34 protein-coding genes (2 of these 34 running past the window's edge) are annotated in these 57,671 nt (G+C 44.5%); 11 read left to right on the top strand and 23 right to left on the bottom strand.

Annotated features, from left to right (window positions below; genetic code table 11):
• The 12 genes from BGP15_RS25810 to BGP15_RS25755 all read right to left on the bottom strand — a co-directional run.
• Positions 1-929: the 5' portion of an endo-1,4-beta-xylanase gene (locus tag BGP15_RS25810; protein WP_286771125.1), read on the bottom strand. 217 nt of this gene lie to the left of the window's left edge; the window shows 929 of its 1,146 coding nt (coding positions 1-929); the start codon lies at positions 927-929; its stop codon lies beyond the left edge, outside the window.
• Between the two features lie 19 nt (positions 930-948).
• Positions 949-2,361, bottom strand: a complete 1,413-nt coding sequence (locus BGP15_RS25805; protein WP_286771124.1) for an MFS transporter — start codon at positions 2,359-2,361, stop codon at positions 949-951.
• Between the two features lie 169 nt (positions 2,362-2,530).
• Positions 2,531-4,630, bottom strand: coding sequence for a hypothetical protein (locus tag BGP15_RS25800; protein WP_286771123.1), 2,100 nt, complete (start codon positions 4,628-4,630; stop codon positions 2,531-2,533).
• A gap of 78 nt (positions 4,631-4,708) precedes the next feature.
• Positions 4,709-6,613, bottom strand: coding sequence for a sialate O-acetylesterase (locus tag BGP15_RS25795; protein WP_286771122.1), 1,905 nt, complete (start codon positions 6,611-6,613; stop codon positions 4,709-4,711).
• Between the two features lie 11 nt (positions 6,614-6,624).
• The gene (locus tag BGP15_RS25790; protein ID WP_286771121.1) at positions 6,625-8,001 is read right to left on the bottom strand and encodes a glycoside hydrolase family 43 protein; all 1,377 of its coding nucleotides are present in this window, start codon (positions 7,999-8,001) and stop codon (positions 6,625-6,627) included.
• A gap of 6 nt (positions 8,002-8,007) precedes the next feature.
• The gene (locus BGP15_RS25785) at positions 8,008-9,567 is read right to left on the bottom strand and encodes a glycoside hydrolase family 43 protein (RefSeq protein WP_286771120.1); all 1,560 of its coding nucleotides are present in this window, start codon (positions 9,565-9,567) and stop codon (positions 8,008-8,010) included.
• Positions 9,568-9,595: 28 nt separating this feature from the next.
• Positions 9,596-12,067 (bottom strand): glycoside hydrolase family 95 protein, encoded by a 2,472-nt coding sequence (locus BGP15_RS25780; protein WP_286771119.1) that lies wholly within the window; start codon positions 12,065-12,067, stop codon positions 9,596-9,598.
• Positions 12,068-12,173: 106 nt separating this feature from the next.
• Complete coding sequence (locus BGP15_RS25775; protein ID WP_286771118.1) at positions 12,174-13,010, bottom strand: alpha/beta hydrolase; 837 nt, start codon at positions 13,008-13,010, stop codon at positions 12,174-12,176.
• Positions 13,011-13,123: 113 nt separating this feature from the next.
• Positions 13,124-14,086, bottom strand: a complete 963-nt coding sequence (locus BGP15_RS25770; protein ID WP_159333154.1) for a transketolase family protein — start codon at positions 14,084-14,086, stop codon at positions 13,124-13,126.
• 28 nt (positions 14,087-14,114) lie between these two features.
• A complete protein-coding gene (locus BGP15_RS25765; protein WP_286771117.1) occupies positions 14,115-14,972 on the bottom strand; it encodes a transketolase in 858 nt (285 codons plus the stop codon).
• A 7-nt stretch (positions 14,973-14,979) separates the two neighbouring features.
• The gene (gene fsa / locus BGP15_RS25760) at positions 14,980-15,648 is read right to left on the bottom strand and encodes a fructose-6-phosphate aldolase (protein ID WP_115050365.1); all 669 of its coding nucleotides are present in this window, start codon (positions 15,646-15,648) and stop codon (positions 14,980-14,982) included.
• 183 nt (positions 15,649-15,831) lie between these two features.
• Complete coding sequence (locus tag BGP15_RS25755; protein WP_286771116.1) at positions 15,832-19,908, bottom strand: two-component regulator propeller domain-containing protein; 4,077 nt, start codon at positions 19,906-19,908, stop codon at positions 15,832-15,834.
• 439 nt (positions 19,909-20,347) lie between these two features.
• On the opposite strand from BGP15_RS25755, the gene BGP15_RS25750 reads away from it, so the two are divergent.
• From BGP15_RS25750 to BGP15_RS25715, 8 genes are all read left to right on the top strand, one after another.
• Entirely contained in the window at positions 20,348-23,530 is a 3,183-nt protein-coding gene (locus BGP15_RS25750) for a SusC/RagA family TonB-linked outer membrane protein (protein ID WP_286771115.1), read from the top strand.
• 13 nt (positions 23,531-23,543) lie between these two features.
• On the top strand, positions 23,544-25,442 hold the full coding sequence (locus BGP15_RS25745; protein WP_115050359.1) for a RagB/SusD family nutrient uptake outer membrane protein: 1,899 nt from the start codon (positions 23,544-23,546) through the stop codon (positions 25,440-25,442).
• A gap of 27 nt (positions 25,443-25,469) precedes the next feature.
• Positions 25,470-28,349, top strand: coding sequence for a SusC/RagA family TonB-linked outer membrane protein (locus BGP15_RS25740; protein ID WP_286771114.1), 2,880 nt, complete (start codon positions 25,470-25,472; stop codon positions 28,347-28,349).
• Positions 28,350-28,370: 21 nt separating this feature from the next.
• Positions 28,371-30,134, top strand: a complete 1,764-nt coding sequence (locus BGP15_RS25735; RefSeq protein WP_286771113.1) for a RagB/SusD family nutrient uptake outer membrane protein — start codon at positions 28,371-28,373, stop codon at positions 30,132-30,134.
• 16 nt (positions 30,135-30,150) lie between these two features.
• Complete coding sequence (locus BGP15_RS25730; RefSeq protein ID WP_286771112.1) at positions 30,151-31,176, top strand: DUF5627 domain-containing protein; 1,026 nt, start codon at positions 30,151-30,153, stop codon at positions 31,174-31,176.
• Positions 31,177-31,199: 23 nt separating this feature from the next.
• Positions 31,200-32,885, top strand: coding sequence for an endo-1,4-beta-xylanase (locus BGP15_RS25725; RefSeq protein WP_286771111.1), 1,686 nt, complete (start codon positions 31,200-31,202; stop codon positions 32,883-32,885).
• A gap of 31 nt (positions 32,886-32,916) precedes the next feature.
• A complete protein-coding gene (locus tag BGP15_RS25720; protein WP_286771110.1) occupies positions 32,917-34,647 on the top strand; it encodes an RICIN domain-containing protein in 1,731 nt (576 codons plus the stop codon).
• Between the two features lie 100 nt (positions 34,648-34,747).
• The gene (locus BGP15_RS25715; RefSeq protein WP_286771109.1) at positions 34,748-35,563 is read left to right on the top strand and encodes a sialate O-acetylesterase; all 816 of its coding nucleotides are present in this window, start codon (positions 34,748-34,750) and stop codon (positions 35,561-35,563) included.
• Positions 35,564-35,702: 139 nt separating this feature from the next.
• On the opposite strand, the gene BGP15_RS25710 is transcribed toward BGP15_RS25715, so the two are convergent.
• The 7 genes from BGP15_RS25710 to BGP15_RS25680 all read right to left on the bottom strand — a co-directional run bounded on the left by BGP15_RS25710 (position 35,703) and on the right by BGP15_RS25680 (position 46,021).
• Positions 35,703-36,845, bottom strand: a complete 1,143-nt coding sequence (locus tag BGP15_RS25710; RefSeq protein WP_286771108.1) for a TlpA disulfide reductase family protein — start codon at positions 36,843-36,845, stop codon at positions 35,703-35,705.
• A gap of 33 nt (positions 36,846-36,878) precedes the next feature.
• Complete coding sequence (locus BGP15_RS25705; protein ID WP_286771107.1) at positions 36,879-38,330, bottom strand: PKD-like family lipoprotein; 1,452 nt, start codon at positions 38,328-38,330, stop codon at positions 36,879-36,881.
• Position 38,331: 1 nt separating this feature from the next.
• Positions 38,332-39,138 carry a DUF4843 domain-containing protein gene (locus BGP15_RS25700; RefSeq protein ID WP_286771106.1) on the bottom strand — a complete coding sequence of 269 codons (807 nt, stop codon included), beginning with the start codon at positions 39,136-39,138 and terminating at the stop codon, positions 38,332-38,334.
• Between the two features lie 12 nt (positions 39,139-39,150).
• Positions 39,151-40,644: a RagB/SusD family nutrient uptake outer membrane protein gene (locus BGP15_RS25695; RefSeq protein ID WP_286771105.1), complete on the bottom strand. Its 1,494-nt coding sequence runs from the start codon at positions 40,642-40,644 to the stop codon at positions 39,151-39,153.
• Between the two features lie 43 nt (positions 40,645-40,687).
• Positions 40,688-44,059, bottom strand: coding sequence for a SusC/RagA family TonB-linked outer membrane protein (locus tag BGP15_RS25690; protein WP_286771104.1), 3,372 nt, complete (start codon positions 44,057-44,059; stop codon positions 40,688-40,690).
• A 112-nt stretch (positions 44,060-44,171) separates the two neighbouring features.
• Positions 44,172-45,368 (bottom strand): FecR family protein, encoded by a 1,197-nt coding sequence (locus tag BGP15_RS25685; protein ID WP_286771103.1) that lies wholly within the window; start codon positions 45,366-45,368, stop codon positions 44,172-44,174.
• A 65-nt stretch (positions 45,369-45,433) separates the two neighbouring features.
• Entirely contained in the window at positions 45,434-46,021 is a 588-nt protein-coding gene (locus BGP15_RS25680; RefSeq protein WP_286771102.1) for an RNA polymerase sigma factor, read from the bottom strand.
• A 306-nt stretch (positions 46,022-46,327) separates the two neighbouring features.
• Here BGP15_RS25680 and BGP15_RS25675 point away from each other — a divergent pair, with 306 nt between their 5' ends.
• Positions 46,328-47,968: a trypsin-like peptidase domain-containing protein gene (locus tag BGP15_RS25675; RefSeq protein WP_286771101.1), complete on the top strand. Its 1,641-nt coding sequence runs from the start codon at positions 46,328-46,330 to the stop codon at positions 47,966-47,968.
• Positions 47,969-47,973: 5 nt separating this feature from the next.
• Here BGP15_RS25675 and BGP15_RS25670 read toward each other — a convergent pair whose 3' ends face one another.
• From BGP15_RS25670 to BGP15_RS25660, 3 genes are all read right to left on the bottom strand, one after another.
• On the bottom strand, positions 47,974-49,608 hold the full coding sequence (locus BGP15_RS25670; protein ID WP_286771100.1) for an alpha-L-fucosidase: 1,635 nt from the start codon (positions 49,606-49,608) through the stop codon (positions 47,974-47,976).
• Positions 49,609-49,860: 252 nt separating this feature from the next.
• On the bottom strand, positions 49,861-51,465 hold the full coding sequence (locus tag BGP15_RS25665; protein ID WP_286771099.1) for a RagB/SusD family nutrient uptake outer membrane protein: 1,605 nt from the start codon (positions 51,463-51,465) through the stop codon (positions 49,861-49,863).
• Positions 51,466-51,480: 15 nt separating this feature from the next.
• Positions 51,481-54,588: a SusC/RagA family TonB-linked outer membrane protein gene (locus BGP15_RS25660; RefSeq protein WP_286771098.1), complete on the bottom strand. Its 3,108-nt coding sequence runs from the start codon at positions 54,586-54,588 to the stop codon at positions 51,481-51,483.
• A gap of 512 nt (positions 54,589-55,100) precedes the next feature.
• On the opposite strand from BGP15_RS25660, the gene BGP15_RS25655 reads away from it, so the two are divergent.
• Positions 55,101-55,313: a hypothetical protein gene (locus tag BGP15_RS25655; protein ID WP_286771097.1), complete on the top strand. Its 213-nt coding sequence runs from the start codon at positions 55,101-55,103 to the stop codon at positions 55,311-55,313.
• Between the two features lie 202 nt (positions 55,314-55,515).
• Positions 55,516-56,976 carry a tagaturonate reductase gene (locus tag BGP15_RS25650; RefSeq protein WP_286771096.1) on the top strand — a complete coding sequence of 487 codons (1,461 nt, stop codon included), beginning with the start codon at positions 55,516-55,518 and terminating at the stop codon, positions 56,974-56,976.
• A 51-nt stretch (positions 56,977-57,027) separates the two neighbouring features.
• On the opposite strand, the gene BGP15_RS25645 is transcribed toward BGP15_RS25650, so the two are convergent.
• Positions 57,028-57,671: the 3' portion of a hypothetical protein gene (locus BGP15_RS25645; RefSeq protein ID WP_286771095.1), read on the bottom strand. The gene runs 280 nt beyond the window's last position; 644 of the gene's 924 nt are visible here — the last part of the coding sequence; its start codon lies beyond the right edge, outside the window; it ends in the stop codon at positions 57,028-57,030.

Raw genomic sequence — 57,671 nt, 5'->3', positions numbered from 1 at the left:
TCGTCCATTTTCTCCGCTGGAAGCCCTTTTTCGTAGGGATTCATTGCTTTGCTGTAAGCATGACGTTCCCCAACTTCGGCTCCCATATTGGGGCGCACATGTGGCAGGACCGAAATATCCATTTCCGTTACCATTACCTTTGCTCCAAGGTCCGCAAATCCGAGTATAGTTTTTTCAACTTCTTCAATAGGTGGATTGTCCAGCGCATTATGTTCTTGCATGCCAATCCCACTGACCTGACCACCGGCAGCCTTTACCTGTTGCACCATGTGCATAATCCCCTTTCTTTTTTCGGGGATTGCTGTCGAATAATCGTTATAATATAATTCAGCTTTTGGGTCTGCTTCATGAGCAAATTTAAATGCTAATTCAATAAATTGCGGTCCAATAATCTGGTAGAATTTGCTTTTACGCCATTCACCATTATCCAGTATAGCCTCGTTCACCACATCCCAACCAAACACCCTTCCCTTATAGCGCGACACTACAGTTTGTATATGCTTCCGCATGCGTGCGATAAGTACTTCCCGGGTGACCTCTTTCCCGTTTTTATCAATAAAAAACCAAGCTGGAGTCTGCGAATGCCAAATCAGCGTGTGACCGATAATTTGCATTTTATTTTTTTCTCCAAACGCCACAAAACGGTCCGCATCCTTAAAATCGAACTCACCTTCCCTTGGTTGTAAAAACATACTTTTCATACAATTCTCGGCAACAATGGAATTGAACTGCTTTTTGACCACCGCTACCGCAGCCTCATCCCGCTCCCATATCTGATCAAGGTTTAATGCTGTTCCTATATAAAACTTACCTTCAAATGCATCTTTCAAGGTCAATGAATCTGGGGCTCGCTTCGGATTTTGCAAATTGGCTGAGGCAGTAGGACCAAATAATAATGTTGATACAGCTACAACAATAGTTTTTAACATCTTCATGGTTTATTTTTGATTAATGTGTATGTCTTGATTCTATATCCCGGTTAATTTTATCGATCGTTACATCATCCAGTTCATATCTGGAGATAACAACCATGGCGAGTACCAAAAGTACTGCTGGAATAACGGCCACCAACCATAAAATTCCCTTTTCAGCCAATGCAGATTGTATTATAGCATTATCTTTATCAAATTCAACATAGGCGAGTACCAACCCGGGCACTACACCTCCCAGTGCCATGCCAGCCTTATAAAAAATACCTGTCAGTGCATTGACAATCCCCGAAATACGCTTACCGGTTTTATACTCGCCATAGGATATGACTTCGGGTACAAGCGCCCACATATACCCCGTAGCTACGATTATACCAGTTGATTTAATAAACTGAGCTGTCAATACCAATCCAATATTGTCCTTAAGTGTCTCGTTGGATGAAATCATATATAACATGAGCATTCCAAGGATAGCGACACCCAGAAAAACATAGAACATTTGCTTCTTACCTATTGCACGTTTGATAGCTGGCACCAATGGCATAAAGATGAAAGCAGGTAAAGACCCCAGGGCCATGAAATAAGGCAACATATCCGGAGCATGTACATTGTAGATCATGTAATAGGATCCTGCCGAATTACCGATGGCCATCATCGCAAATGCTGTAACGAAAAAAAAGGCCAAAATGCGTAAAGGCCGATTGTGCTTAAATTCTCGCCATAGATCAGATACACGCACATTATCAGTATCCTTTTCATCCATAATAACCCGCTCTTTTGTTTGTGAAAAACAAAAAATTAGAAGGGCCAATCCGACTAAAGCGTAAATCAGCATCGTTATAAACCAAGCTTCTGCCGAATCTTTTGAGTTTATCTTTCCATCCGGAGAGAAGTACTGTACAACCAACGGAACACCATATCCGACCGCAAGCCCACCAACGTTGGCCATGAACATACGCGTCGATGTTAGTTTCGTCACCTCGTCTGTATCCCTCGTCAAGGAAGCATTTAAAGCACCATAGGGGACATTCACCAGGGTATAAAGCATGGATAGCCCAACATAAGTGACATAGGCATAGACCAAAGAACCCGAAAATCCATTCCAAAAACACAGAATTGCAAAACCCGTCAACGGAATTCCTCCTAACACCAAATAAGATCTGTACTTTCCCATCCGTGGATTTCTTTTATCAACAAATGCGCCTACCATGGGATCCCACAGTACATCCACGATTCGGACAATAAGAAACATGACTCCTGCCGAAGCAGCAGAAATTCCATAAACATTGGTATAAAAAATCAGGAGGTACATCGAAACAGTCTGGTAAATAAGATTCTGGGCAAGATCACCAGCACCAAACCCCACCCGTTGTTTCATTGAAAGTTTGTAAAAACCTTTAATAGGCTTTACCTCGGTCATACTTTGATCCATATAATTGGTTATTCGATTAGTTGAATTACAAGGGTAAAACTACAAGTAGCTTTGGACCAGGAACCAATACAAATGTTTTATATTCCAATAAAAATGTTTAAAAAAGGCCGTCTATTTTTTAGACAGCCTTTTTCTACATGGTTGGTAAAGCCACTTACTGGCTAAAGGTTCAATTCCTTACATACTTTATAAGATAGCTTTTGGTTTGTCCTCTGTAAACACAATCAACCTGTGCGTAACCGGTCAACGAACTGCCTTGTTTAACTTTGATTTCAACTTCAGCATTATTTGCCACAGCCTTCACTACTGGAATCTTCTTGTCGTTGCTTTCCATTGGAAAAGTAACTTCATAATAGTTGTAACCAACGATGCCATTCTCATCAGTCGATCGCAAAGGAATCGAAGGCAACATTAGTTTTTTGCCATTCACTGTAATCGTAACCGAAGGTGGTACTGGACGTTCAATTTTTTTGTCTTTCGAACTAAATCCCAATCCTATAAAATCAAAAAGAGGCATGCCTTCTTCACCCTCAGCGACCAGAAACAAGGCATGTTTGCCATCCAGTTGATCCACATAGTTAGAAACATCGACCGTAAATTGCTTTACTGTTGTCGCAGTATTTTCCGGAACGGTTATTTGGGCAATCCGCTTTCCCTTCCAGGTATCATTATCCCAAGGGCCATCCAGCCACACGTTGACCTTAAATGAAGTCTGTGTCTTTGGTGCAATAAACAGATTAAAGGCAGTGCGGTTTCCCTTTTTCGTTCCCTCAAAAGCCTTTAACCCAAACTTATCCTGTTTCAGACCACCGAATCCGAAATATTTAAAACCCGCGATAGTTCCATTTTTCATATTTGTCACAGGCATATGGTTATCCCATACATCCCATGAATCCTGTTGCAAACTGATATCTGAAAGGTAACAGGCATATCCAGCAGAATAGTACCGATAAGGGTCTAATCCATAAAAATGAAATCCTTCTGATGTTACCTCTGCACCTTTATATTCTTTTCCTTGTTTATCTTTGATGGTTAAATTTTCTTGAAAAGGGTCAAAAGCCCGGATAGAAACCATTCCCCCTTCTTTGACACTTTTTTCATCCCATGCAACTTTGATAGGTTCGACCACAGCCTGACGTGCAAAACCAAATCCGCGCGGTGGTCTATGGTAAAATACGTACCATTGTCCGTTAATCAGTTCGATACTCCCATGGGTATTATGCCCTGCATTACTGGTTTCGATAGCCGATCCGTCTTTATTTAATACTGGAGCACGCGAATCGACCAGGACACCGCCGCTCTTCCAAGGCCCCAAGGGTGAATCTGCGACCGCATACCGTAAGGTTGAATTTGAGCTCCCTACCCCATATTCTGGACCTGAATAGCCACTGTATACCGATACATATTTGTTGCCGACTTTACGAATTGACGACGCTTCAAAAAAATTAAAAGTTCCTAAATCCTCCCCTTCAAAAATATTAGGGTACGCAGTACCTTTTGGATCTCGCAATTCACCATATCGTGCACTTGCCGGCAATAGATAATTAATAATCTCGGTACCCGGTCGCAGCGAATACATCGTTTTCTGATCTAATTGTGCCGCCATCGAGCGTTGAAACCCCCAAAAACCGTATGCCCGGAATCCAATTTCGTAATCAGGATCTTTGGGATCCGTCACATATTCAATGTAAACGGCCGGATCAAATCCAAGGATACTTCCAGGCAGGGTACGCTTGCCATCTTCCGTGAGGTTTATCGGTTTAAAGGGCCCATTCGGCCGATCGCCTTTGACTACCATTGCTTCACGTTTATCTCCTCTGCTGTGTGGAAACAAGTAGTATTCTTTTTTCCCATCTTTACGTTTGACCTCTACCAGATCTGGGGCATACATCACATCCCATTTTCCATCGATCGGATAGGTAAAAATAGCCCCCTCATCGCGCCAACTCGTTAAGTTTTCAATCGGCGCTGACCACATCCGAATGTCAGGCCCACAATAACTGGTAAAACGTAGATCATGGGAACCAATAATATAAGCGCGATATTTGCCGGGTTGGTCAGGATCTTCAAAAACACGGGGTTCACCATCAGGGAGATGCTCCCAAAGTGGTAGGTATGGATTACCGATAGACTGGTGCACAAACCCCTTACTGAGATCTTTCACCATATTTTGCTGCTGCCCCAGTATCCTTGTTGTTGATAAAATTCCCGTAACGGATAATAACAATACCATTGTCCGTTTTTTCAAGACAATATTTAGTCCCTTCATAAATTGATTAAATTAATTAAATTGCTGAATTATATTTTATGCTGTTCATTTGATTTCTTTGGCTTCAACTACGCATGCTTACCAATTATCGGTACGAAATGGTGCCGCTAACATTCCTTCTTTATTGATTAGATTTGCATCTTCAGGATTGTTGCTCCACGCGTAGCGGACTGCCTTTGGATTGCTGATCTTTGGATGACTCAACACGACCTCATTCCCACGTATGACGGCATTCGCCCATAAGAATTTTTGATCTGTACCGGCAATTGCAAAATGTTGTAGTTTTTTTCCCTGACGGATAGCCAGCCCCTTTCCAATTTCGTCGAATGAAATAATAATCCGATCCCCATCAACCCGCATCTTCTTATACTGAGGACCTGAAGCAACGACTTGGTCTTTATACAACATCTTGCGTGCGCATACAAATAGTCGCTTGGCCATATCCTTTTTATTGAGCGGATGAATATCATTCCACTCACCAAGATCATATGTTACCGCTAGTGCTGTAAATGGTATTTCTTTGCTGGCCTGAAATTGAGCTTCCCTGATTCGTGCCCAATTGGATTCTGCTGGTACTGTATCCTTGACCATAAAATTCGGCAACTGTACCATCAGAAAGGGGAGCTGCGGTTGACCAAAATGCGCGCGCCAACTATGGACCAACGACGCAAGATACCGCTGATAACGTAATGGATTGGCGGTATTGGCCTCCCCTTGATACCAAATTACTCCCTTTAACCCGTAGTCATGCAACGGATAGATCATTCCATTGTAGAGGCCTGAGCCAACCTGTCCCAAGTTCTGTAGGCGGCTTTTATAGCGATCAACTTTATCTTGGTCCACGGCAACTTGCCAATGCCATTCGCCTGTGAGATCAATGCGTACGTCGTCGAGCTTGATCTCATAGGATTTATCAGGTGTGAATCCACCATCCTTGTCGTCCGTTCGCAGACGTACAGTTAAATTATTTCTTCCAGCGCGAAGTACCCCCGCTGGTATATCATAAATCCGTGGTGGATACCGATAGGCCGTAGAACCGACAAAATGACCATTTACATAAACGGAATCACTATCAATCAACGTTCCCAAATACAACTTGGCATGCCGTCCCTCTTTAGCCGTCGGAACAGCAAAATCCTTCCGAAAATAACTGACACCTCTGTTTAATCGATGCGGTTTGCTCCAGTATTCGGGAACCGGCACTGTTGGCCAATGCAAATCATTATAATTTTCTGCGGTCCACAGATCTACCCCGTCATCTTTTTCGGCCAACCTAAGGCTATCGATCGCATGTTGATCTAGCAACAGCTCTGGAAATTGCTTTAGAGACTTCTGGTCGACCCAGCTTTCTATTCCCGATCCACCAAGGCTAGATACGATCATTCCGACCGGAATACCGTTATGTTGGTAGGACTCCAATGCATAGAAATAGGCTAATGCCGTCCAATTCATCACATCTGAAGCTATGCCCGAATGCCAACGTTCACCAGGCGGTATCTCTTCCTTTACCTCAATGGGACTATTTTGTGTCGGAACCTTGAAATAACGGATCATATGATAATTAGATTCATTTATTTCAGGAAAACGTTCGACAAGACGCTTAATTGGCGTTTCCATATTAGACTGACCCGAACAAAGCCAGACATCGCCGATTAACACATCACGAATAACAATGTCATTAATCTCCATCGTATAGGGTCCCCCATAACGCTGTGGCGGGATCTGCACATTCCACTTGCCATCCTGTCCGGCTTCTGTATAATAGTATGCCCCTCTAAAACGAAGGGTAACCTTCTCACCTTTCGATGCCCATCCCCAAATATGGAGTTCGATATCCCGCTGTAGAACCATCTGGTCTCCCATGACTGCTGGCAGCCGTACACGGGCAGCGCATGGCAGCAGTCCGATAAGACAAACAAAAACCAGTGTTAGACGACTAAAAAAAGATGAAAAGCAAAAGAAATTTTCTATTCTAAAAAACATATTCTACCACTTTACCTTCCAAATTTCCAACAATCGAAAAACAGGATATTTGACGGAGCCTTGCCTTTAAAAACAAAGTATAAATCATGTACTCCCTTCACTTTATTGGCTAGTATAGTCTCCACTGTAGTCCAGCGGTCATCGCCTCCTGTCATGGGAACTTGTATCGTAGCTAGTAAAGCCCCATCGATCGCTCCCGAACGTACCTCCATACTGACACCACCGTTATGTGTTGTTCCCACTCGCGCAAAAAAATTGCTTGCACCTCTCTCACCAAAGTCAACGTTTTTCACACAGGTATAAGCTCCATCTTTCTTTGCCTTTATAAAAACGCCTACTTTTTCATTCTGATAGGATTTAACATATTCGGACCACGCAATCATTTCGGCCTGATGGAGCTCGTAGGGATTCACCGCTGCTAGCGCACGAGTAATTCCAGCTGTCATTTTCATCGGCGGGATACTGCCATCTGGATTAAAGCTTAACTCCTGAACAGCAACAGAGCGCGTAAAACCTCCACCGCCGGGCAAAGCTCCATTGTGGTAAAAGAAGTAACTCTTTCCTTTAAAATCAACAACACCTGGATGGTTTGTGAATGCTTTTCCTTCCGCAGGCATGATTACTCCGCCATACTTCCAGGGACCTTCGACTTTTTCGCTGGTCGAATAACCGATAAATTCAGGTAGAGGACCTCCCGGCCAAAAGAGATAATACAAGCCGTTTCTTTTATACAACCAGGGACCCTCCTCATAGCTTGTCGGTCGTTTCGGGTCGCCCGCTCGTTTTCCGAAAGAAGCTGCCGTCATTGGAACCTCAACGATATCACCTGCATAGGAGATCATATCTTCATTCAGCTTGACATATTTCAATTGGGGATTACCCCAGTACATATGCGCCTGACCATCGTCGTCAATAAATACAGTCGGATCGATATCGCCCCATTCACTCTGCAGCAACGGTTTGCCCAAAGGATCATGAAATGGACCTAATGGGCTATCCCCGACAGCAACGCCGATCGCACCGCGGTTGTTCTGCTTAGAAATAACAGGCACGTATAGATAAAATTTACCGTTTTTTTCAACACATTGTGCCGCCCAGGCATCACCTTTTGCCCAATCAAAATCAGTATAAGAGAGAATCGCACCATGATCCGTCCAGTTCACCATGTCAATGGTTGAATACACCCGCCAATTATTCATAGTAAACCAGGTGGACTCTTCTTGATCCTGCGTGGTATAAAGATAAAGACGGTTATTATACACCATAGGCGCCGGATCCGCCGTATAGGCGGTCTGTACAATCGGATTTTGTGCCTTCAATGCATCTATCTTAACAAAAAACATGATCAGAAACCCGACCGGTAATAGCGTAAAAAATTGTTTTCTCATATCATTTTAATTGCTGGTCAAATGGAAGTAATCAAAGTCTACATAGCCGCCAGCTGCTTTACTTGCATAGTTAAAAAGTCCGAACCGATACCCCATAAAATGAGGAATGGTATAACTCATTTTTAACACGTTACCTATTCTGTTCCAATTGTGTCCATCCGTACTATAAAAAAATTGGGCCGTATCTTTTTTGTTTGAAAAATCACAGCTCGCTTTAAAAAATACACGTTGTTGTTTGAGGTCGATCTTGGCCAGTTCTTGTGGTGCCCCCGTCATCGCATTGATCATTACCAATGATTTTGTGTTTCCTTCCATCCGAACGCCTACTAAACCATAGTTTTTTTGCAATAACGATAATCCGGCAAAATCACCATCTTTCATGTTAGAAACCTCTACAGCAATAGCGGCGCTGCAGCTCGGGCCGATGGTGCGTTGCGTCAATGTATTTTTAGCCGACAGAAAGTCATCAGTAAGGTCGCCGGTTCGCAGTCTCAAAAAGCCACTGCGTTCGGTCACTGACCATAGATCAACAGCTGGGTTATGGTTCCATTGCCATACTAGGGGAAGGGCGGGTTCGCCAGCTTTCCGCTCAAAATCATCCGAGCTAACAATTCCGGGGCTTAAGCTTTTATTTGCAGGAAGATCCAATTTAGCCGCGACTTTTCCGTCAATTCCAAGCACAGGCCAGCCATCCTCCCAGTTGACCGGAACCAAAAACGGAATTCGGCCTACAGCACCATAATCCTGAAAAAGATAAGCATACCATTTTCCATTGGGCATATCGATCAGCCCTCCCTGTGCCACACCCTGATCCTGCAAAACCACTTTCCCCTCATACGGACCTTCCAGTTGGCTGGCCCGATGTACAATTACTGTGCGCATCCCTCCCGCTGGCCATGAAATATTAAAAAGATAATACATACCATTGATCTTAAACATTTGGGATCCTTCAGCAGGTAAACCGGCTTTGCCTTCTTTAGGATTGGCGGGTAAAGAGGCATTCTCTATCAATACCCGTTGTGTTCCTGCTTTAACACCTGAAAAATCTGGCGATAATTCAGCAATATAGATGCGCCCCCCACCCCAGATTATATAAATTTTCCCCTCGTCAAAGAATAAGCTATGATCGTGCATCATCGGTTGAAATTCTTTCGAAGTCCAGGGTCCATGTTCAATATCTGCTGTCTGGTAAATATGCGTTTTTCCTGTATTGGCCGAAAATGTGCTGACATAGTAACGCCCCTCATGAAAGCGCAAACTGCTTGCCCAGGAGCCGTGCCCATACGCATTTTTATGGTTTGACAGATTGAGTTCATCCTGATCGCCAAGACGATCGTAAGCATAATTAATCATCGTCCAATTGACCAGATCTTTGGACTTCATAATCGGGACACCGGGGTTCATATGCATGGTCGTGCTGCTCATATAATAGGTATCACCGACGCGTATCATGGACATATCGGGCACGTCAGCAAAGATGATTGGATTATGGGCCTGTTGCGCTGTCGCTCCCAAAAACGTGATCATCAAGGAGAAGACAAAAGCGCTGATTTTCATTCTTAACATATTGACAGTTTTTATGAGTCGCATTAATTTAGTAAACCTTAAATGTATAGTATTTTCCAGGCAAGGTTCGTACATCGTATTCATAATAGCTTGGTAATTCAATTCCTTTCAGGTGTGAATCTGCCGAATGAATACTCGCTGGTGTTATTACAGGAGCTAAAAGGGCATTAGTCTGATCGCCTTTTGCTATTTGAAGTTCAGGTCCTTTCAATGGCGAAGCTGTTCGCAGCCGCAAATTACCGCCTAAAGATGAAAAGACCATAACTTCCTTTATCTTTCCTTTTTGCCATTGCATTTCAATTTCAAATCCACCGCGCGCCTTGATCCCCTTTACCCAGCCCTCTTTCCATTGATCGGGGATAGCTGGCAGTAAATGCACAGCACCATCGTAGCTTTGGATCAGCATCTCCGCAATTCCGGCCGTTAAGCCAAAATTACCATCAATCTGAAATGGAGGATGTGCCGTAAACAGATTGGGATAGGTACGTCCCTCGGGATGGTTTTCATCGGAAACCGTCAACATCTTTTTTATAATTTCGTAGGCATGGTTTCCGTCCAATAAACGGGCCCATAAATTTATTTTCCATCCAATTGACCATCCCGTCGCGAAATCACCTCGATAGATCAACGAATTACGTGCTGCCTCAAACAATTCAGGCGTGCGGAACGGTGAAATTTGACTACCTGGAAACAATCCATATAAATGGGATACATGCCGATGTTGATTGTGCGGATCATCCACGTCTTCCAGCCATTCTTGTAACTGATTATAACGACCTATATGCATTGGTGGAATCCGCCGTGCCGTTGCCAATAATGTGTCCCTATACATTGCATCAACACCGAGGGCTTCTGCCGCCAAAGCGGTACGTGTCAGCATGTCGTAACATAGCTGATTATCCATGGTTACGCCTGCCGCAAGTGGCCCTTGCTCGGGCGAAATTGAAGGACTCAGAATGAGCCATTGTTTAGTCGGATAACCACGATGCTCGACAAGCACAGACAAAAGAAAGTCGCAAGCTCCCCTCATTACTGGATAATATTGCCTTAAAAAGACCTTATCTCCCGTAAAAAGATAATGTTCCCACAAATGTTGAGACAACCACAGCCCTCCACTCGGCCACATTCCGGCAGCCGCAAAATCAATCGGACTCGTCACGCGCCAGATATCGGTATTGTGATGCGCTACCCAGCCGCGCGCATGATACAATGTCTTCGCTGTCTCTTCTCCGCTTTCACTGAGCTCTTTAATCATCGAAAATAACGGCTGGAGCGTGCCAGAAAGGTTGGTAACCTCTGCTGGCCAATAGTTCATTTCGGTATTGATATTGATCGTATATTTACTGTCCCAGGCTGGTTGCATGGAGCGGTTCCAGATGCCTTGCAGATTAGCAGGTTGACCACCTGCCTGTGAAGAACAGATAAGCAAATAGCGGCCGAATTGAGCCAACAAAGTCACGAGCGCCGGGTCCTGTGTACGGGCAAAATTTGCGATACGCTTTGCAATAGGCTCCTGATGTTCACTGCTCAAACTGCCCAAATGGAGCTGGAAGCGGTTAAATTGTTTGCCATAAGAAGCGATGTGCTGCCGCAAAGCAAGCTGATAATCCTTATCCATCGCTTTTTGCAACCTTTCAGCGGCCACCTTATGGGGATCAGCCCCCAATTGCTTGTAATTTTGGAAATTGCTCGCTATGGAAATGTAAAGACAAATGGAACTTGCACCTTTTACATCAATCGATTGGTCTTTCACAACAAGCTCTCCATCGGTATGCTTTACTCCCGTATGAATCTGATAAACAACCTGCCCTTTAATACCCTCATGATCGGATCCTCGTCCTGCTAATATAAGTTTATCACCGTTTTTGTAAATAGTATGCTTCGACTCATTCTCATAAGTTAATGTGCAGTTGAGTTTCCCCTTCTTGCTCGACTTTATTTTCATGACAATGACATCATCAGCAAACGAAGTAAAAACTTCTCTGGTAAATGCTACCCCATCTACTGTATAACGGGACAATGCTACCGCCCGTTCAATATCCAGTTCGCGATAATAATCCTGATACTGTTCGTGCCCAGGAAATCGCAGCAGTATATTTCCTGCGGTCTGATAGGGCATGCCATGGGTTTTGGTGAAGAAGGTTTCATTCGCAAGTCTATCGGCTTCAGCTGATTTTCCATCGAATATATAATGCTGAATAGTTTTTAATGCCGCCCCACCTTTCTTATTATCGTTGCGATAAGGTCCACCCGCCCAAATAGTTTCCTCATTGAGCTGCATGCGTTCACAAGATGGAATTCCATAAACCATCGAGCCCAACCGACCATTTCCCAGCGGTAAAGCTTGTTCCCATACCCTTTCGTCTGCAGGCCGATCATACCATAGGGTCAATGCCGATCGCTTTTGGGCAAACAACAACGTCATATTCAGTGACAAGATCACAATGAATATACTTATGTACTTCCAAATAAAGTTTTCAATCATTTTTCTTGATACCATTTTTTGCAGTTTCGGGATTAATGCAGAGGACCAACAAACTCATTGTAAGATAGGCCAAGGCAAACCGTCGAATAGTTTATTGCTATGATCAACTTATTAAGGTCTTTTATTTCTTATCCTTAAATAACAATTGCGAAACATTATATAGGTCATTTCTCCACACATTGAAGTCATGTCCTCCAGGCTCCAGATAATAAATATGAGGCACTCCGTGTTCTAAAAGGTACTCATGTGTACGCTTACTGATATTGAGCAAACCGTCCTGGTCACCACAGGAGATCCACAGCATTTTTAGGCTATCTTTAGCTTCTTTTGGAACAGGCAGTAATTCCTGTGGCATCTTGGTGTTGGGCGCAGAAGAAAAGCCCCCGACCCAGGAGAAGGTATCCATATGGCCCAGTCCAAAATTCAGCGCCTGGCCTCCTCCCATAGACAGCCCAAAAATCGCGCGGTGTTCACGATCCTTGATAACGGGAAACTGCTTTTCAACAAATGGAATCAGGTCATTGAGCAGATCTTTTTCAAAAGTTGAAAACGCCGCTACCCGATCCGGTGCCATCACATTTCCACCAGCACGGTCATCTTCCATGGCACGGCCATTAGGCATGATCACCAGCATGGGTTCCATTTTTCCTTCTGCATACAGGTTATCGAAAATAACTTGTGGATTTCCATGTCTGAACCATTCCCGTTCATCACCGCCGATTCCATGCAGCAGGTACAGTACAGGGTATTTTTTTGCGGTACTATATCCCGGCGGCGTATAGATTAAGGCTTTCCTAGTAACCCCTACAGTTTTCGAAGGATAAACTACGGAGTCGATTTTTCCAGTGGACGCCAATTTTCGCTCCACATCGAATCCCTGTGGAGCAGCCTGCTGCGCCCGAGCGATTAAGCTGACAGAAAACACGCACAATAACGTGTAGATCATTTTTCTCATCATATAATTGGTTTAACAGTACATCAATTTTAGGTAAGCAACCGATAAAAGCAACAGCGCACATCCAATCTAGAAACAGTTGCCTAATTTCATAATAGAACAATAGCCCATGGCAATTAGGTCGCCACTTTCCTTTTTAGTACTCTTAACACCGCAGCTACAATAGCGTCGGCGTTTAGGCCATATTTATCCATCAGCGCACTTGGCGGTCCCGATTCACCGAAACTGTCGTTTACAGCCACATACTCTTGCGGAGTAGGCAATTGTTTTGCTAACAGTTGTGCGACACTATCTCCGAGTCCACCGATACGGTTATGTTCTTCGGCTGTAACAACGCAGCCCGTCTTAGCGACAGAAGTCAGTACCGCTTTCTCGTCTAGGGGTTTGATGGTATGGATATTAATGATTTCGGCATCAATACCTAATGTTTCCAATTCTTCCCCCGCACGTATAGCTTCCCAAACGAGATGCCCTGTTGCCAAAATGGTCACTGCATTACCCGGGTTGAGCATCACGGCTTCACCGATCACAAATTCCTGATCTTCCGGCGTGAAAACCGGTACTACAGGTCGTCCAAACCGCAGATAGACCGGCCCTTTGTGTTTGGCGGCAGCTAGGGTTGCAGCCTTCGTCTGATTATAATCGCAAGGGTTAATAACTGTCATGCCCGGAAGCATTTTCATCAATCCAATATCTTCCAATATCTGATGGGTCGCTCCATCTTCACCCAATGTAAGGCCGGCATGCGAAGCTGCGATTTTCACATTTTTATCTGAATAGGCGATAGACTGTCGGATCTGATCATATACCCGACCCGTTGAAAAATTGGCAAATGTACCTGTAAACGGTATTTTTCCACCAATGGTAAGTCCAGCCGCAATACCCATCATATTTGCTTCGGCAATGCCGATCTGAAAGAAACGCTCCGGAAAGGCCTTGATGAAATCGTTCATTTTGAGGGAACCGATCAGGTCTGCACAGAGTGCAACCACATTTTCGTCTTCCTTTCCCGCTTCCAGCAAACCGGCTCCAAATCCAGAACGTGTGTCTTTCGATTCTGTGTATGTATATTTTTTCATGTTAATCTATTTCAAAATCACCCTACGATTAGGCAATATAATCTCCCAATGTTTCTGCATTCTGGTTTAAGGCCAAACTTAGTTGCTCATCGCTGGGCGCTATGCCATGCCATTTATGCGAGCCCATCATAAAATCGACGCCATTACCCATTTCCGTATGGAGCAACACCATTACTGGCAAGCCAACTCCGGTTGAAGCCCGAGCCTTTTGAAGTCCTGAAATCACAGAACTAATATCATTACCACGCATAATCTCAATAACCTTCCAGCCAAATGCCATCCATTTGCGAGGTAGGTCGCCCAGCGAAAGGACATCATTGGTAGCACCATCAATCTGCGCACCATTGTAATCTACAATAGCAATCAAATTGTCCATTTCGTTGTGGGCTGCATACATGGCCGCTTCCCATACCTGCCCTTCCTGCAATTCACCATCGCCCATCAGCACATAAACAAAGCGGTTATCCTTATTTAGTTTTTTTGCTTGAGCAGCGCCAATAGCGACAGAAAGCCCTTGTCCCAAGGATCCCGAAGCGACCCGGATACCTGGCAGTCCTTCATGTGTTGTCGGATGTCCCTGCAACCGTGAGTTGAGTTTTCTGAAAGTAGCAAGTTCATCGATTGGAAAATACCCCGATCGCGCCAACACACTATAAAATACCGGAGAGATATGACCATTGGAAAGGAAAAACAGATCTTCCCCCATACCATTCAAGTCAAAATGATCCTTTCGCTGCATCAACTCGAAGTACAAAGAGACCAACAATTCAGTACAACCCAACGATCCTCCCGGATGCCCCGACTGGCAACCATGTACCATGCGGAGTATATCCCTTCGGACTTGCTTAACAATCGCTTCTAAATTATGTATACTATGTTTTGTCATGACCATCTCAATTGTTACTTTGTGCAGCAACGCGTTTATGATCAGCTAAAAATTGAGCGAGCCCACTGTCCGTCAGCGGATGTTTTAAGAGGGAGAAGATCGCCTGCAAAGGTCCCGTCATAACATCCGCACCAATCTTGGCACAACCTAGTATATGCGCACTATGACGTACCGAAGCCGCAAGAATTTGGGTTTCAAAAGCATAATTATCATAAATGGTCCGTATTTCGCGGATCAGGGCGAGTCCATCGACAGAGATATCATCGAGCCTACCGACAAAAGGAGATACATAAGTTGCTCCGGCTTTGGCAGCCAAGAGTGCCTGCCCGGCAGAAAATACCAGGGTGCAGTTGGTTTTAATTTGCTTTGTACTAAAATATTTAATCGCTTTAATGCCGTCTTCAGTCATCGGAACCTTAACAACAATCTTATTGTCTAAGGCCGCTAAGAGCAAACCTTCGTCAATCATCCCGTTAAAATCAGTCGAAATTACTTCAGCACTGACATCACCCTCCACAATATCACAGATAGCTTTGTAATGGGCATGTACATGAGTTGTTCCTGTAATGCCCTCTTTGGCCATGAGCGAAGGATTGGTCGTCACTCCATCTAGGACACCTAAATTTTGAGCCATACGAATCTCAGTGAGACTTGCTGTATCGATAAAAAATTTCATTTTTTTAGTTGATTAGTTTTGTATTCGCTAGATCTCTAGCGATTGGTTATAAGGCAAAACTATAGTTTTCAACCAGATAGGATTGCAACAAATAAAAAAAAGAAGGGTAAAAATGTTTAAAACAGATTACCCTTCCAAAAAACTGATCTAAAACGACCTTTTTAAACAACAATTTTGTGCTTATTACACGGATGTGCTTTTTTGCAATTGGATATATTCACTTGGTGTCATTTGATATTTCGCTTTAAAGACTTTTGTAAAATAGTTTGGATTGGCAAATCCCGTCTCGTAAGCAATTTCAGAAATGGACTTATCACTTTTTTCAAGCAAGCCTGCAGCCTTTTCTAGTTTTACCGAGCGTATAAAATCTACAGGTGACATTCCCGTAAGTTCCAGCAACTTATTGTATAGGGAGGCTCGGCTCATCGATGTGTGGGCACTCAGCGCTTCTACCGAAAGTTGTGGATTATCGATATTATCGTGCACATATTTGAGCACTTTTTGTAAAAATTTATCTTTTTCGGATTTAATCGTCATTTCGGGAGCTACAATAGATACCTGTTTACTATAGACTTCCTTGAATGCTTGGTTCAGCTGGAGCAGGCTGTTAACCTTCGCCACCAGTACATCCATATCAAAGGGTTTGGTTAGGTAACCCACCGCCCCAGACTCAAGGCCACAGACAAGACCATTATCGACTTGCGAAGCCGTTAGCAAAACAACAGGGATATGTTTTGTCCGCTTATCCTGTGCAAGCTTCTGTGAAAATTCCATACCATTCATATACGGCATCTGTACATCGCTCACCACAAGGTCAGGATGATGGAAAAGTGCTTTTTGCCAGCCATCCTTCCCGTTGGTAGCCTCGATAACCTGATAATACTCTTTTAAAGACTCGCTGAGGTAATACCTAAAATCTTCATCATCTTCAATAATCAACACAAGTGGGCATTGTCTAAGCTCGGCAGGTTGTGCCAAAGCGACCCCTTCTGGTTCAGGCACACCTTCGTAAACTGGATCAGCTTGATCCAACCATAGATCAAACTTAAAGACACTTCCGCTGTCAGGTTGACTGCTTACCGAAATCTCGCCATGATACATCTGAACAAATGATTGTGCAATTGACAGTCCGATTCCTGAACCTTGGCTCGCCACTTTACCCTCAGTATCATGCTGAAAAAAGCTCTCAAATATCGATTGTTGCAACTGCTCGGGAATTCCGATACCAGTATCCCGCACTTCAAAGTAAACATGCAGCTTTTTATTGACCATATTTACCGAAGATATACTTACGGCGATGTCCCCACCTTTTTTCGTGAATTTGAAAGCATTATAGATCAAATTAAACAAAATACGCTCAACCTTGTTACGGTCAAATCGACAATATAATTTCTCCTGGCAAGGGTAAAAAGAATAATCGATTCCTTTTTGCAAGGCCATGTCCTGAAAAGAGCGGTATACTTCCTGTACAAAAGATACCAATTCACCTTCTTCATCCTGCACTTTCAGTTCATGGTATTCCATTTTTCGAAAATCAAGTAACTGATTGACTAAATTCAACAGGCGGCGCGCGTTACGACTGATCAAATTAAGCTGTTCCCCCAGCTTACTATCTTTATTTTTAGCAACCAATGCATCTATAGGGCCCATGATCAAAGAGATTGGTGTGCGGAATTCATGACTTAAATTAGTTAAAAACCTAATCTTCATTGCATCCAATTGATGTTTGGTCTCTGCATCCCTTTTTTGTTGCTCAATAAGCTGCCGCGCATGGATACGTTCCTGCTCAATCGCAAATTTTTGCTTTAACTTTTGAATGCCACGGTGCCTGATCCATAGAAGTACACCCAACACTGCAAGCACATAAAATAGATAGGCATAAATGGTACGCCAAAACGGTGGAGCAACGTGTATAGCAATTGATTTGATCTCCTTGTTCCAAATGCCATCATTATTGCTTGCGCGTACCTCAAAGACATAGTCTCCGGGATCCAAATTTGTATAATAGGCACTGTTTTCCTTGCCATTGCGAATCCAATTTTTGTCAAAACCGACAAGTCGGTACTCGTATTGGTTATCCTCAGGCACAGTTAGATTTAGAGCCGCAAAAGAAATTGAAAAATTTTGTTTGTACTTCAGGTTGATACGATCGGCAGTCAACAGAGACTGCTGAATTGGACCTTTCTCTGTGGGCTGCACGATCACATTGTCAATTTTTAAATCCGTCAGTGCGACCTTGGCAGGATTGCTATTTGTTTTTAAATGTGCCGGATAAAAATGGTTAAAGCCCTTCTGACCGCCAAAGTAAATTTCTCCATCGTCCGTTTTTAACGACGCACCCAGCATAAAAGCACCTTCTTGCAATCCCACGGCATTTGAATAGTTTTTAAACGTATGATGTGCCGGAGAATAACAGCTCAATCCTTTGTTTGTTGAAAACCATACTCTTCCTTTGTCGTCTTCCACAATACTCTGGATAGCACCATTTACTAGTCCATCTTTCTCGGAAAGTGTTTCAAATAGTACTTTCCCTTTTCGTAGCAAGCCTACCCCATTGCCATTTGTTCCAACCCATAAATTCCCATTTTTATCCATATGTATGGCCAATACATAATTGCTTGGAAGCTTATTTTTCGCTTTATCATATTGTGTGGTCCGTTGTTTCAAAGGGTCATACATCACCAGACCCGAGCCGTACGTTCCTATCCACATGTTGTGACCTTGGTCTTCAGCTAGGGCACGTATAAAATTCCCCGGCAACTCGATCCCATCGTCTGAGTGTTCTTCCCGTTTGTATTTTTTGACAGTTCCACTTCCCTTTTGGATGATATTCACACCGCCTCCATTTGTCCCAACCCATGTATTTCCCTGAAAGTCGACTTTCAAACAAAAAATATCGTTATTATTCAAGTTGTCTGTTCTATTCCCAACGGTGTATCTTTTGAGATTTCCTGAAGTGAGATCATAATTCATCACCCCTTGCTGATAAGTTCCGATCCAAAGTTGATCGAGTTTTCTTTCCAAGGTCAGCACCGTAAGATCTTTAGGCAGGCTCGCAGATAGTACAACAGGCGACAATCGATCCGTCGTTCGATCGTATTTCCAAATACCACCACCATCGACCCCCAGAAAGATCTTATTTTGATAGGCCGCAAACGAAGTCACTATAGCTGGGTCCCCAGTCATTCCTTCCAGGAAATCCAGGCTTTTCAAACTAAATTGACTTAAATTGGTATCGAACTTATTTAAGCCGCCCTGAAATGTACCTATCCAATAGATTCCACTCTTGTCCATAAAAATAGACCGTATCGATTTATGAGAAAGGCTATGTACATTACTTGGATCAGGCTTAAAGGTCCGAACTGTAAAATCGCTGGTATTAAGTACATCGAGACCATTATCCGTTCCGATCCATAAGTCCCGCTTTTGATTGTAACACAACGTATAAATGCGTGGGCTGCTCAAAGCACCTTTTCCTAATCCCGTACCAAATTTTTTGAACTGAACATCGCCAGGACTCAAATATTTAAGTCCAAGCATAGACCCAATCCAGATTCTCCCCTCATCGTCTTCAACAATGGAGGTAACTTCAATCCCATTCCCATACCTCTCCTGCTCCGAAAGGACTTCAAAACGTTTAATAGTCTTTAAATCTGCTGAGATACGAAAAATTCCATTCTCTGAGGATACCCACATGTTACCTCGTCGATCACGAAAGACACAGCCCGTCACTTTACCCGCAAACATTTCCACAATATGTCGATAGGTGGGATCCATCTTCTTTTGTAGATCATTCACATCCACGATAAACAAAGCACCATAGGAAGCGATCCAAATATTTCCGTTTGCGTCGTTATCAATTGCATTAATAGCGGTACTGAGCCATTTACCGTCGGGAGTAAGATTATACGAGCGGATACGGTCAGCTTCCCGATCATAATAACTTAATCCACCTCCATTAGTACCAATCCATATCCTTCCCTTTCTGTCTTCACTTAAGGCCGATATATGATTTGCCATTAAACTATTTGCTTTATTGGCATCATAGCGATACACATTGTAATGACGTCCGTCGAAGCGGTTAAGTCCATCCTCTGTTCCTAACCAAAGAAAACCATAGCTATCGCGATAGATACTATAGATGGTATTCGAAGAAAGCCCGTCTTTTGAATAATAGCGTTGAAATGTTACAGGCTGGTTTTGCCCGTACGAAAAAAAGGTCAGCAATATCCAGCTCAATGCCAGTAAAATCCGTATCATATCTTTAGGTATATCATCTCACCATAAAAACTTGAAGTGAGCTGTCAACTAAATTATCAAATTAATCCCTACTAAACTAGTCTCCACTATCATTTACACCATGTAAGGGGTAATTTTTGACATTCTTATCCTTCATTTAAACATTCTTGCTATCCACTAAATTCTCCAATGGCTAGCTTTGATTTACAATTATAAACGGCTTTGAAAGGCGTTCCCAATATAGGGAAAACTATATGCAACCAATGCAACCGGTTGCTATGTCATTATAAAAGAAAATTTAACCAATTATTATACAGCATATGACAGTACCTGATGATCCATGACTGTCCCTTGATTTTTTATCAAAATAATCAAAGGGAATACGGATACAAACGTATCTAGCCAATTAGAGAAAATTTAACCACGAATTCTTCAACCTATTTATCAATCCAAAAATGCGATGATGATTACATGTACAATCACACGAGTAAGGTATTGGAAAAAGCTATGGGGTATAGCTAAGCCATTCACTTTACTGCTGTTCCTGCTTTATGTGGGACAGGCAACACTCTATGCTCAGGCCAAAAGGCAGATAAGGGGCATTGTCGTCGATAGTAACCATAAAAAGGTGAGCGGCGCCTCCATCAGGGTAAAGGGCACCTCGCTAGCCACGGCTACCGATGACAATGGAGTTTTCACGATCCAAGTCCCTGCAGATAATAATTTATTGACCATCTCCAAACTAGGATATGGTCAACTCGAAGTGGATATCCACAATAAGAACACGGTAGAAGTACAGTTAACCGATAAGTCTATCGAAATCGAGGAAACCGTTGTCGTCGGTTACGGTCGTCAGAAAAAAGAAACCGTTGTTGGCGCCATTGCGCAAACTTCCGGTAAAATCCTCGAGCGCGCAGGTGGTGTTTCTAGTGTAGGAGCGGCATTGACCGGTAACGTACCCGGGGTCATTACCACGGCAAGTACCGGTATGCCGGGGGAAGAAGACCCTCGTATTGTGATCCGCGGGCGCAGTACCTGGAATAATACCGACCCATTAGTCATGGTCGATGGGGTCGAACGACCATTATCCGCCGTTGATATCAGTTCCATCGAAACTGTTTCCGTCCTCAAAGACGCATCAGCAACCGCCGTGTATGGTGTCAGAGGAGCCAACGGCGTTATTTTAATCACCACCAAGCGAGGGAAAGAAGGGCAGATGCTGATACGCGGTACCGTCAACAACATTGTTAAGACCGTGTCCCAGCTTCCGGGCAAAATGGATTCATACGATGCATTGATGCTACGCAATAAAGTGATTGAGTATGAATTAGGCATTAACCCTGCAAGTTGGGCCGATTATTCACCACAGGATATTATCAATAAATACCGTTTCCCGGCCGACCAAACGGAACGGGAGCGCTATGTAAATACTGATTGGGCAAAAGAACTCTTTAAAAGCCAAGCATTTTCGCAAAATAGCAGTGTTAATATTGCCGGCGGTACACCATTTGTCAAATACTTTGCCAATGCAGATTATCTCTACGAAGGTGACATGTTCCGCCAGTTTGAAAACGCCAGAGGTTATAAAGCAGGTTATGGATTTAACCGGCTCAATGTACGTTCGAATCTGGATTTCCAGCTTACGCCAACAACAAAATTTTCAACGAATCTAGCGGGCTCCCGTGGTGTCCGAAAAAGTCCATTTGGTGGCGGCAATAATTATTCCTATTGGATTGCAGCCTATACCGTAGCACCGGATGTTATTTACCCACGTTATTCCGATGGTACCTGGGGATTTAATGCGCCAAATCCGAATGCCGGAATAAACTCCGCGCGTGTACTGGCCATCAGTGGAACGGAATATACAACTACAAGTCGCATTACAAGCGATTTCACACTGGAACAGGATCTTAAGTTTTTAGCAAAAGGGCTTAATATACGTGGAACACTCTCGCTGGATAACACTTTTGTTGAAGCCAATCGTGGTATCAACGACGCGAATAATAACACACAGAGCAAGTGGATCGATCCCAAAACTGGACTTCCTACCTATCAGATCCCTTTTGATGGCACCAATAGATTTGATTTTGTGGAGGGTATTGACTGGACAACAGGAGCAGGATTTGTCGACGACAGAGCCACTTACAGAAGATTATTTTATCAGCTACAATTAAATTACGCAACAACCATTGCGCAACACCACAATATTTCGGCAATGGGACTTGTCAACCGAAATCAATACGGTAGGGGGAGCACCGTTCCCTCCTATCGCGAAGACTGGGTATTCCGCACGACCTACAACTATAAAAACAAATATATGCTGGAGTATAACGGCGCATATACAGGATCGGAGAAATTTGCCCCCGAAAACAGATTTGCCTTTTTTAATTCAGGTGGTATTGGCTGGTTAGTTTCGGAAGAAGAGTTTATGAAACCTTTATCCTTTTTGAACACCTTAAAGCTGCGTGGCTCTTATGGGGATATTGGCGACGATAGTGGTGGTGGACAGTTTCTTTATTTAACGCAATGGGCTTATGGCGGTACTTCAGGAATGGGAGTAGACGGCCGGTTTTCCTACTCGGATGGAAATACCAGTCCTTACATCTGGTATAAAGAAAATGTGCTTGGAAACCCCAATATCCGTTGGGAAAAAGTGAAGAAATTAAACTTCGGCGTGGATTTCGGACTGTTCAATGGACAGATTTCCGGAAAGGTAGACTTCTTTAAAGATCATCGGACGAATGTGCTTATCACAGGTGGCGGTCGGTCTATTCCATCCTATTTTGGGGTCGAGGCTCCAACGGCCAACCTTGGAGAGGTAGAAAATAAAGGTTATGAGGTCGAACTGAAATTCAATAAACAACTTAACCCCGATTGGCGGATATGGGCCGATGTCAATTTTACTCATGCCAAGGATAAAGTCATTAATGCCGATGCACCTGAGTTGCTACCCGAATATCAAAAACCGGATAACAAACAGGTGAGTCAAACCTATTCCTATGTTAGCTCCGGATATTATAATACCTGGGATGAACTGTATGGCAGCACCATACATGAAAGCAATGACCTTGCTAAGCTTCCCGGCAATTACCACATCCTGGACTATAACGGCGATGGTATTATCGATGCCAAAGACAATATTCCTTATGCCTTTCCCTCCGTTCCACAAAACACCTACAATTGTACAATTGGGTTTGACTGGAAGAATTTCAGTGTCATGACACAATGGTATGCCGTCAACAATGTGACGCGTCAGGTTGTCTTCAATAGTTTCTCGGGGCAACTAAATTTAGCCTACGATGAAGGTTCTTATTGGTCAAAGGACAATATCAATGCGGATGTACCACTCCCCCGGTGGTTATCCCAGTCAAGCAGCTACGCCCCTGGCAACAGATATATGTTTGACGGTTCATACATTCGATTAAAGACAGCAGAAATTGCTTACAATTTTAATCGCGAATCCGGCGTAATCAAACGCCTGGGCCTTCAAAACCTCCGCCTATTCCTGAATGGCAACAACCTGGTCTTCTGGTCGAAAATGCCGGATGACCGAGAATCCAATTACGCCGGTACCGGTTGGGCTTCTCAAGGAGCCTATCCTACGGTAAAGCGTTTCAATCTAGGTGCAAACATTACTTTTTAAAGCAATTAGACAGATGAAAAAATATTTTAAGGTAATCTTTATAACGGGTGTACTGTGGTCCACTGCCTCACTACTATCCTGCAATAAATATCTAGACAAAGAGGAACAGTCCAATGTATCATCCAAAGAAGCATTTAAAAACTTTATCAACTTTCAGGGGTATACTGAAGAACTGTACAACTGTGTAGTCAATTTCAGCAACAACTACTGGACCAACTCCTGGAACTGGGGTGAAGATGAAATAACCTCCACAGCGAACAACTTTCATTATGTAAATAAGATCGATCAAGGCAATTTTTGGGGTTGGCAAAGGGAATTCGACGGCTGGGGTGCCGGTTGGATGGATCAGGGCGATTTTACCACCAGAAACGACGATGTATTTGCCAACCGTGCCTTCCGCGATCTATGGAGTGCCTCCTGGTTTGGCCTTCGTAAAATAAGCCTTGGCCTAGAGAATATCGATAAACTGACCGAAGCGACGCAGGAGGAAAGAAACCTGATCAAAGGGCAATTGTTATTTTTCAGGGGTTGGTTTCACCACCGGTTGATGGAATACTTTGGCGGTATGCCGTACATCAATTATGTACTTCCAAGTGACGAAAAGCTCCGGTTGCCAAGACTTAGCTACCAGGCCTGTGCAGACCTTGCCGCGGCCGATTTTAGAGAAGCGGCCAACCTCTTGCCGATCGACTGGGACAATACAACCGCTGGAAAGCGTACACTAGGTAAAAACCAGTTGCGCATCAATAAAATAATGGCACTGGCCTATCTTGGAAAAAACTACCTTTGGGCAGGAAGTCCACTGATGAATTTTCAGTCCACTGGAAGTAAAACCTATCAGGCTGATTACTGCAAAAAAGCTGCCCAGGCCTTTGGCGAATTGCTGTCCCTCGTGGAGAGCGGCCAGACAAATTATGCACTGGTACCCTTGGCCAATATTCATTTAAACTTTTACACCACGGGACAAAACTGGGCCATGCCAGGAAGTACAGAGGCCATATTCAGAGGCCCTTATATTGACGCTTGGGTGTCTAACTGGGGAACAAGCAAACAATATATTCCACTGGAGGTTGGAGATGGCGACCTTAAGTTTAACCCAACGGCAAATTATGTCGATTACTATGGCATGAAAAGCGGCTTACCAATCAAGGACATTACCCAGTCCGATGCGGAGTCGGGATACAATGCCGAATACCCCTGGAAAGATCGCGACCCACGCTTTTATAAAGACATTATTTTTGACGGCACAAAAGTCGTACAGGGAAATATGTCGGCATCAGAAGAAAAAAACCGCTATGCCAATCTATTCACAGGCGGAAGCTATCGGGATACCCGTACCGGAAGTCAGACGGGCTACGTCTTACGCAAATTTATCCCTTTAACATCCAATAAATATGATCAAGCCTACAGTTACGGTACCAATCTTCATATTTACGTCCCTTACATGCGTCTTGCTGATGTCTATCTGATGTATGCCGAGTCTGCCCTAATGGCTTCCAATTCGGCTACGGGCAAAGCAGACAATTACGGTAAAACTGCTGTCGATGCCATCAATATCGTACGCGATCGCGCCGGTGTGGGCCATGTAGACAGCAAATTTCTCAACTCCGCGGCAGCCCTGCTTCCCGAGCTACGTCGCGAACGTGCTGTGGAACTTGCCTTCGAAGGTCACCGTTTTAATGATCTGCGCCGTTGGTTGTTATTGACCGAAGCGCCTTACACCTTAAAGAAGGCAGTTTCGTTTGATCGAGCAGGTATCTTTAACAACCAAGATCCGTCTCAAAATCGCGTAGTCAATATTCAAGAGAACGTTATTCTGGAACGCAAATTTACGAGCAAGCATTATTGGCTGCCACTAAAGGTCAGAGATGTCAATATGTATCCCGAGTTCTATCAGAACCCAGGCTGGTAACGAGTTTTTCATTTAATCATTTAAAAAATGAAGTACAAAAAATTAAGTATAGCACTATGTCTTGGATTAAGCTGGATCGCCACCACGGAAGGAATGGCCAAAGAATCGCTTAATCCAACCATTGGACAATATAAAAATACACATTCAACATGTTCGAAAACTGGTCTTCAGGACAGTATCGGCAAAGACAGTACAACACTTGTACAAGTTGCTTTCCGGAAAGTTCAGAAAAAAGACCTCATGGGCAATGTCCAGTCCATCAACATCCCACAATTGCTCGACAAGAGCTACAACACCTACAGTCTGGAAAATCTCGATGCCTTTATTTCCGGATATAACGGTAATATCTGGGGGATGAGCGGTTATCTGGTCTTAGTGGATGGATTTCCGCGCGACGCCAATAACGTTATGCCGACCGAGATCGATCAGATCAGTGTCCTAAAAGGAGTCAATGCCATTGCACTCTATGGTAGTCGGGCCGCAAAAGGAGTAATCAGCATTAACACCAAACGCGGAAAAGCTGGGGGTCAGCAGATAAAAATCAGGGCCAATAGCGGTATCAATACGGCGATCAGTTATCCGCAATACCTGGGCTCTGCCGAATATATGACGTTATACAACGAGGCCCGGCAAAATGACGGTCTCTCTGCACTCTACGGTGCCGAAACCATCTACCAACATGCAGCCGGAACAAACCCTTTCCGCTACCCAAATGTTGATTACTATTCCTCGGACTATATCAAGGATCATTCTAATCGCTACGATGCCACCGCCGAAATCTCAGGCGGAAATCAGCGGGCACAATATTATACCAACTTTGGTTTTTGGTCCGAAGGGTCTATGCTCAATTTTGGACAGGCCAAGAAAAATGGTGGTGCCAATCGATTTAATATGCGTGGCAACATCGACGTCAAAGTCAATGAAATGATCTCGCTCAATGTGGACGCTTCGGCCAGCTTTTACATGTTAAAAGGAGTCAACGCAGATTATTGGGGAGCAGCTGCCATCGCTAGGCCGCATCGCTTCTCCCCACTCATCCCGATCGATATGATCGAAGAAGGTGACATCAATTCGATGGTGTATGTCAACAATAGTAATTTTCTCATCGATGGTAAATACCTTCTGGGGGGAAGTCAGCTGGATCAGACCAATGCCTTTGCTAACATTTATGCCGGTGGCACCAACCGCTATCTCAACCGCCAGTTTCAATTTAATACAGGTTTGAATTTTGACTTGAAAAATATCCTGGAAGGATTGGTTTTCAAAACCAACCTCGCCGTGGACTATCAGTCCAATTACAATCAGGCCTACAACAACAATTATGCAGTATATCAAGCTTCATGGAACAACTATGACGGAAAAGATCGAATCAGTAGCCTTACAAAATATGGGGATGACCGCATTTCGGGCTTACAAAACATCAGCGGCAGCACCTATCGGCAGACCATCGGACTCAATGGATCCTTAAACTTTAACCGCACCTACGACAACAACCACCATGTTTCGGCAATCCTATTGGCCAATGCATTTCAGATCGCTGCCTCCGGCAGTTACCATAAACTCAGTAATGCCAACCTAGGGCTACAGTTAGGCTACAACTATTCCGGTAAATATTATGTTGATTTTAGTAGCGCCTATAGCCATTCGGCGAAATTACCGCAGGGGAACAGACAGGCCCTCTCCCCGACATTAGCCCTTGCCTGGCGCCTGTCAAAAGAAAACTTTCTTGTCAATAGCAAAGTTGTCAATGACCTAAGATTGTCCGCTTCGGCGGGGATCTTAAACACAGACCTGGACATTAACGATTATTTCCTGTATCAAGGCTATTATACCTACAACAATGGGGCCTGGTATAGCTGGGCGGATGGCGCATTGGTACACTCTTTTGACCGACGGAGAGGCGACAATCCAAACATGAAATTTCCAAAACGCAAAGAACTTAACATCAGCCTTGAAGGTGGACTTTACAATAACCTAATCACCTTCAATACATCCTACTTTTTTAACCGCATGAGCGGTGGTTTGGTGCAAGCGGCAACGCAATACCCGATGTATTTTACCACAGGTTGGCCGGTTTATTCGGATCTTCCCTTTATCAATTACAACAGCGACGAACGGCGAGGTGTAGACTTTGGAGTCAACTTGAACAAACAGATAAACCAAACTTTTGTATCACTGGGATTCAATGGGATGTACTATACGACAAAAGCCGTAAAAAGGGACGAACTTTATCAGTTTAGCTATCAAAATAAAGCCGGGAAACCGCTCGATGCATTATGGGGTTTACAGCATGATGGTTTTTATATGAGCCAGTCCGACATTGACAATTCGGCTTTCTCTTCATTTGGTGAGGTAAAACCGGGTGATATTAAGTATAAAGACCAAAACGGGGACGGCACGATTGATACGCGTGACGAAGTCTATCTGGGCAAAGGCGGATGGAGCGGAGCTCCACTTACATTAGGACTCAACCTGACGGTCAAATGGAACAACTTCACCCTTTTTGCTGCCGCTACAGGCCAGTTTGGTGCCAAGGCTATGAAAAACAGTTCTTACTTTTGGGTAGATGCGGAGGATAAATATTCGGTGGTCGTCCGCGACCGCTGGACAGAGTCGACCAAAGAAACCGCTACTTATCCACGCCTAACTACCTTCAACAGTGATAACAACTTTCGAAGCTCAGATTTTTGGCTTTATAAGACGGATCGCATCAACCTGTCCAAAGTGCAGCTTTCCTACGATTTCCCAAAACGTATACTCAGTTCCAAATTTATCCATGAATTAGGTATCTACGCCAACGGATCCAATCTGTTGATGATAGCAAAGGAAAAAGAAATCATGCAATTGAATATCGGACAAGCGCCTCAAACGCGATTTTTCAACGTCGGCCTAAAGGCTCTATTTTAATTATGAATATTTAAAATGAGAATGATGAAAAAACTATTAACGCTAGCCATCGCGAGCAGCCTGTTATTTTCTTCCTGCGAAGATATGTTTGAACCGGCTCTCGAGAATAATCTTGAAATTGAAACGGCCAATAGCCGCCCGTTATATGCTCAGGGATTGCTTTTAAACGGATACAACCGAATCCCAAGCAATAGCTACAGCTTTGATGACGTTGCGACCGACAATGCGGTGAGCAACGATAAGAACAATACATTTCTAAAAACGGCAACCGGCCAGTGGACAAGTATCAACAACCCCTTCGATCAATGGCGCAACAGCTATTCGGCCATACAATACCTGAACAATTTTCTGTCCTTAACGGACCAGGTTGAATGGGCCATGGAGCCAAAAGTTAGCGCCCTATTCAACGACCGGATGAAAGGCGAAGCCTATGGCCTTCGTGCACTGTTTATGTTCCATCTCCTACAGGCGCATGCCGGCAAGTCAGGCACAGGAGAGATATTGGGCGTTCCGATCCATTTGACTCCTGAGACCGTCAATTCGGATTTCAATCAACCCCGAGCCTCATTTGAAGCCTGTATGCAGCAATTGTACGACGACATCAACAAAGCAGAGGATCTATTGCCGATGGATTATGAAAATATAGCTAGCGACAGCCAGGTTCCAGTTAAATATGTAGGAACCGTAAACGCCAACGATTACAATCGCGTATTTGGGTCCACGTTTAAATTACGGATGACCAAGCGCATTGCACAGGCTATTCGTGCCAGGGCAGCGCTATTAGCAGCAAGTCCAGCATACAGTGAAGGGAGTAAAACGACCTGGGAGCAAGCCGCGATCTATGCGGGGCAGGTCATCCAAGCCAAAGGCGGTGTCAGTGGGATCGACCCTAAAGGATTTACCTGGTACAATAAAGAGGTGGTCGACGGTTTAACCTCCGGCTCCAATCCGGCCGAAATTCTTTGGCGTACAGACAAAGGAAATAGTAACAGTATGGAACAAGATCATTTTCCGCCAACATTATTCGGTAGAGGCCGACTCAACCCAACGCAGAACCTGGTCGATGCCTTCCCTATGGAAAATGGCTATCCCATTGCCGATGCCAATTCGGCCTACAATAAAGCCAATCCTTACGATAAACGGGATCCACGATTGAAGACCTATATCATTGTCAATGGTGCGACAGCAGGTGTCAGCAATTCAGCGATCAATACGACAGCCAATAGTCCGACCAATGACGGCTTGAACAAAGTCGAAACTTCCACACGGACGGGTTATTACCTGAAAAAGCTCCTGCGTCAGGATGTCAACCTCAACCCCTCATCCTCTACGCAACAAATGCACTTCAATGCGCGTATACGCATGACGGAAATGTATCTGGCCTATGCCGAGGCGGCCAATGAAGCTTGGGGACCTACAGGTATGGGTACCTTTACGTTCTCGGCCTACGACATCATCAAAGCTATTCGCCGGCGTGCAGGTGTAGGCACCAACAATGGCGACCCTTACCTGGAGCAAGTCAAAAACAATAAAGATCAAATGCGGCAGCTGATCCGAAACGAACGCCGACTGGAACTTTGCTTTGAAGGATTCCGATTTTGGGATCTTCGCCGTTGGAAAATGGATATCAATGTCGCCGCAAAAGGCATGAGTATCAACAACAACAGCTATACCGAAATACCTGTCGAGAATAGACTCTATGAAAACTATATGAATTACGGCCCAATCCCGTACAGCGAGGTACTTAAATACAGCAATCTTGTACAAAATATAGGTTGGAATTAAACTTAACATGCACACGATGAAAAAAATCAATATCCTGTACGCAATGGCTTTAGTAAGTTTGGCGTCCTGCAAAAATAACGACTGGGAGTTCCCTGACTTTGAATTTCAATCGGTATACTTCGCTTATCAGACACCGGTCAGAACAGTGACCCTGGGCGAAGACATCTTTGACAATAGCCTCGACAACCAACATAAGGTCAAAGTCATGGCAACCACAGGCGGCGTGTACAACAACAAAAAAGATATTCGTATCGACTTCGTTGTCGACAACAGTCTCACAAATGGGCTTCACTACCCAAATGGGCAGGCTGTTACCGCACTGCCTGACAATTATTATCAGCTTGCCAGCAACCAGATCAGCATTCCCAGCGGTAGCCTCACGGGCGGTGTAGAGATACAGCTGACCGACGCGTTTTTTGCCGACCCCAAGTCGTTGGAAACCTATTACGTTTTACCGCTCCGGATGACAAAGGTTGTCAATGCCGATTCAATACTCTCCGGTAAAACCTCGTTGCAGACTGCCAATAGGGCAATTGCATCCGACTGGGACGCTGCACCGAAAGATTTTATCTTCTATGCCCTCAAATATATCAATACCTGGCATGGCAATTACCTTCGCCGCGGTACCGATCAGATCGTTGGCAAAGGCGCCAACAGTAGCTTGACAAAAAGCGTTGTCAGGCATCAGGCCTATGTCGAAAAAGATGAAGTCAAAAACATCAGTACGGCAGCACTTAAGAAATCAGTCTTGCCTCTATCTTTTAAGGGAGCAGGTGATGTCAATATGAATCTCAATTTGAACCTATCTTTTGACGACGACAATAATTGCAGTGTTAGCTCGGCTACTGCCGGCGTATCAGCTACCGGAAGTGGAAAATTCGTCAAACGGGGCGAAAAAAACAGCTGGGGCAATGCAGACCGAGATGCACTATATCTATCCTACACGATCGATATGGCACAAATGACCGTCACAAGCAAGGATACCCTCGTTATGCGGGACCGATCCGTAAAAATGGAAACTTTTACGCCCGTCAAAAAGTAGTATCAATTCAATAACGAACAACGATGAAAAAAATCAATAAAACTATCGTCATCCTACTTTCGCTCGGCACTGTCTGGAGTTCCTGCTCCAAATATCAACCCTTGGAATTTGCTGTTGATAAACCGCAGGAAGTGCTGGCGCAGGAAGATATAAATGCCTACAATCCCCTGAAAACTTATTTAGACAAACAGGCAAACCCCGCATTTAAACTTGGTGTCGCGCTCAATATGAACGATTATTTTAATAAAGGAGTACTCTACCGCTTGGCTAATCGTAATTTCGAAGAAATGGTGATGGGCTATGAAATGAAGCATGGTTCCATTGTGCAAGCTGACGGAAGCCTGAATCTATCTCGTGTAGAACAGCTGATCACAGCTGCACAGGAAAACAACATGGCACTGTATGGCCACACGTTGTGCTGGCATTCGGGACAGAATGCCACCTACCTGAATAAGTTAATCGCTCCTGTGGTTATACCAGGTTCTGGAGGACCAGCTCTAGCGGGACATGCACTAAAAATGAGCAATCCCTCTGTTGTCAATGCCTGGGAAGCACAGACAGCCACAGACATTAACCCAACGGAAATAGGGAAAGAATATGTATTGAAGATTGTAGCCCGGGGCAGTAAAGCGGGCAACATTGGTATCGATCTGCAGAGCACCTCCAATTATACGGGCGACAATATGGGTTCATTGGCATTAACAACAAGCTACAAAGAATACGAACTCAAAGTCACCGCAACTGCAGCGCGTAACCGTTTTATCATCAATTTTGGTCAATATGATGGAACTATTTTCATCGACAAAGTCGTGCTGACAAAAACAGGTAGTTCGGCAAGCCTTATTGCCAACAGTGATTTTGAAAACAATATTGATGGCTGGTTTGGCTGGGGAAACAATTCCTCCAGAGCGCAGTCCGCCAATGGCGAAGGTTATGGAAGCCCTGGGGGCAGCACGATCGAGAAAACCTCTGCCGAGAAAGAAGCCATTCTCGCGAAAGCGATGGAGACATTTATTGCCGGCATGCTTGAGAAAACCAAAGGCTACATCAAGGCTTGGGATGTAGTCAACGAACCGATGTCCGACTGGCCCGACCAATATGCCCTAAAGACGGGAGTCGGCAAAACCGATCTGGCGGATGATGAATTCTACTGGCAGGATTATTTGGGTAAAGATTATGCCGTGAAAGCCTTCCAGTTTGCCCGCAAATATGGTAATGCCAATGATCTCCTTTTCATCAATGACTATGGCTTGGAAGGCAGTGGCAACAAATGTAAAGGGCTCATCGCCTATGTCGGCTACATCGAAGGCAAAGGGGCCAAAGTGGATGGAATCGGCACCCAGATGCACATCGATATCAATACCAGTAAAGACCAAATCGTCAGCATGTTCAATCTATTGGCCGCAACCGGCAAGCTGATTAAAGTGTCTGAGCTCGATATCGGCCTTGGAAGCGGCATAAAGACCAGCAATGCAACAGCTGAAATGTATCAGAAACAGGCTGATTTATACAAGTTTGTCGTTGAGAAATACCTCGAGATCATTCCCAAGGATAAACAGTACGGTATCACCCTATGGAGCCCGTTGGATAGTCCAGACCAGGAGGGTTCATTCTGGCGACGTGGAGAGCCCATCGGCTTATGGACCGAAGGATTTGTTCGAAAGCCAGCCTACCAGGCTGTTGCTGAGGCATTGTCAGCTAAAAAATAAGATCATTAATCAGCCTTTAAATATGTAAATTATGAGAACAAACAACATGTGGTTATTGCTGATCTTTTTATTAGCTATTTTTTCCAGCTGCTCGCGGCTGGAAGAAAAAACATTGACCAGCGAATCCGAAAGAAGTCTTAAATCCAATGTTTCCGCGCAAGCCGTTACAAGCTGGCCGCGGCCAACCCCGACCCTACATGTCGGAGGCAAGTACCTCAAAGATCCCTGCGACAATAATATTGTCCTGCATGGGGTAGCCATTACGCCAAGCCCTTGGTTCAATGGCTGTCAGTATGGAGCCAACTCGGGCTACTGCACCTGGGACAATTACAATGTGCAGGGCGCGCTCAATTACAACAAGGCGGTCATGGACAAGCTCAGCAGCGCCGCCGACGGTTGGTACCTCAATTATATCCGTCTGCATATTGATCCTTATTGGACCAATGATCCAGGTGCACCCATTCCCGAAGACGATATCTCACGGTTCAACTACAATCGTTTGGTTACCTACACCGACCAGGTCATTGTCCCCTTAATCAATCATGCCCGCAGCCGCGGTATGTATGTCATCTTGCGTCCTCCAGGTGTATGTCCGCACCGTATCGCCGTCAATGATGCCTATCATACCTATCTCAAGACCGTATGGACCTTTCTGTCGCAGCACACTGCCCTGAAAAATGCAGACAATGTGATGTTTGAATTGGCTAACGAGCCTGTTGAAATCCTTGGGACGAACGGTACTTGGGGAATGACGGGAAATGAACATTTTGCTGCGCTGAAAAATTTCTTTCAGCCCTTAGTCAATATCATCCGTAACAACGGAGCCAACAACGTCTGCTGGATACCCGGTACCGGTTGGCAATCCCATTACCAGGGTTATGTCACTAATCAGATTACCGGCGGAAATATCGGCTACGCCGTACATATCTATCCGGGTTATTGGGGCGGTGTCAATACCTATCAAGCTTTCCAAAATGCCTGGAATACCAATGTCAAACCTATTGCTGACATTGCGCCAATCGCTATTACAGAGACCGACTGGGCTCCACAGGGATATGGTACTTTCGGCACAGGATCTACGGGCACCGCTGGTGGTAATGGTTTTGGTGCAAATTTGAAATATATCGTCGATCAGTCTGGCAATGTCAGCTGGAACCTCCTTGCTCCCGATGACCTGCTCCATAAAGGGGACCCCAATGCCGGCACCGCCTTTAATAACGATTGGGAGGCCTGCGCTGCACCGAGCAAACAATGGTTTCAGCAATATGCCGCCTCCAATTACCCCATGTCTAACTGCACCGTCACCAGCTTGGTGAACAATGGGATTTACGAAATTGAATTTCAGACCGATGCCAACAAAGTCCTTGATTTGAAATCAGGGGAAGATGCCAACGGTGCAGCACTCAGACCCTGGGCCCGAAATGGTGCAAACGCACAGCGCTGGGTAGCCATCGATGCAGGCAATGGTTACTGGCGCTTTGTCTCCAAAGCAAGCGCAAGCAGTCGTTGCATCGATCTGACAAGTAACAGTAATGTACTCGGAACTGCGATCCGGCTCTGGCAGAACTATGGCAATGATGCGCAGGCCTGGAAGGTTACAGCTGTAGCTAATGGCTATTACAAAATTACCTCAAAGGTAGATGCCACACGCGGTTGGGATGTACCCAGCTGCACGATGGATGGCAACTCCAATCTGCAGCTTTGGGATTACTATGGTACATCCTGTCAGTTGTTTAAATTCAAATTTATAGCGATGAACTAAAGGTCATCTTTTCGCGGTAAGCTATTCTTACCGCGAAATAGTTTATTTTAATCACATGAAAAACTTCACCATGCGACAAACACAATTTAAAATCCTGTTAATGATCTTCCTACTATGCGGTTTTTCAGGTACAGCAGCGTTCGCCCAAGACAAAAACTTCCATATTTACCTTTGCTTTGGACAATCCAATATGGAAGGGCACGGTAAATTCGAACCTCAGGATACCATGGCCATCGAACGGTTCAAGGTACTATCGGCAGTAGATTGCCCTGATTTAGGGCGGCAATATGGCCGATGGTCGCCGGCCCGGGCACCGCTCACACGCTGCCACACCGGACTTACACCTGCAGATTATTTTGGCCGAACACTTGTAGAAAATCTTCCCAAAAATATTGAGGTCGGTGTCATCAACGTTTCAGTAGGTGGCTGTCATATTCAATTATTTGATCAGGACAGCACAGCAAGTTATGTTGCAAAGTCACCGGAATGGATGAAATCCATGCTTGCTGCCTATGACAACAATCCTTATCAGAGACTGGTAGCCCTAGCCAGGATGGCGCAGCAGAAAGGTGTTATCAAAGGTATTTTGCTTCATCAGGGTGAGTCCAACACTGGCGATCGGCAATGGCCCAATAAAGTAAAAAAAGTCTATGAAAGCCTCCTGCGCGATTTGCACCTGAGCGCCCAAGATGTCCCGCTGCTTGCCGGCGAACTCCTTTCGGCCGAAGCCGGCGGTAAATGCGCAAGCATGAACGCTATCATTCAGACACTGCCCGCTACCATCCCCACGGCCCATATCATCTCCTCCAAAGACTGTGCAGGTATTGGCGACGGACTACATTTCAGTCCTGCGGGATACCGGCAGCTAGGCAAAAACTATGCGGCAAGCATGCTTAAATTGCTGAAAAAGCGATGAAATAAAAAAGCTAGGGAATCAATCCCTAGCCTTTACAGATAATCAGCCATAGTGATACACACCATGATCGATATGGCCATTCGTTCTAATAATAGTATCCTTTATGGCTTAAGGCAATAACAGTACATACTGTTGTCCTTTAATTTCCAAAAATTTTGGCTAATTCCTGGTGTAACAATTCACCTTTGATATTGATAGCAACAATGTTTCCTTGAGGATCCACCAGATAATTTTGCGGTACGGCACGCACGCCGTACAGCACTGCTGCCTCATTACTCCAGCCCTTTAGATCGGCGACATGTATCCAAGGCAATCCATCATCCTTAATGGCCTTTAACCAGGCATTTTTTCCTTTTGTATCATCCAGCGAAACCGCGAGCACTTCCAGGCCCTTATTTTTATATTTGTTGTATGCCTTCAATAAGTTGGGGTTTTCAGCACGGCAGGGACTACACCAGCTTGCCCAAAAGTCGATCAGCACATACTGACCTTTAAAATCGGATACGTTGACCAATTTCCCTTCCTTATCCGGCTGGGAAAAATCAGGTGCCTTATTACCGATTTTCACACTTCTCTCCGCTAGGAAACGTGCTTCCAACTGTCGCGCATTTGTCATTTGACGGACCTCTTTGGACAGCTTCAAAAACAAAGGTTCGATCTCACTGAGCTTGCGTTTATTGGCCGCATCAATAAGCGCGTCCACCGCAAAGATTGAATTGGGATTTTTGGCAGCAAATGCGAGCTCTTTAACCCGTCGCGCTTCAAATCGCGCCTCAAACTTCTCATGGATAGCCTTATACTGCTCATTGGCATCAGGAGCATCCTGCTTTACTGCCGAAAAGGCCTTGTTACCCGCATCAATAATATCCATAAAACCACCGCCAATCTCATTTAAATAAGCGACATAGGCGTTATGCAAGGGCGACCCCTTTATGGCAGCGGTACGCAGTGAATCTTTGATGGTCATGTTGTAAGTTTCATTACCCAAATAAAAATATAATCGATCGCCAATATTTTGTGCGATCAATTTACCCTTACCGTCCTGATCAAACACCATTCGGGAGTAAGCTGGCTCCTCCACCGTTCCTTTGAAACTAAACTTGCCATCCACAATAGCCGATGAATCCGAGGCTGGAAATCCATCTTTTGTGTAATCGAGATACACTTTTTTGCCATTGAAAGCTTGTGGTACAGTTCCTTTGATCTGAAAACCGGCTTGTTGCGCAAATAATGTCAAGGGAAAAAATGCCAGCGCTAAGGCAGCTATTTTTAAATTTTTCATGTTTATATAATTAGATTGTATATTGTTCTTTTTTTACTTACGCCAGGTCATATCCACGGGATTTCCGGGAAGACCGTCAATTGTTTTAAGCAGCTCGCCGTTTTTCCCTACCCGGATATCTATATAATACAGCGCGCCTTCTGCCCCTGCAATCAATGTATTCTCATCATCATCCAGTTTGAGCAGGCTGACATCCGATTTGATGGCTGCCTTCAACAGTTCCACCTGCTGATTGAGCGGATTATAGCGAAACACCTGATTTTTGTAGGCCACATAGATGTACCCATTGCGGGTGGCCACCATCTTTGTTTCGGTATTTATCCATTCTTGTTTTATAAAGAGTCTCTTATGTATTGCCGTAATCATAAACGGTCCGTTAAAATTTGCATTGAACTTCAGTTCATACAGTTGGCCGCTACCATCCTTCACATAAGCGTAGGTATCTGTGTTATTGATCTGTACCATTTTAATCAGATCCATACCCACCTTTGTCGGATCAAAAATTTCAGTATTTACGGGACTATACTGGGTACCAAAATACATCGGACTGCCATACATATTGATTCGGATAAATTGCTTTTTATTTTTTTCGAAAGCAATTACACTATAGTTGTTGTCGACGGTTGTCAATATAATCTCCGGTGCCAATTCGTAGTCCCCATCCGCGTAAGTTCCAAACATACCATAGGTATTCGATTGATCCCAGGTATTCGTTGTTCCTCCATAAAATTTGCCGTTAATGACGCCCATCATTACTCCTTGCGGATGGGCGAGCAAATTTCCGACAGCAATCGTTGCGGGAGCTAGAAAAAAGTTATTGTGCAGCGTACCGGGCTTCACCGCTTCTTTAACCAAGTTATTGACATCGAGGCGCACACCTGCCTGTTTGGAAATAATCCAGTATCCTAATGGGGTATTTCCCGTGAACTGATTTTTGAGGTAATGGATATGCATCGGATCAGGTGGTAATGGTTCGCGATTGATCGCCTCATAAATATTGGCTTGTACGCTGTTGTCAGGTTTTATAAAGGACAGCTTACTGACCCCATTCTGGATGGATAACACAAGTGATCCTCGCGAAAAAGCCGTCGCTCCCTGGATTTTGAAATTATAGAAATATTTCATTCCATTTGCCGTATTGGTCACCGTAAGACGCGCCGTGTATTTTTTGGCCTGAAGCCCAAAAACGATGCGTAGGGTGGGCCCTTCATAGTGGTTGGCTTCGGGGACAATTGCCTCCGGCACATCGATGCGCCAGTTACATTTCAGTGAAGCCGCATCGATGCCCGTAATTTTAGGTGCTATAATAAGACTATCGCCAACCGAAGCTTCATACAAAGTATCCAATCCGGTAATCTGCGGGCCCTCAGGCATATCGATGGCATAATTCCCCTTGTCCTTATAACAGCTACCCAAAACCACTAAATTTAAAGCCGCAATGGCAAAAAATAGTATTGCTCTTGATCTCTTTACATTTCTTTTCATCTTATCTGACTTCCTTTCCTGATTCATCTATAAAATAATACTTACCCGAAGCGCTATTCTTTCTCAATAAGATGCTTCGGTTTGGATTGTCCACGTGATAGAACTGATAGGTCTGTCCGTCGTCTTTACTGCTCAGCACATAATTCTTTTCCGGGTGATCTTTCACCCATTTAAAGGGATCATTGAGCATCATCAGCAGGAGATTGACAAAGTAGAGATTCTTGGGTGCATCAAGTCCGACTGTAGAAAGCGAGCGCTGTTCAGTCACAATCAAGAAGAGCTGATGTTTTACCCGCGAATAATTATCAAGCCACATGGTCCACCAGGCCGGTTGCTCCAATCGGGCAGAAATTATGATGCGCGCGCGTATCAAGGCTGGATTTTCAACAGCAAAGTCATCGCTTGCCTTTAGTTTTATGAGCAGTGATACAGATTGATTTTCAAGTTCGCTGATATTGTGTACGATAATGGGCAACCGTGCCCGGCCAGCATCACTTTCTATGGTATAGGCCGGCTTCAACTGTTCATAATGCAGATCAGCACGGGCCGTTGATGAATCCTTTTCCACGAAAACCTCGTATTGTCGCGCTTGCTGATCACGGTATCCCATCACTTTGACAGGAACAAAAATGGTATCCTGTGCCTTGGTCATATCATAGGCAAAGGTGTATACAATGCTATCCCGATCCGTGTCGCTCAGATCGAAATAAACATTAGCCGACCTATCGTAAGTCGTTAAAACCGCCTTTTTACAAGACCACAGTAGCAGCAGCGGCAGTAGCAGAAGTAATAAAATATTTTTTTTCATTGTGGTTACTATTTACCGTTGTCCATAAATTATTTCATCATCAGGCAGCGGCCAAACATAAATTTGTTGACTGGCTGGAATTGTGGTGCCTTGCTGTCCGACAATTGGTACATTGAGCCGCTTATAGGCAAAAAACAATTGCCCTTCGGCAAACATTTCCTTACGGTATTCCTTAAGAAGTTCGTTTCGAAGTTTGGAATCGGTTGATATATCTACTTTCTGACCAATGCCGCGATGTTCACGTACCTCATCGAGCCATGCTGCAGCCTGAGCGGGAGATGTCTCGTAGCTACATTCAGCAGCGATATAATAGATTTCTGACAAGCGGATCGCTGGCGCGACCAAATAATGCAGATTGGCTGCAAAACTGTCGCCCAGTGTATTCCTTCGATATTTGTGAATAGATGATATAAAGGAATTCCCAACACTTACCGTTCCAAACCATTGCGTATAGCGCATATCACCGCCACCGGCTCCTGCAACCTCATAAATGGTTTTTGCTTCATCCTGATCTAGATAAATCGCGCTGTTGTTATCCTGGAACCAGTCGTTGTTATAGGTGCTGTTCATGCCTGGAATGTACCAGGCAAACAATAGCTCTTTATAGAAAATCCGATCTTTTTTATCCGCATCGACGGCAAGGAAATCCGTGGCATTGGTCCATGGAAATTTTTTGACATCGATCACTTCACGTGCGTTCAGCAATGCCTTTACTTTATCTCCACTATAGAGATAGGTACGCGCTAGCAGCCCACACACGGCATAATAGTTGAGCCGGTGCCTTCTGTTTTGTAAAAAGAGACTCTTATCCTGCAGTTCTGAGTTTTTCAAGGTGTCTCCGACGGTAGGATAACCAATCACGTAGGATTTCAGACGGATGGGATCAACCTTGAGCAATTCTTTAGCGTCTTCCAGATCTCGGATCACCGAATCCAGAAGTTGTGACACCGTGGACAGTTTAGTGGATTTATTGGAATAGGTCGTTACATAGGGAATGGCTTCAATTTTGTCATTCACAATCGGAGCCGGACCAAATAGGCGTAAAGCATCAAAATGTAGGTAGGCTCTCAAAGCCAGCGACTCCCCTTTGATCAATTGATAGTTGCTTCCCGTAAATAACTGCTTTTTACGGTCAATTTCACCAAGTATCAGATTGGCATTGACAATACCATTGTATAAACCCTTCCAGATATTGTCCTTTCGACCAATAAAGTTACCATCATTGTATTTAAACAATTTGGTCTGTTGATAACGCAAGGGATCATTACTTGACAGCGCATAGTTCTGCGCAAGCACTTCTGGCGTTCCGATGGTCAGCTCCTTGCCATAAAGATCATCTTTAGCACATCGCGTATATACGCCGATCAGGGCTTCCTTGAAACCGTCCTCGGTAGAAAAGAGGACCGACTTGTCGATTTCGCTTTCAGGTTGTATATCCAGCCACTTGGAGCAAGAAAGCGTACTCAGGGCTGTGAACAGTATTAAAACTATAGTTAACTTCTTCATCTGTACATATTTTTTCCATCCGTAGGATGGGACTTACCATCTTTTATAATCCTGCCTGTAGGGTAAAAGTCACACTGCGGGCAAATGGGTACGTAATTCCGCGTTCTACTTTCACCGAAGACCAACGAAAAATATCATTTGCAACAAGTCCAACACGCAGGCTCGATAGCGCCAATTTTTTCGACAGCGCTTTTCCAGCATCGTAAGAAAGATTCAGTGACTGCAGGGCAAATAAATTGTCAGGCATGATAAAACGCGAGGATACCCGCGTTTGCCCCAGATCCTGTATGCTTTTGTAAAAGGTCACATCGCCAGGATTTTTCCATTTTTCCTCCAGGACTCTACTGTCCACATTATAGCGCGGGTCGGCATTTTCGACACGGTCTACCAAGGTTTGATTATAGGTTTTACCTCCTATACGCGTCTGGAAATAAGCGACCATCATAAATTGCTTATAGCGTAGTGTCCCGCCGAAAAATCCTTCCATTTTTGGTGTGGCCACTCCGACGACATCAATATCCCGTGCATCCCAGTCATACGACAATGTGCCATCTTTTTTGATATACACTTCCTTGCCGTTTTCCGGATCTATCCCCAAGGAAGGGACGGCATATATGGCGTCCAACGACTGACCTTCTTTATAGCGAAGCAAGGGTACGGCCATTAAATCACTCCCCTGCTGTGCTTCATCGACGCGTTCGTTGTAGCTCTTCAGTGCATTTGAAATACGTACGATTTTATTTCTGTTCCGTACCAAATTTGCCAATAGACTCAGCGTCCATTTTTCTTTTTTAAGGGCAATCCAATTGGCGTTGAGTTCAAATCCTTTGTTTTCAAGATCGCCCAGATTCTCTTTATAAGAGCTGAATCCCGTAGAAGGTGCCAAGTTGATATCGGCCAAAATATCTCGGGTAATCTTATGGTAGTAGCGTGGCGAAAGTGTCAGACGATCGTGCCAAAGTCCAAGATCAAGACCGACATCGGTACTCTGGGTCTTCTGCCAGGTCAGATTTTCATTACCATAATTACGGACCGTACTTCCCAACCCTGAGGAATACCAATTGCTCTTATCATAACTATAGGTTGTCCGCGACATGTAAGGATCGAACTGTACAGACCCCGTCAGTCCTATCGTAGCACGGAGCCGCAACTGGCTGACCACATTGTTGGCAAACCATTTTTCCTTATGCATATTCCAGCCGATCCCCGTCGACCAAAATGGAGCAGTACGCTTGTTGGACCCAAATTTGGAGGAGCCATCAATACGGACGGTAGCATCCATCAGATAACGGTTATCATACGAATAATTAGCACTGAGAAAGGCACCAAATAGCCTGGAGGCACCCAAGCTACTCGAAGGACTCGCATTCTCAGCATATCCTTTGGCAAATCCCACACTGGTAAATCGGTCATTTGGAAAGCCTATCGCTTTGAAAGAACGCTCATCATAGCTTTCCGTCCGGATATTGGTTCCCCCAACCACATTGAAGCTATGTAGATCAATCGTACGCATCCAATTGAGCCGTATGTTTGCATCCCAATACAATTCATTATTTGTATAGCTGGTATAACTACCCTTTTCATCTGTTTGTGCTGTAGGATAGAAATAAAAATCATTGGCTAAGGGCGAGCGGAAATTATCATCGGTATTCAAGCGTTTCAACAAACTCACCTGTCCCCGCAGGCGCAGTCCATTGCTGAGGTCAAAATCACCGGAGAAATTGTTCAGCAATTCGGTATATCCCAGTTTATTGAAACTATTCAACGTCGCATTGTAAAGTGGATTCAAGACATATTCCCGTTGTGCACTTCCCGAATTTGCCACCCTGGTCCATACATCCGCCTCCTGTATTATATTTCCTTGATCATCTGTCATGCGGTAATAAGGATTCATTCTGACATAATCTGCAAAATTTCCATAGGGAGATTCACGTCCATCGACCACTGTTACGGCAAGCTCGTTCTGAAATCTAAATTTACCTTTGAGGTTATAGCTAAAGTTTAATCCGCCCGAATATTGATTTCTTCCCGATCCTTTCATCACACCGGGCCTGGTCTGATAACGCATGTCCACGCCATAACGAAACGTCTCCGAACCACCTTCCAGATAAAGGCCATGCTTTTGCCCAACCGCAGTCCGTACAGGCTGTGACAGCCAATAGGTATCCACACCGCCAAGGACATTGGCCAGCTTTTGATAATACAGTTCATCCAAGGCATCCTGTGGCTGCCGCTGAATCGTGGCATCATACAGCCCGGCCAGCTTCTCATAGGCCAATTTATCAGCAGCATGCAAAACATCATATCCGGTCAGGTCGGGCATATTCACATTGCTCTCATGCGTATAAGTCAACTGCAATTTACCGTCCTTGGGCATTTTGGTCGTAATGACCATCACACCGTTGGCCGCTCTCGAACCATATATGGCGGTTGCAGCAGCATCTTTCAAGATCGTGACGCTTTCAATACGGGTCATATCCAGGTCGAGCACCTTCTGTACACTTACTTCAAAACCATTTAATATAAAGGCCGGCATATTGATTGTGGTCGTGATATTATCCCTTCGCAGCACTTCATTCCCTCCGGTGGGCAATGAAGAAGATCCACGCACATTGATATTTGGCAAAGCATTGGGATTGGATCCAGCAAGATTGTTGTCGAGCAATTTAAATGATGGATCGAACACTTGCATGGCCTGCAGCACATTCTGCGGATTGACCTGCCGTAGTTCATCGCCACTTTTGGTAATAGCAGTTCCGGTATAGGAATCTTTTTTTAGTACCTGATAACCGGTAACAACGACCTGCTCTAGTGCATTCGCTTCTTCTTCCATCACTACACTATACTCATCTTTGTTTTCGACCAAGGCGAGTGTGTAGTTTTTATAGCCCACCCGACTTAATGTAAGCGGTTGCATTGTACCGACAAAAGAAAAACGTCCCTCTTTATCGGCCACTGCGATGGTATTGCCCAACTGTGAAATGTTCACGTCGGAAAGCGGCGTACGGTCTCTCCCAAGGACTTGTCCGCGAATCTGTTTTTGGGATGATTTTTCTACCGGGGGGAGGTTTTTGGGCTCGGATTTCCGTGGACTTATTTTTTTTTCCAGGAAAATCGTCTTCGATTCAATCGTGTAGCCGATTTCCTGCGGACTTAAAATTTTATCAAGAAATAATTTAAGCGGCATTTTGTCCGCTTTAATTGAAATTGGCTTCGCCGACTCCAATATCTTTTTGGCTCCGAGCACTTCATAGTTCGTCTGAATTTTGACCACCTGCAGCACATCCATCAGTGGAACATTGCGCCCGGCATAGGTTACGGTTTGCCCATTTACCTTATGACCCAGCTGTAGCAAGACAGCCAAAATGAGCCATAAAAAGGGTCTGGTCGCTTGTGAAAAACAACTTAATTTCATTAATTCTAGTTAGTTTAGTTAGGTTAGATTGCAGGATCGATTCCATAGATGACAAGATCCACTGCCCAATTTGTTAATTCATATCGTTTGGTCAAGTATAATTTTACGTTCTTTACTGCCCTCCTTTCTGTGCTTTAGGATTATTTTTTTCAATGATGAGTTTCCCATCGTCCGTCAAATGATAGGACAGATCCTGGTCTTTTAATATTTTTAGGATCGTTGATAACTTGCTCGTTCTGAATGTTCCCCCGAAGAAGGAAACATCGGGTACATCGCCTTTATAAACCACATCAACCGCATACCATTGAGACAGTTCATCCATGACCTGCCGAAGTGATTTTCCGTCAAAGTTGAATTTGCCATATATCCAAGCCATTTCCTGCGCTATGTTGACCGGATGCTTGGTAAGCACCGTTCCTTCATTGACCGACTGATCGCCGGGGAGCAAGGTTACTTTTTGGCCTTTGATCAATTCTTTTACCTGTACTTTTCCCTCCAGCAAGGTTGTTTTTGTCTGTGCTACTGTCGGATAGGCATTGATATTAAAATGCGTTCCAAGCACCTTCACCTGTTGATTTTTGGTGTGCACAATAAAGGGTTGATCTTCGCGTTTTGCAACTTCAAAATAGGCCTCGCCCTGGAGACTGACCTCGCGTCTGTCTTTCGCGAATACTGTCGGATAAGCAAGTGTAGTCCCAGCATTTAGCTTCACCTGAGTGCCATCGGGCAAAGTGACCTCGTAGGTACCACCACGCGGAGTTTCTATCCGGGCAGATACCGCTGCATCGATCGACGCCACTTCATGACCATCGTTATAACGTATACCTCCGCCATCGATCACGACTTGCTTTTCGCCCCTATTCAAAGCATATTGTCTACCATCTGAGAGTGTTATAATCGCCCGATGAGAAGCCGGAAGGCGGTCATTTACAGCCTCAAATTGGGTTTGAACCGGCCGGCTGTTATCCCGATTCCAATACCACACAACCGAAAGAGCTAACAGCACACTAGCGGCAGCAACATAAGGCCATAGACGCTGCAGCAGCCTGGACCTTTTAGTTGAAGAACGAAAGGAAAGCTTCGCTTTTATCGACTCAAAATTACGTTGCTTTTCAAAATGCTGTAGACTGGCATAAGCCTCACGCTGCTGCGCCTCATCCAGGCAACGCCAATAAATCTGTTTGTTCATCACGGATTCTTGCAGCCAGCGTTCCAAAAAAAGACGGTCTTCGCCGCTGAGCGTTCCCCGCATTTCACGGAGGACAAGCGAACTGATACGGATAAGTTTTTCTTCTTCTTTAGGGTCCATTTTACGCTATTTCATCTATAGATACCACGCCGATTTAAAAAAGTACCAAAGACAATTAAAAAAAATTAAATTTTTCCAAAAAGGACGATCAATGAGAGTAGATAATTAAAGGAATCGCGTTTTAAATGTTGGCGTAGCAGGCCTAGGGCACGTAACTTTTGATTTTTTACTGTTTGAATATTTAGTTGCAATAGATCCGCAATTTCCTGATTGCTGTTGCCTTCGAGGTAGCTCAGCCGTATAATTTCACGTGCTTTGGGTGGCAGCTTCTGAATGGCTTCGTAGAGTTCGGCCATGGCTTCAGTATACACAATTTCATGTAGATAAGATTTTTGATTCTGTTCCTGTTGTGCCACATAACTATCGACTCGATTCAATCTTCGCTGCCGAGCCGTCTGGTGATTGATGCCTACATGACGCGTAGCCTGATAAAGCGCCGCCCTCAGATGTGATAAACTTTCAAAACGCCGTCTGCTCTGCCATAAGCGGAGAAATCCCTCCTCGGCGATATCTTCAGCTTCTTTGCTTTCATCCACAAAGCTCGATGCGTATAAACAAATGCGACTAAAATAACGGTTATATACATGCGCACAAGCCTGCTCCTCCCCGTTGAGGAAATCTTCAAGCAGCTCTTTTTCGCTCGTATAGTTCATTGGTAGATCGGTTTAGCTAGCAGTTCATCTTTTCGTGGTTAAAGATAACTAAATTAATTTTCACCATTTACCTCATCAAGCCATAAATTTTTCAGCCAAGCACATAAAAAACAAGCTCAGGTCAGTAATTTATTCAGAACTGTTTCCCTACCCTTGTTTTTTCGTTGCTAAATGCCATACCTTTGAGCTGTCGCTTTTTTTAAAGCAAAACCTAATCCAATAAATCAACCTATTTGCCCTATGACACCTTGCTCCAACAAAATTTCTGAAAGCACCTTTCTACGACACCTCATTATCTGGACAATTTTGTGCTTGATCACAGGCTTCAATTTCTGCTTAGCGCAGCACAAGCAGACCGCTGACCGCGAGATACCGAGATCTATTATTGACCGAGCGCTAGCGGCCTCCATAAAAATGTTCGGTATAGACAGTGTAAGCAGTCAACAAAACAGTGCGCCTTTCAGTGGAGTCATCGTGCGCTCGGATGGAACAATCCTTACGGTGGCGCATTCCACCAAGCCGGGCAATTTTTATCGGGTGATTTTTCCTGATGGCAAGCAGGGTATTGCCAAAGCGCTCGGACGACTGGTCGTCGATCAACAGAGCAACTTGCCCGATATTGCGATGATGAAGATGCAGGGCGAAGGCCCCTGGCCATTTGCGGAAATGGGCTGGTCGTCATCCATCGCCGAAAAGCAACCCTGCTTTGGGCTATCCTATCCCGAAACCCTGCCCTTCAACATCCCCTTTCTCCGCACTGGGCGCATTCTAAAAAAAATGGACGACTATGGTTTTATTCAAAGTAGCAGCATTATGGAGCCCGGTGATTCCGGCGGCCCATTATTTGACGCTTTAGGCCGCGTAATTGGTCTACATAGCCGTATCGATGCTGCGGAGGGCATCAATTTTGAGGTACCTATAAACAGCTATCGCAGCTATTGGCGCTCGCTGACCCATCCGGTTGCAATCAACAGCTACCCTACTGCTACTGATTCAATCGGTAGCGATCCCTTAGCGAAAAAACTTATGGTATTGGGACGCAAAAAACCGGCACAAGATCCCAAAACAAATGTTCAGTCTATCCCTATCCACAGTACATTGCAGGGAGATAGCACGTATATATTAGGCACCGCATTTAATCTGGCAAACAACAAGCAGGTGATCTTATCCAAGAGTAGCCAGATTGGCGCTGCGCCAATGGCCAAATTTCGCAACAGCACCTATGCTTTGAAGATCCTGCTCAGAGATGAAGAAAACGACCTGATCGCACTTATGAGTGATCATAAATTTCCGGCAATCACTGTATCGGCGAACACCGGACTAGCCATTCCTGATTCGTTACTCGGTATAAAGCTGTGGTCACTGCTTGCCGCCAATAAGCGTAAAAGCGGTGTCCTCGGCATGCCGCCGCAAACCTTTCCACGCATACCGATTCCGGGCACGTTCGATGCGCAGATGCAGGAGATTGCAGGTCTTCCAACCTTAACAAAAGTGGACAGCATGGGTGCTGCAGGACGGGCTGGACTTCGTATTGGAGATCAAATCATGGCATTAAACGACCAGGATGTTGCAAGTGCCCTCAAAATCAATGCTGCCATGCAACAATTTTCCGCAGGCGACACGCTACAGGTTCGATACCGACGGGGGTTGACGGCGCTACATACCCAGGTCATTCTGTCCAAATGGGCAGTGCAGCAAAACCCACATCCCGCCAATCACATTCCCAAAGGAAAATCAACGCGCAGGGATAATTTTCCACGTGTATTTCTCCACGATTCCCGTATTCATGCCGACGAATGCGGAAGTCCGATCATCGACAGCGAAGGCAATTTTATAGGACTCAATATTGCACGCTTTAGTCATACAGCTTGCATTGCTATCCCTCGAGATACTATCCTGGACATTTTATCCAAAGCGCAACACCTCATTAGCAGCTCAAAAAGATGATGTTATCAGGTAATTTTTAATACTGTCGCAATATTGTTTTGAACGAAGTCGTCGGGTAGCGATACTTGCAGGGCATTGTCGAGTTGTCGAAAGGAAATTCGATCATCCGTTCCGAGCAGCTCTACCTGACTGACCTTTCGCGTATAGCCTGTCGAACGGCCCAATGACTTGATTGTAATCTGCGTTCCGGTCGTTGTTCCCATAATAAAGGCATACACTGTATTTCCCTTTGTTGTAAAACGGACATCATCGCCGGTAAAAGCTTTACCTTTTCCTTCATTGAAGCCCTGCACATGCAATGTTGGAGCTTCCTCTTGTGCAGGTCCCTCACCAAAAATGCGCCAAGGACGCGTTCCAATGATGGCTTCTTTGTGTATGGCCATCCAGCTTCCTATGCCCTGTACCACTTCCTTCGCCCTGTCGTCGATAGAACCATCGCCGCGCAAGGGTACGCTCAATAGTAAATTACCATTTTTACTAACTACATCAATCAACATGTGAATGACGGTTTTGGCCGATTTATACTGATTATCCTCATAAATCCGGCGATCATAATGCCAGGAACCTATGCAAGTGCAGGTCTGCCAGGGCTGTGGTTCAATGGTATTGCTCTGTCCTCGCTCGATATCCCATACCAGGCATTTCCGTTGCTGTTCATTCAGGATTTTACCGTTAATGACCACATCGACCTTGCCTTTGTTTGCCTGCATACTTTTATTATAAAAGTCGGCCGCGATCTCCAGTCCAACATTGCTGATTGGATAAAGCGGCAGTACCGTATCGTCGAAGTAAACCATGTCGGGTTTGTAGTTATCCATCAGTTCCAGGGTGCGCGCTTTAAAATTTTCACAGTACGCTTTATGCGGTACGCTCACGCCGGAGGTGACATCCCAGTGCCACTGCCGATGAACCGTGTTGTCGTCTTTGCTATCCAAACTGGGTTCATGATCCTGAGCGTAGAGCTCCTGTGGATCGTAGTCTGCCCACCATTTTCCGACGCCATCTTTCTTTGTCAGCTTCCCATCGTATGGTATTCCGGCAAACTTTCCAGCTTTATCACTTCGTTGCGCTGTCTCATACCAGGTCCAGGCATGGGCTGCGTGAACGCTCACACCAAATTTGAGTCCTCGCTTTTTGGCAGCACGCTCCCAGCCGCCTACAATATCTTTTTTGGGGCCAACATTGACGCTATTCCATTGATGGTGGCTACTGCGGTAAAGATCCAGATTATCATGATGATTGGCTAGGGCCATGAAATACTGGGCACCGGCATTTTTATAGAGGTCCATCAGCTCTTCCGGATTCCAATTTTCGGCTTTCCATTGATGGATCACATCCTTGAAACCAAAAATGGAAGGATGTCCATATTTTTCGAGATGATACTGGTATTGATCGGATCCTTCCTGATACATACCGCGTGCATACCAGTCGCCCCTTTCCGGCTGACACTGAGGGCCCCAATGTGCCCATATACCAAATTTGGCATCCCTAAACCAATCAGGTACCTGATAATTTTCAAGTGAGCGCCAGTCGGGATGAAAAGGTACTCTTCCCAAATAGGTGTGTGCAGCGCTAAATTTGCCAAGGAAAAGCGTCGGAATAGTTGCACCGAGAAACTTAATTGCTGTTCTTCTGTTCATTATACAATGATCTTCGATCAGAATGCCTCGACACAAATTGCACGACAAAGGCATCCGGTTTATAATTTGTTATTTACTTGAATACCAAAAATACCTGTATTGGATCAGGAAAGAAACTACATAATCGATCAATACTAGTACAATATCGACACAGGATTCTTTTTGATCAGTTGAACCAAAAAAAGGTGCCCTAAAAAGGACACCTCCACCTAACACTAACTATGAATAAATAAAAACATCTATTTTCCCAGATCAATTGTTCATATCATTGCCTTTCAAATTTTTATTGTTGTCCAATTCCGACTGTGGAAAAGGATAGAACATTGCTTTGGCAGACCAGCCGCCTTTTTTTAAAGGTTCCAGCCAGCTTGGATTGGCCATCCCCCACCGTAACAGGTCAAAATAACGTTGATATTCACCCAAAAATTCAACAAATCGCTCATGCACGATAATATTTTTGATCGTATTTAAAGGAACGCCGTTTTTTACTAATCCCTGAGCGATCAACCCATCTACATCAGGAATTGTTCCATTGGATTTTTGATACCATAGGTGTGGCTGCTCATCGGGAACGATATTATTGGCGCGCTTACGCACCAGGTTGATGTATTGTTTCGCTCCGGCGATATCGCCACGTTCATTGAGACATTCCGCATAAAGCAGCAGCACATCGCTATAGCGAAAAATACGATCATTGTTGCCATTATCAAAGTCAGCGATCTGAACATCCGGACAATATTTCCGGGTACCAAAGAAATCTTTATTGGTCGCCAGGTTTTTCATCCAGTCCGTATAGGTGGTGACCTTACCGTCCAGTTGCGTAAACTTTGCACCATTCTCGCACCAAAGCGTCATATATTTTCGGGGATCTCCTTCCTCAAATTCATCATGTGCCATTTTATTGGGCGCCAGATTCCACCAGGCACCACCCGTTCCGTCAAACATACCGATTTCCTGCCATCGCCATGAACTCGATATATCGTCCCCTAGCCAACCTGGGCCATTGTAAAGTTGCACCTCGAAAACCGATTCTTGATTATTCTCTTTCTTTTCCAAAAAATTATCGCTGTAAGCGGACATCAACTGATATTCCTTGCTATCAATAACGCTTTTCAATTGAATCTCGGCATTTGCAAAATCCGCTGTCTGTCCTTTTGCCAAGATCGGTTTGTACAGGTAGGTTTTAGCCAGGTAAGCCTGTGCTGCACCTTTGGTTGCCCGACCGATCATTTTACTGTCGGCATAGAGTGCTGACCGCGTTGGCAATAATTCCGACGCCCTCTTAAAGTCATCCACGATTAGGGCATATACGGCTCCCGCCTGTGCATTGCCGGGATAGTAATCATCGTTGGTCTCGACAGGTTTATTGATCAGCGGAATGGTTTCGCCAAACAACATGCTCAGGTGCAAATAGTTCAGCGCTCTCAAAAAATACGCTTCCCCCAAGAGTCTATCCTTTCTATTTTGGTCTATTTCGCCTTCAAACTTCTGAATCCGATCGATGGCTAAATTAGCCGCAAACACCCCGTTCCAAAAATCTCTCCAGGTCTGGGCTGCCATCCCATCGCTCGCAGGGGTATTGTAAGTATCCTGATACATGGGTTCCCATTTGAAGGTATGATTATAATCATCCCCAGGAGCCAAGAGCTCGAAATACAAACTGCGCGCATATCCACCCTGCGTACGGCCGATCAGTGCCTGGTAGGCCGGTATGATCGAATTTTCCAATTGATCTGCTGTTTTATAATAGGTGTCTGTCGACAATTCCTGCGGGTTGGAGAGATCCAGATTCGGTTTGCAGCTTGAAAACTGTATCAGCAATGCAGCAGCTGCGAGTTTTATATATTTTCTATTCATGATGTCAATAAGGGATTAGAATGTAAATTGAATACCCATAAAATACTCTCTTGAATTTGGAAAGCTCAACCCCCAAGGCGTTTGCCCATCGATACCACGGCTTAGATTGGAGCGTGTATCGCCCGAGCCCACTTCAGGATCATAACCTGAATACTTGGTAAAGGTCAGTAGGTTTTTTGCGCCTACGTAAAACCGCAGTCGGTCGATCTTCCAACGTTCAAGTCTCGGACTTGAAAAACTGTAACCAATGTTGACGACTTTGAGCCGCAGATAAGAACCATCCTCCACAAACCTGTTGGATGCCCTTAAATTTTGATTCGGGTCGCCGAGTACAGCACGTGGAATATTGGTATCTGTATTTTTGGGATAGATGGTCGTTTCACCGGATATGGGATTTTTGAAGACAAGTTCTTCTGCGCGGTAGCGATCAAGTGTTGACGCAAAATTATTGTAGTAATGATACATCCCCTCGCCCCAGTAGCGGCTATTGTTGTAGATATCGTTTCCCTGACTTCCTTGCCACATCATCGATAGGTCAAAGGTACCAATAGCACTCTGGTAGTTAACGTCAGCATTGAAACCATAGCTAAAATCAGGTATCGGACTTCCCAAGAAGTCCTTATCCTGATCATTTAAGACCTTGTCGCCATTTCGGTCATTGAAGCGTACATCGCCCAATGCTGCATGGGGTGCAAAAGCTTTATCAGCATCCAATTGTGCCTGACTGGTATATAAACCGTTGGTGGTGTAACCCCAAAATTCCCCTACCGAACGACCAACTGCTGTTCTTGTGACGTTTTCACCCCCAGGAGAGATACTTCCCCATAAAATTTCATTATTGTTGCCCAGACTCAGCACGCGGTTTTTCACAAATGAAATATTGGCGCCGATACGATAGCCAAAATTATCGACCTGATCTTTGTAGGAAGCCAGGATATCCCAGCCCCGATTCCGTATGCTACCGGCATTCAGCACGGGAAAGTTGTTACCATAGCCTGCGGTAAACGAAATGGGTACATTGATCAGCATGTCCTCGGTCTTTTTATTATAGTAATCAACTGTCAAAGCCAATTTATGATCAAAAAGCTCCAGATCGAGACCAAGATCAGTTGAATACTGACTTTCCCATTTTACATTCGGATTCGAGGGAGTCTGTGGCAGGGCCCCCGTGACCATCACATTGTTCAGGTAATACCAGACATGGTCGAAACTAACCGTCCGTTGATACTGATATTGTGCAATATCCGAATTACCCAGAAGCCCGTAACTAGCCCGGAGCTTCAATTCGCTTATTGCAGGAAACGCTCTCATAAAGGATTCCTGGCTGATGCGCCAGCCTGCAGATACCGAAGGGAAATTTCCATAGCGGTATTGATTACTGAAGTTGGCCGATCCATCCCGCCGCATGTTAAAGGTCAACAGGTAACGATTGTCATAATTATAGTTGATACGCCCCAGCATGGAATACATGGCCGACTGTCCCACACCTGACCCCACAAGACGGGAACTCGCCAGGGATGCCGAATTAAGGATCAAAACATCCGGACTCGGCAAACCGCGGGCCCCAGCATTGACAGCATTATACCGGGATTCTTCTGAAGTGATTCCCGCCAAAGCCGAAATCGCATGCTTACCAAAGCTGTTTTCATAAGTCAGCGTGTTTTCAAACAACCAGCGGTTATTCTGACTGCTGGAAATATTAAGTTCATCCGGATTATGGTTCTGATATTGACCAACGGAGTAATTACCAATATAGCCTTCATTGCGTATGCGGCTAAGATCAATGCCCATGTTAAATTTATATACCAGTCCTTTGATGATCTCATAAGTAGCCCAGGCATTGCCGTTTACCGAAAAGTTGTCATTGACGTTTTTATTGAGGTATGCATTTGCCAATGCACTCTGCACATCCGTTCCATTGCCAGCTCCGGCAAAACCAGTGCTGCTGTTGGCATCGTAGAGCGGTAATGTCGAGGACCACTTTTGCGCATCGATGATATTTTTGTCGCTCCAGTTGCGGCGGGTGTAACCTAAGGAAAGGGTTTCGCCTATCTTGAGTTTTCCTTTGGTAAAATCAGAGATAAATTGGGCGCCATAATACTTATTTTTATCTTGAATAATAATGGATTTGTCTGTCGCATAGATACCGCTAAGCCGAAAATTGGCGTTTTGAGATCCGCCGGAAACCGAGAGATTATGCCGTTGATAATTGCCCGTCTGCAGCAATTCGTCCATCATATTATACCCCTGCCCGATGTCGGAGGGTTTAGACAGCGCGGCCAGATAATCTTTGCGTGAAGGATCCTTATTGTACATTTCCTCATTAATCAATTCGGCCAGTTGCTGTCCGTTCAGCAGAGGTATATTATGGGAAATATTTTTGATGCCGGCGAAGGCATTATAATCGAGCTTCACCTCTCCGGCTTTACCCCGTTTTGTGGTGACCAAAATAACGCCATTGGCCCCTCGGGAACCATAGATGGCACTTGATGCGGCATCTTTCAAAACCTGAATACTGGCAATATTATTTTCATCCGGCATAGCTCCGCCGATCATCCCATCCACGACATAGAGCGGATCGGTTCCGTTAATGGATCCAACGCCACGGATACGGATAGCGCCATTGGTTACCTGCACTCCAGGCACGGCGCTCTGAAGCGTAGCAATTGTACCTCCAGGCACTTTCACCAGATCTTTGGTGTCCACAACAGCGATTGAAGAGGTCAGATCCACCTTTTTCTGTTTGCCATAGCCCACAACAACCACTTCATCCACCGCAATTTCTGCGGCAACAAGCGGGATACTAATTTCCGAAGAATTACCGATTACATATTCTGCCTGATTATAACCCACATTGGATACAATTAGGATTTCACCCGGATTGAGCTTGAGTACAAATTCGCCTTTCTCATTGGTTGAAGTACTGAGGGTTTTATTCTTTACTTTGATCGACGCCCCGATAATGGGTTTTCCTTGATCACTTACGATCTTTCCATGGATCACCTTTTCTTGAGCAGACAGTCGTCCAATGGACATTAACATGGAAGCCATTAACAACCACTTCACTTTCCTATTCCTTTCTTTAGGAAAACAAAAGAAAGAAGACACATAATTTCTGTTCATAATCTTTTTTGAGATAAATGTCTTTTTGCCCCGAGAGGCGAGTACTTGGTTATTTATTTATACAAATTGGTTATTCGTTATTCCCTTTGTCGGATCAGTCATTCGAATGAGCCAGCTATTCGCCAATTGGTTATAAAACAAAGCTAGAAGTTTCGGTAAGATCGCTTTGCAACGAATATTTAAAAGAAGGGTAAAAATGTTTAAAACCTGTTATCAAGGACATCTCTAATTGATTTTAGCTAAAGATTCAAAGCCAACCTTTCGAACGAAAACAGCAAGTCTATGGGAAAAGCCTTTCGGGAAGGCTTATAAAAATGCAGCGATCAGCACGCTACGAAAAACAATTTAACGCAAAAAATAATCCCTCATAATTTTTCATCTTTTGAAGAAATATCAACTATATTTCACATCTTTGAATTGATTTATGCAATCGATTGAATTAACCATTTAACGCATATTTCGGGTAATCTTACCCAACCTATTTTTTAAAGAAAAAAAACGAACCAAACTTAATGGAATATTTTTCACTTTTGAAACATCGTTCTGATGAAATCATTAAATTCATCGCTAATTGCGGTATATTTTCTTTACTTCTTAAAAATGGTCAGGTAATCCATTTTATACCGGACAATCCCGATCATTTTATGGAATGGCTGCGGAGTAAAGGCATCAAAGATATCAAAAAGTCAAAATCTGTTGCTACAGAGGGGGAGATAGTCGTATAAATGAATAGTGGAATTTACAATCCCTGATAAAAAGAAGCTTCTTATCGACCAAAAATAGTACAATATCGACCAATAAAGGCTGCTAGATTATTTTCATTTGTAAATAAGATGGAGATCCGTTAGACTTGTACTTAGATAAATATGCGCGCGTCATAAATAGTTGCATCATCATTTTTGATTTTTAAATCTAATCTTACGCCACATGAAGCTGTCCAAAGAAAATCTGATTAATATAGCTGTTCACAATATAGATCTACCCCACTCCTCCATTTTCGATTTACCCGAAAAAGTGATTCAGTTTGGGACAGGTTCCCTTTTGAGAGGACTACCCGATGATTTTATCCATCGGGCGAATCAGGCAGGGCTATTTAATGGACGAATTTTGGTTGTAAAATCAACTACCCAAGGTGACAGTTCAGCTTTCAATACACAGGATGCGCTATATACCCTCTGCGTGCAGGGTTATTCAAATGGAAAGATTGTCGATCGTCAGCAAGTAAATGCCTCCATTTCCAGGGTATTGTCGGCACAGCAAAACTGGTCAGAAATTTTGGAAACTGCTACAAATCCGCAGATGGAAATCCTGCTATCCAATACCACAGAAGCAGGTCTGGTCGAAGATAAAGGTGACATCGGAGATAATCCTCCGGCAAGCTTTGCAGCTAAAGTAACCGCTTATCTCTATACCAGATTCCGTCATTTTAACGGCGATCCAAGCAAAGGACTTATTATTATCCCGACCGAACTCGTTCCCGACAATGCACAGGTACTTAAAAAAATCATCCTCAAGATAGCTGAACGGCAAAATCTTAACCCCGAATTTGTCAGCTGGATTAAAGAGGCCAATCACTTTTGCAATTCACTCGTCGACCGTATCGTCCCAGGGAGTATCTCGAGCAGCAAGTTCCCCTATGAAGACCTACTCGCTATTATGGCCGAACCATATTGTCTCTGGGCAATAGAAACAGACAGTGAAACCGTAAAGAAACAACTTTCATTTGCAGCAATTGATCCTGCAGTTAAACTTGTAGCCAACATCGAGCAGTACAAAGAGATCAAACTACGTTTATTAAACGCAACCCACACCCTATGCTGCGGCATCGCGCTTTTGTCTTCTGTAGAATATGTGAAGGACTTTTTTCAGATTCCTGCGTTTGACCGGTATATCCGCCATATTCTTTTCAGCGAAATCGGCCCCACACTACAGCATTATGCCCATATTGAGCAAGCAGCATGGGAAGAGTTTGGCAGGGCGGTGATCGACCGTTTTAAAAATCCCTTTCTTGCCCACCGCTGGCATGCTATTGCTTTACAGTATACCACCAAGATGAAAATGCGTGTGTTTCCGCTGATCGCCCCATGGTATTCTTTTCAGGGCAAACCACCAGTGGGTCTAGCCATTGGTGTTGCGGCTTATCTGCTGGTCATTCGTGAAGCCGCCAGTGGAAGGCTTGTTATTCAGGACGACCTCCAACCCAAGCTGAGCCAGTATATCAATGGTTTAAAGTCCACTCACGACTTACTGTACGATAAGGATATCTGGGAGCTATCATTCGCGGACTATCCTGAATTTTCTAGCCTGGTACAGGAATTAGTTGAATTTATCGAGGCCAACAGTATCGGGCAAGCAATTGAAAAATATCTAAAGATCAACGCCCACTAGGACCAAAATTAGATATGTGACTAGTCATTTCAGTAATGAAACGACTTAACCTCATTCCAGTGTATGAATGGCCAGTATTAAACTTCGCATATCTTGCTGAATGGAACGAATGGTCGCCTGTAATTCATTGTGCATATTGGCTAGATCATGTAGTTCCTCGGCTGAAAAAGTTCCGCCATCCTTAAAATAAAGCTGCTGCCGGGGACTATCCGGTTCATCATCCAAACCATATTGCAGCCAGCGCTGCCGCATTGTTTCAATCAAAGAAAAATTTTCAGCGTTACTAAATTTTTTCTCGGACAGAATTCCCCAAACTGAGCTTGGGTAGATCTGCTGCTTATTATTTTGATACCAAATACTTTCAAGCATATTTCGCTGCAGCTGCATCTTGATCCTTTTACCTTTGGGGTTTAGTGTCATAAATCCCAATACGGCGGTGCCGACCCCGCCAGCAATACTCAACCCATTGTTAAGACCATCATTTTTGACCGTGGTTGCAGTCACGGCTGTAACGGCTCCCAGTAGTATAGAAGCCACAGTCAGACGGGTCTGCGTTTTCGCATTCAGTTCGTCTATATAACCTGCGAGCTTATCGATACGCTCACCATTACAATCCAACTCTGCTGCGATGGCATTCAGCTCTGTCTCAAACAGCATGTACCTTTCAATCATCTTTTGCTTGGCCGCCAATTTCA

Source organism: Sphingobacterium sp. 40-24, assembly GCF_001899705.1.
GTDB classification, from domain to species: Bacteria; Bacteroidota; Bacteroidia; order Sphingobacteriales; family Sphingobacteriaceae; genus Sphingobacterium; species Sphingobacterium multivorum.
This window is presented reverse-complemented; position numbering and strand designations above follow the sequence as displayed.

Bases quoted from the DNA above. Each gene is read 5' to 3' on its own strand.
- BGP15_RS25710 (WP_286771108.1), bottom strand. From the start codon at position 36,845: ATGAAAAATTTAAAAATAGCTGCCTTAGCGCTGGCATTTTTTCCCTTG.
- fsa (WP_115050365.1), bottom strand. From the start codon at position 15,648: ATGAAATTTTTTATCGATACAGCAAGTCTCACTGAGATTCGTATGGCT.
- BGP15_RS25655 (WP_286771097.1), top strand. From the start codon at position 55,101: ATGGAATATTTTTCACTTTTGAAACATCGTTCTGATGAAATCATTAAA.
- BGP15_RS25750 (WP_286771115.1), top strand. From the start codon at position 20,348: ATGATGATTACATGTACAATCACACGAGTAAGGTATTGGAAAAAGCTA.
- BGP15_RS25700 (WP_286771106.1), bottom strand. From the start codon at position 39,138: ATGAAAAAAAATATTTTATTACTTCTGCTACTGCCGCTGCTGCTACTG.
- BGP15_RS25770 (WP_159333154.1), bottom strand. From the start codon at position 14,086: ATGAAAAAATATACATACACAGAATCGAAAGACACACGTTCTGGATTT.
- BGP15_RS25765 (WP_286771117.1), bottom strand. From the start codon at position 14,972: ATGACAAAACATAGTATACATAATTTAGAAGCGATTGTTAAGCAAGTC.
- BGP15_RS25735 (WP_286771113.1), top strand. From the start codon at position 28,371: ATGATGAAAAAACTATTAACGCTAGCCATCGCGAGCAGCCTGTTATTT.
- BGP15_RS25685 (WP_286771103.1), bottom strand. From the start codon at position 45,368: ATGGACCCTAAAGAAGAAGAAAAACTTATCCGTATCAGTTCGCTTGTC.
- BGP15_RS25790 (WP_286771121.1), bottom strand. From the start codon at position 8,001: ATGAGAAAACAATTTTTTACGCTATTACCGGTCGGGTTTCTGATCATG.
- BGP15_RS25785 (WP_286771120.1), bottom strand. From the start codon at position 9,567: ATGTTAAGAATGAAAATCAGCGCTTTTGTCTTCTCCTTGATGATCACG.
- BGP15_RS25780 (WP_286771119.1), bottom strand. From the start codon at position 12,067: ATGGTATCAAGAAAAATGATTGAAAACTTTATTTGGAAGTACATAAGT.
- BGP15_RS25665 (WP_286771099.1), bottom strand. From the start codon at position 51,465: ATGAATAGAAAATATATAAAACTCGCAGCTGCTGCATTGCTGATACAG.
- BGP15_RS25720 (WP_286771110.1), top strand. From the start codon at position 32,917: ATGAGAACAAACAACATGTGGTTATTGCTGATCTTTTTATTAGCTATT.
- BGP15_RS25725 (WP_286771111.1), top strand. From the start codon at position 31,200: ATGAAAAAAATCAATAAAACTATCGTCATCCTACTTTCGCTCGGCACT.
- BGP15_RS25795 (WP_286771122.1), bottom strand. From the start codon at position 6,613: ATGTTTTTTAGAATAGAAAATTTCTTTTGCTTTTCATCTTTTTTTAGT.
- BGP15_RS25670 (WP_286771100.1), bottom strand. From the start codon at position 49,608: ATGAACAGAAGAACAGCAATTAAGTTTCTCGGTGCAACTATTCCGACG.
- BGP15_RS25740 (WP_286771114.1), top strand. From the start codon at position 25,470: ATGAAGTACAAAAAATTAAGTATAGCACTATGTCTTGGATTAAGCTGG.
- BGP15_RS25705 (WP_286771107.1), bottom strand. From the start codon at position 38,330: ATGAAAAGAAATGTAAAGAGATCAAGAGCAATACTATTTTTTGCCATT.
- BGP15_RS25805 (WP_286771124.1), bottom strand. From the start codon at position 2,361: ATGGATCAAAGTATGACCGAGGTAAAGCCTATTAAAGGTTTTTACAAA.
- BGP15_RS25680 (WP_286771102.1), bottom strand. From the start codon at position 46,021: ATGAACTATACGAGCGAAAAAGAGCTGCTTGAAGATTTCCTCAACGGG.
- BGP15_RS25695 (WP_286771105.1), bottom strand. From the start codon at position 40,644: ATGAAGAAGTTAACTATAGTTTTAATACTGTTCACAGCCCTGAGTACG.
- BGP15_RS25745 (WP_115050359.1), top strand. From the start codon at position 23,544: ATGAAAAAATATTTTAAGGTAATCTTTATAACGGGTGTACTGTGGTCC.
- BGP15_RS25755 (WP_286771116.1), bottom strand. From the start codon at position 19,908: ATGATACGGATTTTACTGGCATTGAGCTGGATATTGCTGACCTTTTTT.
- BGP15_RS25800 (WP_286771123.1), bottom strand. From the start codon at position 4,630: ATGAAGGGACTAAATATTGTCTTGAAAAAACGGACAATGGTATTGTTA.
- BGP15_RS25775 (WP_286771118.1), bottom strand. From the start codon at position 13,010: ATGATGAGAAAAATGATCTACACGTTATTGTGCGTGTTTTCTGTCAGC.
- BGP15_RS25660 (WP_286771098.1), bottom strand. From the start codon at position 54,588: ATGAACAGAAATTATGTGTCTTCTTTCTTTTGTTTTCCTAAAGAAAGG.
- BGP15_RS25715 (WP_286771109.1), top strand. From the start codon at position 34,748: ATGATCTTCCTACTATGCGGTTTTTCAGGTACAGCAGCGTTCGCCCAA.
- BGP15_RS25690 (WP_286771104.1), bottom strand. From the start codon at position 44,059: ATGAAATTAAGTTGTTTTTCACAAGCGACCAGACCCTTTTTATGGCTC.
- BGP15_RS25730 (WP_286771112.1), top strand. From the start codon at position 30,151: ATGAAAAAAATCAATATCCTGTACGCAATGGCTTTAGTAAGTTTGGCG.
- BGP15_RS25650 (WP_286771096.1), top strand. From the start codon at position 55,516: ATGAAGCTGTCCAAAGAAAATCTGATTAATATAGCTGTTCACAATATA.